General features: G+C 34.9%; 61 protein-coding genes, 1 tRNA gene and 1 riboswitch (2 of these 63 only partly in view). Of the genes, 21 read left to right on the plus strand and 41 right to left on the minus strand.

Going from position 1 to position 57,164, the window contains the following annotated elements; all coding sequences use genetic code 11:
* Positions 1-363: the start of a sigma-54 dependent transcriptional regulator gene (locus tag V4D31_RS05765; protein ID WP_353685509.1), read on the minus strand. The gene continues 567 nt to the left of window position 1, outside the view; 363 of the gene's 930 nt are visible here — the first part of the coding sequence; it begins with the start codon at positions 361-363; the stop codon falls past the left edge of the window.
* A gap of 423 nt (positions 364-786) precedes the next feature.
* Between V4D31_RS05765 and mutS the strand changes: the two genes are divergently transcribed.
* Genes mutS through V4D31_RS05780 form a run of 3 tightly spaced genes read left to right on the plus strand, consistent with a single transcriptional unit; the run spans position 787 to position 4,895 of the window.
* The gene (mutS, locus tag V4D31_RS05770) at positions 787-3,354 is read left to right on the plus strand and encodes a DNA mismatch repair protein MutS (protein ID WP_353685510.1); all 2,568 of its coding nucleotides are present in this window, start codon (positions 787-789) and stop codon (positions 3,352-3,354) included.
* Positions 3,347-3,958 (plus strand): dephospho-CoA kinase, encoded by a 612-nt coding sequence (coaE, locus tag V4D31_RS05775; RefSeq protein ID WP_353685511.1) that lies wholly within the window; start codon positions 3,347-3,349, stop codon positions 3,956-3,958. Before mutS ends, coaE begins: the two co-directional genes overlap by 8 nt.
* Positions 3,945-4,895: a bifunctional riboflavin kinase/FAD synthetase gene (locus tag V4D31_RS05780; protein WP_353685512.1), complete on the plus strand. Its 951-nt coding sequence runs from the start codon at positions 3,945-3,947 to the stop codon at positions 4,893-4,895. The genes coaE and V4D31_RS05780 overlap by 14 nt, the downstream gene beginning before the upstream one ends.
* On the opposite strand, the gene V4D31_RS05785 is transcribed toward V4D31_RS05780, so the two are convergent.
* The gene (locus V4D31_RS05785) at positions 4,884-6,749 is read right to left on the minus strand and encodes a hypothetical protein (RefSeq protein WP_353685513.1); all 1,866 of its coding nucleotides are present in this window, start codon (positions 6,747-6,749) and stop codon (positions 4,884-4,886) included. The two genes, V4D31_RS05780 and V4D31_RS05785, sit on opposite strands and share 12 nt — an antisense overlap.
* Before the next feature lie 36 nt (positions 6,750-6,785).
* Here V4D31_RS05785 and V4D31_RS05790 point away from each other — a divergent pair, with 36 nt between their 5' ends.
* From V4D31_RS05790 to recG, 6 genes are all read left to right on the plus strand, one after another.
* Positions 6,786-7,235 carry a tetratricopeptide repeat protein gene (locus V4D31_RS05790; protein WP_353685514.1) on the plus strand — a complete coding sequence of 150 codons (450 nt, stop codon included), beginning with the start codon at positions 6,786-6,788 and terminating at the stop codon, positions 7,233-7,235.
* 10 nt (positions 7,236-7,245) lie between these two features.
* Positions 7,246-7,617 carry a PA2779 family protein gene (locus V4D31_RS05795; RefSeq protein WP_353685515.1) on the plus strand — a complete coding sequence of 124 codons (372 nt, stop codon included), beginning with the start codon at positions 7,246-7,248 and terminating at the stop codon, positions 7,615-7,617.
* Positions 7,618-7,727: 110 nt separating this feature from the next.
* The gene (locus V4D31_RS05800; RefSeq protein ID WP_353685516.1) at positions 7,728-7,958 is read left to right on the plus strand and encodes a hypothetical protein; all 231 of its coding nucleotides are present in this window, start codon (positions 7,728-7,730) and stop codon (positions 7,956-7,958) included.
* 128 nt (positions 7,959-8,086) lie between these two features.
* Positions 8,087-8,581: a ribosome maturation factor RimP gene (rimP, locus tag V4D31_RS05805; RefSeq protein ID WP_353685517.1), complete on the plus strand. Its 495-nt coding sequence runs from the start codon at positions 8,087-8,089 to the stop codon at positions 8,579-8,581.
* Between the two features lie 4 nt (positions 8,582-8,585).
* Complete coding sequence (gene nusA, locus V4D31_RS05810; RefSeq protein WP_353685518.1) at positions 8,586-9,644, plus strand: transcription termination factor NusA; 1,059 nt, start codon at positions 8,586-8,588, stop codon at positions 9,642-9,644.
* A 5-nt stretch (positions 9,645-9,649) separates the two neighbouring features.
* Entirely contained in the window at positions 9,650-11,713 is a 2,064-nt protein-coding gene (recG, locus tag V4D31_RS05815) for an ATP-dependent DNA helicase RecG (RefSeq protein WP_353685519.1), read from the plus strand.
* Here recG and V4D31_RS05820 read toward each other — a convergent pair.
* The gene (locus V4D31_RS05820; RefSeq protein WP_353685520.1) at positions 11,700-12,464 is read right to left on the minus strand and encodes a GGDEF domain-containing protein; all 765 of its coding nucleotides are present in this window, start codon (positions 12,462-12,464) and stop codon (positions 11,700-11,702) included. The two genes, recG and V4D31_RS05820, sit on opposite strands and share 14 nt — an antisense overlap.
* A 213-nt stretch (positions 12,465-12,677) precedes the next feature.
* Between V4D31_RS05820 and V4D31_RS05825 the strand changes: the two genes are divergently transcribed.
* Together V4D31_RS05825 and nth are read left to right on the plus strand one after the other, a co-directional pair.
* Complete coding sequence (locus V4D31_RS05825; protein WP_353685521.1) at positions 12,678-13,706, plus strand: zinc-dependent alcohol dehydrogenase family protein; 1,029 nt, start codon at positions 12,678-12,680, stop codon at positions 13,704-13,706.
* A 1-nt stretch (position 13,707) separates the two neighbouring features.
* Positions 13,708-14,340: an endonuclease III gene (gene nth / locus V4D31_RS05830; protein ID WP_353685522.1), complete on the plus strand. Its 633-nt coding sequence runs from the start codon at positions 13,708-13,710 to the stop codon at positions 14,338-14,340.
* Here the strand turns inward: nth and fdhD are convergent.
* Positions 14,337-15,098, minus strand: coding sequence for a formate dehydrogenase accessory sulfurtransferase FdhD (fdhD, locus tag V4D31_RS05835; protein WP_353685523.1), 762 nt, complete (start codon positions 15,096-15,098; stop codon positions 14,337-14,339). The two genes, nth and fdhD, sit on opposite strands and share 4 nt — an antisense overlap.
* A gap of 90 nt (positions 15,099-15,188) precedes the next feature.
* On the opposite strand from fdhD, the gene V4D31_RS05840 reads away from it, so the two are divergent.
* The 3 genes from V4D31_RS05840 to uvrB are packed head-to-tail and all read left to right on the plus strand — an operon-like array spanning position 15,189 to position 18,512.
* Positions 15,189-15,509 (plus strand): iron-sulfur cluster assembly accessory protein, encoded by a 321-nt coding sequence (locus V4D31_RS05840; protein WP_353685524.1) that lies wholly within the window; start codon positions 15,189-15,191, stop codon positions 15,507-15,509.
* Between the two features lie 5 nt (positions 15,510-15,514).
* Positions 15,515-16,486, plus strand: coding sequence for a porphobilinogen synthase (gene hemB / locus V4D31_RS05845; protein WP_353687090.1), 972 nt, complete (start codon positions 15,515-15,517; stop codon positions 16,484-16,486).
* Positions 16,487-16,496: 10 nt separating this feature from the next.
* A complete protein-coding gene (gene uvrB / locus V4D31_RS05850) occupies positions 16,497-18,512 on the plus strand; it encodes an excinuclease ABC subunit UvrB (RefSeq protein WP_353685525.1) in 2,016 nt (671 codons plus the stop codon).
* On the opposite strand, the gene V4D31_RS05855 is transcribed toward uvrB, so the two are convergent.
* The 9 genes from V4D31_RS05855 to V4D31_RS05895 are packed head-to-tail and all read right to left on the minus strand — an operon-like array spanning position 18,502 to position 27,728.
* Positions 18,502-19,284, minus strand: coding sequence for a helical backbone metal receptor (locus V4D31_RS05855; RefSeq protein ID WP_353685526.1), 783 nt, complete (start codon positions 19,282-19,284; stop codon positions 18,502-18,504). The two genes, uvrB and V4D31_RS05855, sit on opposite strands and share 11 nt — an antisense overlap.
* The gene (cobU, locus tag V4D31_RS05860) at positions 19,281-19,790 is read right to left on the minus strand and encodes a bifunctional adenosylcobinamide kinase/adenosylcobinamide-phosphate guanylyltransferase (RefSeq protein ID WP_353685527.1); all 510 of its coding nucleotides are present in this window, start codon (positions 19,788-19,790) and stop codon (positions 19,281-19,283) included. Before cobU ends, V4D31_RS05855 begins: the two co-directional genes overlap by 4 nt.
* A 1-nt stretch (position 19,791) precedes the next feature.
* Positions 19,792-20,832, minus strand: a complete 1,041-nt coding sequence (cobD, locus tag V4D31_RS05865) for a threonine-phosphate decarboxylase CobD (RefSeq protein ID WP_353685528.1) — start codon at positions 20,830-20,832, stop codon at positions 19,792-19,794.
* Complete coding sequence (gene cbiB, locus V4D31_RS05870) at positions 20,829-21,803, minus strand: adenosylcobinamide-phosphate synthase CbiB (RefSeq protein ID WP_353685529.1); 975 nt, start codon at positions 21,801-21,803, stop codon at positions 20,829-20,831. Before cbiB ends, cobD begins: the two co-directional genes overlap by 4 nt.
* Complete coding sequence (locus tag V4D31_RS05875; protein ID WP_353685530.1) at positions 21,800-23,314, minus strand: cobyric acid synthase; 1,515 nt, start codon at positions 23,312-23,314, stop codon at positions 21,800-21,802. Before V4D31_RS05875 ends, cbiB begins: the two co-directional genes overlap by 4 nt.
* Positions 23,299-24,060 carry an adenosylcobinamide-GDP ribazoletransferase gene (gene cobS / locus V4D31_RS05880; RefSeq protein ID WP_353685531.1) on the minus strand — a complete coding sequence of 254 codons (762 nt, stop codon included), beginning with the start codon at positions 24,058-24,060 and terminating at the stop codon, positions 23,299-23,301. Before cobS ends, V4D31_RS05875 begins: the two co-directional genes overlap by 16 nt.
* A gap of 7 nt (positions 24,061-24,067) precedes the next feature.
* Positions 24,068-25,111, minus strand: a complete 1,044-nt coding sequence (gene cobT / locus V4D31_RS05885) for a nicotinate-nucleotide--dimethylbenzimidazole phosphoribosyltransferase (protein ID WP_353685532.1) — start codon at positions 25,109-25,111, stop codon at positions 24,068-24,070.
* Positions 25,105-25,764 carry a diphthine--ammonia ligase gene (locus V4D31_RS05890; RefSeq protein ID WP_353685533.1) on the minus strand — a complete coding sequence of 220 codons (660 nt, stop codon included), beginning with the start codon at positions 25,762-25,764 and terminating at the stop codon, positions 25,105-25,107. The genes cobT and V4D31_RS05890 overlap by 7 nt, the downstream gene beginning before the upstream one ends.
* A complete protein-coding gene (locus tag V4D31_RS05895; RefSeq protein WP_353685534.1) occupies positions 25,752-27,728 on the minus strand; it encodes a TonB-dependent receptor in 1,977 nt (658 codons plus the stop codon). Before V4D31_RS05895 ends, V4D31_RS05890 begins: the two co-directional genes overlap by 13 nt.
* A 30-nt stretch (positions 27,729-27,758) precedes the next feature.
* Positions 27,759-27,974, minus strand: a riboswitch (cobalamin riboswitch).
* Positions 27,975-28,011: 37 nt separating this feature from the next.
* Between V4D31_RS05895 and V4D31_RS05900 the strand changes: the two genes are divergently transcribed.
* Positions 28,012-28,758, plus strand: coding sequence for an NAD-dependent deacylase (locus V4D31_RS05900; protein WP_353685535.1), 747 nt, complete (start codon positions 28,012-28,014; stop codon positions 28,756-28,758).
* A gap of 110 nt (positions 28,759-28,868) precedes the next feature.
* Here the strand turns inward: V4D31_RS05900 and V4D31_RS05905 are convergent.
* Positions 28,869-28,941: transfer RNA gene (locus V4D31_RS05905), tRNA-Lys, on the minus strand.
* 70 nt (positions 28,942-29,011) lie between these two features.
* Between V4D31_RS05905 and V4D31_RS05910 the strand changes: the two genes are divergently transcribed.
* Together V4D31_RS05910 and V4D31_RS05915 are read left to right on the plus strand one after the other, a co-directional pair.
* Positions 29,012-29,476 carry a methylated-DNA--[protein]-cysteine S-methyltransferase gene (locus tag V4D31_RS05910; protein ID WP_353685536.1) on the plus strand — a complete coding sequence of 155 codons (465 nt, stop codon included), beginning with the start codon at positions 29,012-29,014 and terminating at the stop codon, positions 29,474-29,476.
* A 17-nt stretch (positions 29,477-29,493) separates the two neighbouring features.
* A complete protein-coding gene (locus tag V4D31_RS05915; RefSeq protein ID WP_353685537.1) occupies positions 29,494-30,231 on the plus strand; it encodes a DUF815 domain-containing protein in 738 nt (245 codons plus the stop codon).
* 42 nt (positions 30,232-30,273) lie between these two features.
* Here V4D31_RS05915 and V4D31_RS05920 read toward each other — a convergent pair whose 3' ends face one another.
* The 4 genes from V4D31_RS05920 to ilvC are packed head-to-tail and all read right to left on the minus strand — an operon-like array spanning position 30,274 to position 34,214.
* On the minus strand, positions 30,274-31,788 hold the full coding sequence (locus V4D31_RS05920; protein WP_353685538.1) for a 2-isopropylmalate synthase: 1,515 nt from the start codon (positions 31,786-31,788) through the stop codon (positions 30,274-30,276).
* A complete protein-coding gene (gene pssA / locus V4D31_RS05925) occupies positions 31,766-32,587 on the minus strand; it encodes a CDP-diacylglycerol--serine O-phosphatidyltransferase (RefSeq protein ID WP_353685539.1) in 822 nt (273 codons plus the stop codon). Before pssA ends, V4D31_RS05920 begins: the two co-directional genes overlap by 23 nt.
* The gene (locus V4D31_RS05930) at positions 32,587-33,204 is read right to left on the minus strand and encodes a phosphatidylserine decarboxylase family protein (RefSeq protein WP_353685540.1); all 618 of its coding nucleotides are present in this window, start codon (positions 33,202-33,204) and stop codon (positions 32,587-32,589) included. Before V4D31_RS05930 ends, pssA begins: the two co-directional genes overlap by 1 nt.
* Positions 33,201-34,214: a ketol-acid reductoisomerase gene (ilvC, locus tag V4D31_RS05935; protein WP_353685541.1), complete on the minus strand. Its 1,014-nt coding sequence runs from the start codon at positions 34,212-34,214 to the stop codon at positions 33,201-33,203. Before ilvC ends, V4D31_RS05930 begins: the two co-directional genes overlap by 4 nt.
* 212 nt (positions 34,215-34,426) lie before the next feature.
* Here ilvC and hisC point away from each other — a divergent pair, with 212 nt between their 5' ends.
* Genes hisC through V4D31_RS05955 form a run of 4 tightly spaced genes read left to right on the plus strand, consistent with a single transcriptional unit; the run spans position 34,427 to position 37,709 of the window.
* Complete coding sequence (gene hisC, locus V4D31_RS05940; RefSeq protein WP_353685542.1) at positions 34,427-35,488, plus strand: histidinol-phosphate transaminase; 1,062 nt, start codon at positions 34,427-34,429, stop codon at positions 35,486-35,488.
* Positions 35,485-36,063, plus strand: coding sequence for an imidazoleglycerol-phosphate dehydratase HisB (hisB, locus tag V4D31_RS05945; RefSeq protein WP_353687091.1), 579 nt, complete (start codon positions 35,485-35,487; stop codon positions 36,061-36,063). The genes hisC and hisB overlap by 4 nt, the downstream gene beginning before the upstream one ends.
* Positions 36,060-36,788 (plus strand): FAD-dependent thymidylate synthase, encoded by a 729-nt coding sequence (thyX, locus tag V4D31_RS05950; RefSeq protein ID WP_353685543.1) that lies wholly within the window; start codon positions 36,060-36,062, stop codon positions 36,786-36,788. Before hisB ends, thyX begins: the two co-directional genes overlap by 4 nt.
* A 12-nt stretch (positions 36,789-36,800) precedes the next feature.
* The gene (locus V4D31_RS05955) at positions 36,801-37,709 is read left to right on the plus strand and encodes a cysteine synthase family protein (RefSeq protein ID WP_353685544.1); all 909 of its coding nucleotides are present in this window, start codon (positions 36,801-36,803) and stop codon (positions 37,707-37,709) included.
* A 1-nt stretch (position 37,710) separates the two neighbouring features.
* Here the strand turns inward: V4D31_RS05955 and V4D31_RS05960 are convergent, their stop codons facing one another.
* The 23 genes from V4D31_RS05960 to V4D31_RS06070 form a co-directional block, all read right to left on the minus strand.
* Positions 37,711-38,109 carry a metal-dependent transcriptional regulator gene (locus V4D31_RS05960; RefSeq protein WP_353685545.1) on the minus strand — a complete coding sequence of 133 codons (399 nt, stop codon included), beginning with the start codon at positions 38,107-38,109 and terminating at the stop codon, positions 37,711-37,713.
* Positions 38,110-38,129: 20 nt separating this feature from the next.
* Entirely contained in the window at positions 38,130-38,786 is a 657-nt protein-coding gene (locus V4D31_RS05965) for an HD-GYP domain-containing protein (RefSeq protein ID WP_353685546.1), read from the minus strand.
* Positions 38,787-38,844: 58 nt separating this feature from the next.
* A complete protein-coding gene (locus tag V4D31_RS05970; RefSeq protein WP_353685547.1) occupies positions 38,845-39,231 on the minus strand; it encodes a NifB/NifX family molybdenum-iron cluster-binding protein in 387 nt (128 codons plus the stop codon).
* 18 nt (positions 39,232-39,249) lie between these two features.
* Positions 39,250-39,558, minus strand: a complete 309-nt coding sequence (locus V4D31_RS05975) for a DUF2325 domain-containing protein (RefSeq protein WP_353685548.1) — start codon at positions 39,556-39,558, stop codon at positions 39,250-39,252.
* A 236-nt stretch (positions 39,559-39,794) separates the two neighbouring features.
* The gene (gene feoB, locus V4D31_RS05980; protein ID WP_353685549.1) at positions 39,795-41,942 is read right to left on the minus strand and encodes a ferrous iron transport protein B; all 2,148 of its coding nucleotides are present in this window, start codon (positions 41,940-41,942) and stop codon (positions 39,795-39,797) included.
* Positions 41,939-42,166: a ferrous iron transport protein A gene (locus V4D31_RS05985; protein ID WP_353685550.1), complete on the minus strand. Its 228-nt coding sequence runs from the start codon at positions 42,164-42,166 to the stop codon at positions 41,939-41,941. Before V4D31_RS05985 ends, feoB begins: the two co-directional genes overlap by 4 nt.
* Complete coding sequence (locus tag V4D31_RS05990; protein ID WP_353685551.1) at positions 42,163-42,390, minus strand: FeoA family protein; 228 nt, start codon at positions 42,388-42,390, stop codon at positions 42,163-42,165. Before V4D31_RS05990 ends, V4D31_RS05985 begins: the two co-directional genes overlap by 4 nt.
* Positions 42,391-42,462: 72 nt before the next feature.
* On the minus strand, positions 42,463-43,230 hold the full coding sequence (locus tag V4D31_RS05995; protein ID WP_353685552.1) for a diguanylate cyclase: 768 nt from the start codon (positions 43,228-43,230) through the stop codon (positions 42,463-42,465).
* 13 nt (positions 43,231-43,243) lie between these two features.
* Positions 43,244-44,377 carry a carbohydrate porin gene (locus tag V4D31_RS06000; protein WP_353685553.1) on the minus strand — a complete coding sequence of 378 codons (1,134 nt, stop codon included), beginning with the start codon at positions 44,375-44,377 and terminating at the stop codon, positions 43,244-43,246.
* A gap of 375 nt (positions 44,378-44,752) precedes the next feature.
* Positions 44,753-45,772, minus strand: coding sequence for a chordopoxvirus fusion protein (locus tag V4D31_RS06005; protein ID WP_353685554.1), 1,020 nt, complete (start codon positions 45,770-45,772; stop codon positions 44,753-44,755).
* A 92-nt stretch (positions 45,773-45,864) separates the two neighbouring features.
* Complete coding sequence (gene purE, locus V4D31_RS06010; protein ID WP_353685555.1) at positions 45,865-46,368, minus strand: 5-(carboxyamino)imidazole ribonucleotide mutase; 504 nt, start codon at positions 46,366-46,368, stop codon at positions 45,865-45,867.
* Positions 46,368-47,219 carry a zinc metalloprotease HtpX gene (gene htpX / locus V4D31_RS06015; RefSeq protein ID WP_353685556.1) on the minus strand — a complete coding sequence of 284 codons (852 nt, stop codon included), beginning with the start codon at positions 47,217-47,219 and terminating at the stop codon, positions 46,368-46,370. The genes purE and htpX overlap by 1 nt, the downstream gene beginning before the upstream one ends.
* Positions 47,220-47,295: 76 nt before the next feature.
* Entirely contained in the window at positions 47,296-48,249 is a 954-nt protein-coding gene (gene hydE, locus V4D31_RS06020; RefSeq protein ID WP_353685557.1) for a [FeFe] hydrogenase H-cluster radical SAM maturase HydE, read from the minus strand.
* Entirely contained in the window at positions 48,246-49,523 is a 1,278-nt protein-coding gene (gene hydF, locus V4D31_RS06025) for a [FeFe] hydrogenase H-cluster maturation GTPase HydF (RefSeq protein WP_353685558.1), read from the minus strand. The genes hydE and hydF overlap by 4 nt, the downstream gene beginning before the upstream one ends.
* An 84-nt stretch (positions 49,524-49,607) precedes the next feature.
* Positions 49,608-49,883: a hypothetical protein gene (locus V4D31_RS06030; protein WP_353685559.1), complete on the minus strand. Its 276-nt coding sequence runs from the start codon at positions 49,881-49,883 to the stop codon at positions 49,608-49,610.
* Positions 49,858-51,363, minus strand: a complete 1,506-nt coding sequence (gene hydG / locus V4D31_RS06035) for a [FeFe] hydrogenase H-cluster radical SAM maturase HydG (RefSeq protein WP_353685560.1) — start codon at positions 51,361-51,363, stop codon at positions 49,858-49,860. Before hydG ends, V4D31_RS06030 begins: the two co-directional genes overlap by 26 nt.
* The gene (locus tag V4D31_RS06040) at positions 51,360-52,775 is read right to left on the minus strand and encodes an aspartate ammonia-lyase (protein WP_353685561.1); all 1,416 of its coding nucleotides are present in this window, start codon (positions 52,773-52,775) and stop codon (positions 51,360-51,362) included. Before V4D31_RS06040 ends, hydG begins: the two co-directional genes overlap by 4 nt.
* Positions 52,772-53,035 (minus strand): TM1266 family iron-only hydrogenase system putative regulator, encoded by a 264-nt coding sequence (locus tag V4D31_RS06045; RefSeq protein WP_353685562.1) that lies wholly within the window; start codon positions 53,033-53,035, stop codon positions 52,772-52,774. The genes V4D31_RS06040 and V4D31_RS06045 overlap by 4 nt, the downstream gene beginning before the upstream one ends.
* Before the next feature lie 126 nt (positions 53,036-53,161).
* Positions 53,162-53,455, minus strand: coding sequence for a hypothetical protein (locus tag V4D31_RS06050; protein WP_353685563.1), 294 nt, complete (start codon positions 53,453-53,455; stop codon positions 53,162-53,164).
* A gap of 35 nt (positions 53,456-53,490) precedes the next feature.
* On the minus strand, positions 53,491-53,817 hold the full coding sequence (locus tag V4D31_RS06055) for an iron hydrogenase small subunit (protein WP_353685564.1): 327 nt from the start codon (positions 53,815-53,817) through the stop codon (positions 53,491-53,493).
* A gap of 12 nt (positions 53,818-53,829) precedes the next feature.
* A complete protein-coding gene (locus tag V4D31_RS06060) occupies positions 53,830-55,215 on the minus strand; it encodes a [Fe-Fe] hydrogenase large subunit C-terminal domain-containing protein (RefSeq protein ID WP_353685565.1) in 1,386 nt (461 codons plus the stop codon).
* 19 nt (positions 55,216-55,234) lie between these two features.
* Positions 55,235-57,004: an NADH-dependent [FeFe] hydrogenase, group A6 gene (locus V4D31_RS06065; protein ID WP_353685566.1), complete on the minus strand. Its 1,770-nt coding sequence runs from the start codon at positions 57,002-57,004 to the stop codon at positions 55,235-55,237.
* A 19-nt stretch (positions 57,005-57,023) separates the two neighbouring features.
* Positions 57,024-57,164 carry the final stretch of an NADH-ubiquinone oxidoreductase-F iron-sulfur binding region domain-containing protein gene (locus tag V4D31_RS06070; protein ID WP_353687092.1) on the minus strand. Its footprint extends 186 nt past the window's final position, so 141 of the gene's 327 nt are visible here — the last part of the coding sequence; its start codon lies beyond the right edge, outside the window; its stop codon occupies positions 57,024-57,026.

Here is a 57,164-nt window from a genome sequence, read left to right on the forward strand (position 1 = left end):
CTCTCCTTCTTGAATAACCCTCAATATCTTTGTTTGAAAAAGAGGTGAAACATCACCAATTTCATTAAAAAATAATGTGCCTTTATGAGCCCATTCAATAAGGCCTTTTTTTGTATAAGTTGCACCTGTAAAAGCACCTTTTTCAAAACCAAAAAGCTCTGATTCTAAAAGAGTATCTGGTATTGCAGAGCAATTTATTACTATAAAAGAATTATCTTTCCTGTCACTAAGATTATGAATTGCTCTTGCAACAAGCTCTGTACCTGTGCCAGATTCACCTGTGATAAGGACATTGCTATCTGTAAGAGCTGCTTTTCTAATACCACAATAAACATCTTCCATAATTTTGCTTATTCCAATCAATCCAGGGATTTCAACTTTTGGTTTGTCCTTAAATTTTTCAAATATTTCTAAAACTGTTTAATTTTTAAGAGGTTTTTCAAGAAAATCAGTTGCTCCGAGTTTCATTGACTCAACTGCTTTTTTTATATCTGGCTTACCAAAAGCAATCACAGGCATATATTGTTTAAGTTCAATAAGTCTTTTTTGCCATCCTTCTGAGTCAAGGTCAAGAAAAGCAATATCATAATTTGAAAAATTATTTGATGTAGATGCTCTTGCCTTATTAGATTTTCTTAATATAATTCCAATGGAATCAAAAATACGGTAAAGTTTGTCTGCTTCCTCGGAAATAACAAAAACGCTGAAGGACCTAAAAAAACCATGAAATAAAATAGAATATTTAATGCATAGCTGTCAATACTGTATAATAATTAAATGAACTCCATGACAGTCTCACAGGAACAATTCACTCCTCTTATGAAACAATACTTCAGAATAAAACACCAGTATAATGATGCTATAGTTTTTTTCAGGCTTGGCGATTTCTATGAAATGTTTGGTGAGGATGCTAAAATTGCAGCAAATATATTGGGATTAACACTTACATCAAGAGATAAATCAAAAGAATCTGTCCCCATGTGTGGAATTCCTTATTTTGCTGCTGATTCATATATTGAAAAACTACTCAGGGAAGGTTATAAAGTAGCTATTTGCGAACAAATTGGAGATCCAAAAACAACAAAAGGGATAGTGGAGAGAGAAGTTGTAAAAGTCTTAACTCCAGGAACATATCTTCCAGAAGGAACTAAGGAAAATGTTTACATAATGGCAGCATATCCACAAAAACAGGGAAAAACAGGAATTGCCCTGGCAGATATTACCACAGCTGAATTCATTATTTATGAAACTGATAAAAATCTTTTTGATGAAATTGATAGATTTGAACCAAAGGAAATAATAGTTCCAAAGTCTCTTGAAGACCTTTTAAATTTTGAAAACTTAATTAATCAGAAAATATTTACCTTTATGGATGACTGGAAATTTGACTACATGCTTGCCTATAAAAGCCTTGTTGAACACTTCAGAATAGCCTCTCTAAAAAGTTTTGGAATAGATGACTTTCACCCTGCAGTGCAAGCAGCAGGAGCACTTTTAAAATATCTTGAGGAAAATAAACAGCAAACACAATTCAAACAATTAAAAGTTTTGAATCTCTCAGAATTTATGCTTCTTGATGGTTCAACTAAAAAAAATCTTGAAATTTTATCATCCCTTGATGGAGATAAAGAAGGCTCCCTTTTATGGATTTTAGATGAAACAAATACTCCAATGGGAACCCGTCTCTTAAGAAATGCTCTGTGCTGTCCGCTTTTAAATAAAGCTGACATAGAAAAAAGACTTGACGGAGTAGAAGCATTCTTTAAAGATTACGCTTTAAGAGAAAACACTGAGAAAATCTTAAAAGACTTTCCAGATATTGAAAGACTTGGCTTGAAGATTAAAAGGTATAACATAAATCCAAGAGAACTCAAAGCATTAAAAGATGCATTGCAGAGGATTCCAGAACTTAAAGAAACGCTTCAGATAAATGATTCACCAGTTATTAAGGACTTATCAAACCGTCTTCACGAATTAAATGAAATCACATCACTAATAGAGGATGCTCTTGTTGATAATCCTCCAAATCCAATAAATGAAGGAGGAATCTTCAGAGATGGCTATAATTCAGTTATAGATGAGCTCAGAGCCTTAAAAAATCAAAGTAAAAACTATATTTTAAATATGGAAGCTGAAGAAAGAATAAAAACTGGAATCAATTCTCTTAAAATTGGCTACAATAGAGTTTTTGGTTACTACATTGAAGTAACAAAGCCGAATTTAAAACTCGTTCCTCCGCACTATATAAGAAAACAAACTCTCGCAAATGCTGAGAGATTTGAAACGAGACAGCTTAAAGAACTTGAACAAAAAATACTCAGTGCAGAGGAAAGACTTAAAACTCTTGAAGAAGAATTATTTAGAGAATTAATTAAAAAAGTTTCTTATCACACAGAGCAGATATTTAAAAACGCAGAAGTAATCGGATATATTGATTTTCTTTGCTGTCTGGCAAAAGTTGCATCAAAATACAGATATACAAGACCTGAAATCACAGAAGAGGAAGTAATAGAAATTGTTGAAGGAAGACATCCCGTAATTGAAAGACTTATCCAGCTCGGGAAATTACCTGAACAGAGATTTATACCAAATGACTTATCAATTGGCTCAGAAGACCAGAGAATTATTATTCTTACAGGACCAAATATGGCTGGAAAATCAACATACATGAGACAGAACGCTTTAATTGTTCTCATGGCACAGATTGGTTCTTTTGTTCCTGCAAAACATGCAAGAATCGGGATTGTTGATAGAATTTTTACTCGTATAGGTGCTTCTGACTATCTTGGAAAAGGACAGAGCACATTCATGGTTGAAATGATAGAAGTGGCTAACATTCTGAATAATGCAACAGAAAAAAGTTTTATAATACTTGATGAGGTTGGAAGAGGAACAAGCACTTTTGATGGAATAAGCATTGCCTGGGCAGTTGTTGAGTATATTGCAGAAAAAGTCAAGGCAAGAACTATTTTCGCCACTCATTATCATGAATTAACAGACCTTGCCTTCAGCTTTGATTGTATAAAAAATTACACAGTAGTGGTTAAGGAATGGGGTGATGAAATAATATTTTTGAGAAAGATACAAAAAGGTGGAGCTGATAAAAGCTATGGAATTCAGGTTGCCCGTCTTGCAGGGCTTCCACAGGAGATTCTATTGAGGGCAAAGGATATATTAAAAAAACTTGAAAAAAAAGAATTCCAGACTTTTCAATCAAAGGCAAAGCAGCTTGATTTATTTTTTCAGGGAGACCCTATTATTGCTGAAATAGCAAAGATTGATGTAGAAAATCTTACACCCCAGAAGGCATTAAAAAAACTTAAAGAACTTAAGGAGATGCTAAAAAATGATTAAAGTAGGACTTACAGGAAACTTTGGAATGGGTAAAAGCACAGTAGCTGAAATCTTCCGCAGTCTTGGTGCTTATGTGATAAATACTGATAAAATCGTTGAGGAGCTTTTAAATGAAGCTTCAGTAATAGAAGAAATTAAAAGACTTTTTGGACAAGAGGTTATTTCTGATGGCAAACTTAATAAAAAATACATTGCCCAGATAATTTTTGACAATCCCCTTATGAGAATATATCTTGAAAACATTCTTCATCCAAAAGTCTTTGAAAAAATTGATGAAATAATAAAAAAAATTCCTGAAAGAGGAGAGCCAAAAATTGTAGTTATCGAGGCACCTGTTATTTTTGAAAGGGGTTATCAGAACAGATTTGATATAATTATTACTGTCTGGACTCCTGAAGAAATAGCAATACAGCGTCTTCAGAAAAAAGGAATTTCAAAGCAAGAAGCAATTAAAAGACTCAAAGCACAGTTTCCAATTGAGATGAAAAAATCAAAATCAGATTATATAATAGATAATTCAGGTAGTGTAGAAAAAACAAAGGCACAGGTGGAAGAGCTATTTCAAAAATTAACAGCACTGGAGCATAGATATGCAGGTAATTAAAAAAATTGAAAAACTTGATTATCCAAACCCTGTCATGACAATAGGAAATTTTGATGGAGTTCACATTGGGCATCAGAAAATTTTTGATTTTGTAAAAAGAAAAGCAGCTGAGATTAACGGAACCTCAGTGGTCATAACTTTTAATCCCCATCCAATTAAAGTGCTCTATAAAGAGCATCCCCTTAAACTGATTACAACCAATGAAGACAAAATAAAACTGATTGAAAAATGCGGGATAGATTTAACAATTTCTATACCTTTTACCTATGAATTTGCTCAGATAGAGGCAGAAGATTTTGTAAAAGATATTCTTGTGGAAAAATTCAATGTAAAATGGATTGTTGTGGGATACGACTACAGATTTGGCAGAGCAAGAAAAGGAGATAGAGAACTGCTGAAAAAGCTTGGTGAAATATATGGATTTAAGGTTACTGTGCTTAAAGCCTACAAAAAAGGTGGGAAAATATTAAGCAGCACTGCTGTAAGAAATGCTCTTTTTCAGGGAAACATCAAAGAAGCAAATCAGTTTCTTGGAAGAGCCTATCATGTAGATGGTGAAGTAATAAGAGGAATGGGAAGAGGCTCATCAATTCTTGGATATCCTACTGCAAACTTTGTTCCCGAGCAGGAGATTATTCCAAAACAAGGAGTATATGCAGTTAAGGTTACCATACCCAATTTAAAGACTTTTAATGGTGTGGCAAACATTGGTAAAAACCCAACTTTTGGCAATACAAATATGAGCTATGAAGTTCACATCTTTGATTTTAAAGAAAATCTGCTTGGCAAAATCATTAGAGTTCACTTTATTGAGAGAATTCGTGATGAGAAAAAATTTAATTCACCAGAACAATTAAAAGAAAATATTGCTCGTGATATTGAATTTGCGAAAAAAATTTTTAAAAAAAATAAAACACCGCTATTTTTAGATTTTTAAATTTACAGGGTCTACTTCAACTTTAAAAGAAATGCCTTTATAGAATTTTAGCTGTCTGGCAGCATTATTTAACTCATCAATAAGCTTTTTTTTATCTTTTGATCTCAGAATAAAAACAAATTCCTCATTTTCATTTTTCACAGGTCCTGTAATTTCTCCCGTTACATGACTTTTTAGAAAATCCTTAATTTCACCTAATACAGATTCGGAAGATGTTTTTTTGATTTTTATTATCAACTTAATAAACCTTGAAAATGGAGGAAAACCAGCTTCTTGTCTGTGTTTTAGCTCATAAAGGTAAAAATCTTTGAAATTATAAGAGCGAATAAACTTAAAAAACTCATTTGCAGGATTTCTTGTCTGAATGAATAACTCTCCATCTTCTCTGATAAGCTGGCTTAGAGATAAAACTCTTGCAAAAGCTCTTTCAAGAGTTCTGTAATCAGGAATAAAAAGAAAAAAATCAAAATCCACAAATACAGCTACTTTAAAAACAGGAAGATGTCCTTTTTTTACCTTTCCTGTTTCAGCAACCCAGATTCCTTGAGAGTTCTCAATTTCCATATCCATTTGTCTAATCTCTATATGTTTTCCTGAAAAAATATTTTCAAGCTCCTCCTTAATTCTTTCAACGCCAACTCCAACTGGATGTATATCAACTCCAGAACAATAAAGACATTGTTCTGGAGCTTTCATAACAAAACCGCATCTAAAACATTCAACTGTTTTGATGGATTTATGAAAAATCATGCTGAGCCCGCATTTTTCACATTTAATAACTTCTCCACATTCTGAACAACGAAGAAGACTGTAGCCACTTCTTGGAGAAGTAACAAGAATTCCTTCTTTATAATGAAGTTTCATATAAAGCATTGTTTCAGGATGAAAAATGCTTTGATATGGCTGCCTTAAAATTTTTATCTCGGGATGTTTCACTGTATTGAAGTCATCTATAAATTCGTATTTACCTCTCAGTGTATTATAATAAGAAGTTGTGGATGGCATAAAATCTGTAAGCACAACAGGACATCCTTCAATAAATCCTCTCATCACAGCACAGTCTCTTGCATGATATCTTGGAGATTGTTCTTCCTTATAAAGCCAGTGCGATTCCTGGGATACCATAATCAATGAAAGTTTTTTTACAGGTGCAAACAGAGCAAATCTTGTTCCCACCACAACTTTTGCTCTGTTTTCAATTATTTCTTTTATTGAAAACAAAATCTCTGAGCGAGGCATTTCACTGTGAAGAAGTACAATCCTGGAATCAAATTCTTTTAAAGTGCTGTAAAGTCTCTGAGCATCTTTTTTTTCAGGTAGTATTAAAAGAATTGCTCCATCCAAGGATAAAAGATTCTTAACTGTTTCAACCATTAACTTCATCTCATAGAAAAAATCAGGACAGTGAACAAGAACTGTTTTATAATTGCCTATTTTTGCAATGTCAATAATTTTTGAGAGAGTCTCTTCATTTAAAAAATAATTTTCTAAATGAAACAAAATTGAATCATCTCGGGATTGCAAAATTTTTTTATTTCTTATTCCCTTAAGCAATTTCATAATCTCTTCAAAAAAAGTAGCTCTCAAAACAGAACCTATCTCAGATATATAGTAAAAACTCATCCACTGGAGAAAATCTATGAATTTTTTTTCATAAGCTTTACCAATAATTGCCTGAATTTTCTTTATTTTCATTATTTCTTCAGGTTTATCAGCGCGTTTTATAACAATGCCTTCAACTGTCCTATTTTTAAGGGGAACTTGAACAGCAAATCCCTTTAAATCTATGTCTTCATCATATTCATAGGTAAGTGTTTTAAGTTTGAGGGGAATTGATACATCAAAATAAGGCATGAACTAATTATACCTTTTTTATGGTATAATTACACAATGCTGTTAAGATTATTAATAGCAATCTGTCTGATAATCACAGGCTGCAGTATGCCGCAGGTCGTTGTTTTACATGATCCTTTAACACCCCAGGAACATCTTCAATTAGGATTAAATTATGAAAAGAAAGGGCTTATTGATGAAGCTATACAACATTACAAAGAAGCTTCAAAATCAGATGCAAAAGGTTATCTTTTTCTTGGCAATTTATATTTAAATCAGAAAAAATACGATATTGCAGAAGAATACTACAAAAAAGCAATTCAAAAAAATGACAAACTTGCTGATGCATATAATAACCTTGCATGGCTTTATTGCATAAAAAATGAAAATCTTGATAAAGCTCAGGAGCTTGTAAAAAAAGCAATGGAGATTGAAAAAAACAATCCAGAGAAAATCAAAATTTATCAAGATACATTTGAACAAATTCAAAAACTAAAAACTAAATAGGAGGTGTTTTATGTTTAAGAAGTTACTTGTAGGTTATTTAATCATCTCAATTGTCGTAATTGGAATTGTTCAGTCAGCAGGAGCTGCTTTCATTGCATCTGAAGTAACTCTTAACACAAAGACTCAGGATCTCGAAAAACTTCAGAAATTTCTTGAAATGAAAATTGTTTCTCAGAGACTTAAAGATTTTGGTTATTCTGAAAAAGAAATCATGGATAGACTCTCAAGTCTTGATGAACAGAGTCTTCATAAGCTTGCATTAAAAATTGATGAAATTAAAATTGCTGGAGATGCTGGCTTAGCAGTAATTTTATCTCTTTTAATAATTGCACTGGTAATATTAATTATTAACCTTACAGGGCATAGAGTAGTGGTAAAATAAAAATATCAAAAGGGGTTGACAAAAAGATTAAAACAATGGTAAAAAAAGAAAATCAAAGGGATTTCAGTTTTTAGCTTAAAAAAGTAAGGGAAAGGAGGTGACGAAAGAAGATGAAGAAAATACTTGCATTAGTTCTTTCATTAATTCTTATGGTATCCTTTAGCTTTGCATTAGGATGCAAAAAGGCTGAGGAGAAAAAGCCTGCTGAGGCACCTGCTCCAGCACCAGCTCCAGCTCCTGCACCAGCACCAGCTCCTGAAAAAGCTCCTGAAGCTCCAAAAGCTCCTGAGGCTCCAAAGGCTCCTGAAAAAGCTCCTGAAAAACCTGCTGAGAAAAAATAATTTAGCAGGATATAACAAAAGCAACACCGGGATCATTCCTGGTGTTGCTTTAAATCTCTTAAAAATGTTAAACTTTTTGAAAGAGTGGGCTTCCCCACTCTTTTATTTTGATAAAATTGAGGGAGTTAATGAACATTAAAGAATTAAAAGACAAAATAAAAGAATATGCAGAACAAGTTAGCGAGCAAGAGGGAGTTGAAGTTCTTGATATAGAAATACACCCTGGTGGAAAAGGATTGATTTTAAGAATTTTTATTGACAGAGAAGGAGGAGTAACTATTAAAGACTGTGAAAACTTCTCAAGAGCTATAGAAGCCATACTTGATATTGAAGATCCTATAAAAAGCTCTTACACTCTTGAAGTTTCTTCTCCAGGTATTGATAGGCCTCTTAAAGAAAAAAAAGATTTTTTAAGAAATCTTGGAAGAAATGTAAAGATTACCACAAAAGAAAAAATAGCAGAACGCACCTTTTTTATAGGTAAAATTATTGATGCAGGAGATGATTGGGTAAGAATAGAAATTAAAGAGACAAAAGGAAAAGGGAGTAAAAAAGAAGAAAAATCAGAACTTTTATTTATACCTTTAAATAAAATACTTAAAGCTCAGGTTTACTTAGGATAGGGTTATGGGGAAAGAGCTTAAATTTTTAGTAGAACAAATAATGAGAGAAAAAGGAATTACTAAGGATGCTGTAATAGAATTGCTTGAAACAGCACTTATCTCAGCTATAAGAAAAAAGTATGGTAATAGGTCTTCGATTAGAATAAAAATAGATCCTCAAACTTTTGATATCAATATTTTTGAAATTAAGAAAGTAGTAGAAGAGGTAAAAGATCCAGCAAGTGAAATCTCCATACAAGAAGTACAGCAAAAATATACTGATAAAGGAATTGGAGATACAGTTGAAGTTCCATTGTCTATTCAGGATTTTGGTAGAATTGCTGTTACAACGGCAAAACAAGTGCTTTTCCAAAAAATAAGAGAAATTGAGAGATTCTTAATCTATGAAGAATTTAAAGATAAAGTTGGCAACATAGTAAGCGGCACAGTTTTGAGAAAAGAAAAAGGAAATTTTTATATTCTTGTAGGAAAAGCAGAAGCTATCCTGCCAGAAAAAGAAGTGCTGCCGCAGGATAATCTAAAAAGAGGAGATATTGTTAAGGCATATATATTTGAAGTAAAACAAACTTCAAAAGAACCTGTAATAAAACTGTCACGAACTCATCCGAATTTTGTAATTGGACTGTTTAGTCTTGAAGTGCCGGAGATTCAAGATGGTATAGTGCAAATAAAAAGTATTGCAAGAGATCCAGGAGAAAGAACAAAAATAGCTGTGGCATCACGGGATCCTTCGGTAGATCCTATTGGAGCCTGTGTTGGTATGAAAGGAACAAGAGTTCAGGCTGTTGTAAGAGAACTGAAAGGTGAAAGAATTGACATAATTCCTTACAGTGATGATCCGAGTCTTTTTATTGCAAAAGCTCTAACTCCTGCAACTGTACTTAAAGTCGGGATAAATGAAAAGGAAAAAACAGCAGTAGTGGTTGTTGAAAATGACCAGCTTTCGCTAGCAATTGGCAAAAAAGGACAAAATGTAAGACTTGCCTCCAAACTGACTGGCTGGAGTATTGATGTCTTAAGTGAATCAGAATATGCTCAGATGAAAACTAAAGAAAATGAATAAAGTAAATGAATGGATTAAATCTTCCCATTCAGTATCTCAAGGGTGTAGGTCCTAAAAAAGCCAGTCTTCTTAAAAAATTAGGCATACAAACAGTTAAGGATGCTCTATATTATCTTCCCTTTCAGTATGAAGACAGAAGAAACAAAAAAAACATTTTTGATATAAAACCTGGAGAAATTGTCACTGTACAAGGACATATAGTTCAGATTAATGAATTAAAAACAAAAACTAATCTTTCAATAATAGAAGCAATTATCTCAGATTCAACAGGCTATCTTAAAGCAAAATGGTTTAATCAGCTTTATTTGAAAAAAATTTTAAAGGAAAAACAAAAAATAAAAATTTTTGGAAAAGCTCAGATTGACTGGAGGGAAGCTTACATAGAAATTGTAAATCCAGAATATGAAATCGCAGAAACATTGAACTCTCAAAATCAAGAAATTGTCCCTGTATACAGGCTTACTGAAGGTATATCCCAAAGACAGATGCAATCAATAATGCAGGCTGCGGTGGAATTTGGTATTCCTCTGATACAGGAGCCCCTGCCTGAAAAATTAATAAAAAAATTAAACTTTCCACATATTAATGAAGCTCTCAAATCTGTTCATTTTCCACCGCATGATGTAGATATAAAAGCCTTGAATGAAAAAAATTCTTTATTTCACAAGAGAATCATTTTTGACGAATTATTTTTACTTCAACTTGGAATTCTTATGATGAAGCAAAACAGAATTTGTGAAGAAGGTATATCTTTCAAGCCTGAAGGAAAGCTTTTAAAAAAGTTTCTTGAAAATCTTCCTTTTCAACTTACTATGGCTCAACAAAAGGTAATAAAAGAGATTTTACAGGATATGGAAAAACCCACTCCAATGAACAGACTTCTTCAAGGGGATGTAGGCTCAGGAAAAACAGTTGTTGCTCTGGCAGCGATGCTTGCTGCCATTGAGTGTGGATATCAGGCAGCCTTAATGGCACCAACAGAGATACTTGCAGAGCAACATTATTTAAATATTTCTTCCCTTGTGAAAGGACTGCCTGTTAATGTTTTAATTTTCACATCCACATACAACAAACATGCTAATTTAATTGCATCAGGAACTGCAAACCTTATTATTGGCACTCATGCTTTAATTCAGCAGAATGTTCATTTTAAAAACTTAGGACTTGTTGTAATAGACGAGCAACATAGATTTGGAGTAATCCAGAGGGCAATGTTAAAAAAGAAAGGATTAAATCCAGACACCCTTGTAATGACAGCCACACCTATTCCAAGAACCATGGCACTTACTGTTTATGGAGACCTTGACTACTCTGTGCTTGATGAACTTCCTCGTGGAAGAAAACCTGTTTTAACAAAAGTTATAGAACCTGAGAATAAAAAATTAGTTTATAAAATGATAGAAGAAGAAGTTAAAACAGGAGGACAGGTTTATGTTGTCTATCCTTTAATAGAAGAATCTGAAGTAATGGATCTGAAATCAGCAACTCAGGGATATGAAGGCTTACAAAAGCTTTTTCCTCAATACAGAGTAGGACTACTTCATGGAAAAATGCCACCAAAACAAAGAGAAGAAATAATGAAAGAATTTCGCTCTGGCAGTATCCATATTCTTGTTGCTACAACAGTTATTGAAGTTGGCGTAGATGTTCCAAATGCTACTTTAATGATAATAACTCATGCAGAAAGATTTGGACTTTCTCAACTGCATCAACTAAGAGGAAGAGTTGGAAGAGGACCGAGACCTTCAAAATGCATTCTTCTGCCCTATAAATTAACTGAAGAAGCAAAGCTGAGGCTTAAAGCAATTGTAAATTACTCTGATGGATTTAAAATAGCTGAAGAGGACATGAAAATAAGAGGACCGGGAGAACTTTTTGGAGTTAAACAGTCAGGAATGCCTGATTTGAAAGTTGCTGATCTGATAAAAGACCAGAGTCTTCTTGAGGTAGCAAGAAAGGAGGCAGAAATAATTTTAAGGGAGAGCCTTAATCTGAGTTCATATCCAAAAATCCGAGCTTTATTAGAAGAATTCTGGAAAGATAAAACCGAAATATTTATGACAGCTTAAAGCCTGCATTTATATTTTTGGAAGCAAGTTCAATTTTATTTTTACCACTTCTTTTTGCCTGATAAAGTGCCATATCAGCTCTGTGTATTGCCTCTGTTAAGTTGTCATTCGTATCAATCTCTGTTATGCCAACACTTACAGTGATAAAAATTTTTTCGCTTCCTGCTTTAACTGGTTTTTTAGCTATATTTTCTCTTACTCTTTCCAGTGCCATTAAAGCTTTTATCTCATCAGTGTCTGGAAGAATTATCAAAAATTCTTCTCCTCCGTATCTTGAAACTACATCGGTTGCTCTTAAAAAATTTTTAATCTGCAAAGCAACATGATTTAAAATCCTATCGCCTACAAGGTGTCCAAAGTTGTCATTTATAGATTTAAAGTTATCTATATCAACCATTGCTATAGACAAATGCTGCTTATTTCTTTTTATCCTTGCCATCTCTTCTATCAATCTATTTATCCCAGCTGTTCTATTGTAAACTGAAGTTAGTTCATCAAAATAAAGTTGATTTTCAACTTTTTCAAAAGAATTATGTATTATTTTTTCCATTTTTCTTTTCAATATTTTAGCAATCAATAAATTAGCCAACACTGAGATTGCTCCTCCTAATGAAATAAGCAAAATAAGTTCTTTCTTGTCATATTGGCCAGAAATAAAAACAAATGACAAAGCAATTATCAAAAATGCATTCAAGGCAATAAATTTATTGATATCTTTTGTTATGTTCATTACAAGTATTTTAGGATTCATCCAATTCCTCCTAAATTTTTTCTAAAAAAGAATACAAATTCTATGCCACAGTAAAAATTGTTTTAAAATTTTAATTCAAGCAATACTGTCTGTCAAAAAACAGGCATTTTTTACCTAAGAGGGTCAAATTTTCCAACACAGTGAGCAATAACAGTTTTTGAAATTGCCGAAAAAAATTATTGTCTTGATAGCAAAACAGAGTATAATATCTTTATGAAAGCCTGGGTAATCGGAGAAACAACAGAAATCAAAAATAATCAACCTTTAAATCTCATTGAAATAGGAGATCCTCTGCCTCAAGCAAAAGAAATAGTTATAAAAGTTCATGCCTGTGGAGTTTGTCACACTGAAATTGATGAAATAGAAGGAAGAGCAACTCCTTCATTTTTCCCTATAATTCCAGGGCATCAGATTGTTGGAGAAGTTGTGGAAATTGGTAGAGAAGTAAAAAATTTTAAAATTGGTGACAGAGCCGCTGCAGGATGGATTTATTCAGCTTGTGGTAAATGTGAATTCTGCTTAAAGGAACTTGAAAATCTATGTAAAGATTTCAAAGCAACAGGCAAGGATGCTCATGGTGGATATGCAGAGTATTTTAAAATTAATGAAGATTTTGCTTTTCCTATTCCAGAAAATTTTAAAGATGAAGAGGCTGCTCCACTTTTTTGTGCAGGAGCAATTGGTTACAGAGCTTTAAGGCTTACAAATCTTGAAAATGGTCAGAATATTGGACTGGTTGGCTTTGGTGCTTCAGGACATCTTGTGCTAAAGATGATAAAATTTTTATATCCTTATACAAAAATTTTCGTGTTTTCAAGAACACCTTCAGAAAGGGAGCTCGCTATTGAACTTGGTGCATACTGGGCTGGAGATTTTAATGAAGAGCCTGCTGAAAAAATTAACTCAGCAATTGACACAACTCCTGTATGGAAGCCTCCAATTATGGTTTTACAACATCTTAAACCAGGAGGCAGGCTTGTAATAAACGCAATAAGAAAAGAGGAAATTGATAAAAATGAATTTTTAAACATTGACTATCCAAGAGATTTATGGCTTGAAAAGGAGATTAAAACAGTAGCAAATGTTACAAGAAAAGACATAAGAGAGTTTCTTTACATTGCCTCAAAAATTCCAATAAAGCCAGAGATTGAAATATATCCTTTTTCTGAAGCAAATAAAGCAATTCAGGATATAAAAAATAGAAAAATAAAAGGCGCAAAAGTTTTAAAAATTGGAGGTTAAAATGGACAAAAAAGAAAAAGTCTTAGAGATAATTAAAAGGCTTGACAAAATATATCCTAATGTTAAAACAGCACTAAATTTTAATACTCCCCTTGACTTACTTGTAGCGACAATACTTTCAGCCCAAACAACAGATGTGAATGTCAACAAAGTTACTGAAAATCTTTTCAAAAAATATAAAACTGCCTATGATTACGCAAATGCTTCATTGGAAGAGCTTGAAAAGGACATAAAAAGCATAAACTTTTATAAAAATAAAGCAAAATACATAAAATCGCTTGCAAAAGAATTGATTGAAAAATTTAATGGAGAAGTTCCAAAAACAATGGAGGATTTAGTGAGCCTTCCAGGAGTTGGAAGAAAAACAGCAAATATTGTGCTGTGGAATGCCTTTGGAATAAACGAAGGTGTGGCTGTTGATACTCATGTAAAAAGACTATCAAAGCTCCTTGGACTCACAGAAAATACAGATTCTGATAAAATTGAACAGGATCTTATGAAGATAACACCTCGTGAGTATTGGGGAAAGCTTTCGCACCTACTCATAATGCTTGGAAGAGAAATCTGTAAAGCAAAATCACCACAGCATAAAATATGTCCATTGAATGATATATGTCCAAGTAGTGGGATTTAAAGAATTACCCTTTCAGGATTACTGTAAATGTTAAATCTGCTTCCTCTTAAAAAACCTATTACTGTTAAATTGGCTTTTTGAGCCAATTCAACCGCAAGAGAAGTTGGTGCTGTCCTACTTACAATAACTGGAATTCTCCATTTTGCAGCTTTTAATGCCATCTCAGAGGAAATCCTTCCACTTACGAGCATAATTTTACCTCTAAAGCCCTCTCTATTGAGCAATGCCCATCCAATTACTTTGTCCACTGCATTATGTCTGCCAACATCTTCTGCAATAAATAAAATCTCTCTGTCATTTGCCAGTGCTGCAGCATGAATGCATCCTGTTGTTCTATAAAGATTTGATTTTTCCTGAAACTCCTTAAAGAGACGAAATAAAGCATTCTGACTGACTTTCAAATCATCATCAATGCTACCTTTTACATCATTTAAAAAACTTACAGAACTCATACATCCTGATGTAATTGTTTTACCATTAAGCGAAACATGTCCTTCAAGTTCAACCCGGGCATTAATCTCTTTTTCATTTTCTTCAATAATTATTTTTTCAGGACACCAGTCTCCCTTTAAAATATCCTCTGTCATAAGAAAACCTATAACGAGTTCTTTGATCTGCATAGGAGAAGCTGATAGAGAAACAACTTCCTCATTGTTTACATAAATTTTTATTCTTTTTTCCACAGCCACAGTATCATCAACTTCTATAGCCTCATCCTGTTTAACTCTAACTATTTTTTTATTTTCAAGCGGTTGCATAATTGTATTTTAGCTCATTAAATTTTTTCTTGCAAAATATTTTTAAAAACTGCTATTCTGAAGTTAGAAAAAAATTTTTAGGAGGTAGCTGTGTTTAGTATCAGTTCAAAAGCAGCCGAAAAGGCAAAAATGATCCTCAAGCAGGAGGGCAAAGAAGGCTGGGGCTTGAGAATATTCTCTGCAGAAGGATATTGTAGCCCTTCATTTGGTCTTGATATTGATGAAAATCCTCAAGAAGGTGATGAAGTAGTGGAAAAAGATGGATTAAGGGTCTTTATGGATAAACAGACCTTTGATCTTCTCAGTGAACTTGAACTTGACTACTATGAGGATGAGGAGCAGGAAGGATTCATTCTTAAAGGACCAATGCCTTCATGTGGTCCGGGTTGCGGAGGTAGTTGCGGCGTATAATAGCGATGTTTCCAGTTCATCGCCCAAGAAGACTTAGAAAAAGCGATATCCTGAGGCGCATGGTGAGGGAAACAGACCTCACCCCTCAGGATTTTATTTATCCAATGTTTGTTGTTCCTGGAAAGGCAGTTAAAAATCCTATATCTTCAATGCCTGAATGTTTTCAGGAAAGTATTGATGAAACAATTAAAACAGCCAGAGAAGTTTTTTCTCTTGGAATTCCTGCGATTATTCTTTTTGGAATTCCAGAACATAAAGATGAAAAAGCCTCATCTGCTTATGATGAATCAGGAGTTGTTCAGCAGGCTGTAAAAGCAATCAAAGACTCAGTTCCTGATTTAATAGTTATAACTGATGTATGTCTCTGTGAGTATACATCTCATGGGCACTGTGGAATCATAAAAAATGGTAAAATTGACAATGACTCAACCCTTGAAGTGCTTGCACTTGAAGCACTATCTCATGCCCATGCAGGAGCTGACATTGTTGCACCCTCTGACATGATGGATGGAAGAGTTGGAAGAATACGAAAAGCCCTTGATGAAGAAGGTTTTACAGATGTAGCGATAATGTCCTATTCTGCCAAATATGCCTCAGCCTTTTATGGACCTTTCAGGGAAGCTGCACAAAGTGCTCCAGCCTTTGGTGACAGACGCTCCTATCAAATGGATCCCGCAAATCGCAGAGAAGCAATAAAAGAGGTAGCCCTTGACATTGAAGAAGGTGCTGATATTGTAATGGTTAAGCCAGCACTGGCATATCTTGATGTAATTTCAGATGTAAAACAAAATTTTCATGTTCCTGTAGCTGCCTACAATGTAAGTGGAGAATACTCAATGGTAAAGGCTGCTTCCCAGCTTGGCTGGCTTAATGAAGAGGCTGTAATGATGGAAATTCTCACTGCCATAAAAAGAGCTGGTGCAGATCTTATCCTTACCTATTTTGCAAAAAAGGCAGCAAAATTGCTCCAGAGTTAAACTATAATCAATGGACAAATTTATACTTCACAGTCCCTTTAAACCAAAGGGAGACCAGCCAAAAGCAATAAAAGCACTTGTAGAAGGCATAAGCAAAGGTTATAAACATCAGGTTTTACTTGGTGTTACAGGTTCTGGGAAAACCTTTACAATAGCAAATGTCATTGCTAAGGTTAACAAACCAACACTGATTATTGCCCATAATAAAACCCTTGCTGCACAACTTTACGGTGAGCTAAAAGAGCTTTTCCCTTACAATGCTGTTGAATACTATGTTAGCTATTACGATTACTATCAACCAGAAGCTTACATTCCAGAAACAGACACCTATATTGAAAAAGATGCATTGATAAATGATGACATTGACAGGATGAGACACTCTGCAACTCTGTCAGTTCTTACTCGCAGAGATGTAATAGTTGTAGCCTCTGTATCATGCATTTATGGAATTGGCTCTCCTGATGACTACATGGCAATGCACATAAATATTGAAGAAGGCATGATTACTGAAAGAGATGCACTTCTAAGAAAACTCGTTGAAGTTCTCTATACAAGAGCAGAGGATGAATTCAGAAGAGGTTGTTTTCGTGTAAGAGGAGATGTTGTTGACATATATGCCTCCCATTGTCTTGATAAAGCTTATAGAGTTGAATTTTTTGACAATGAGATTGATGCAATTTATGAAATAGACCCTCTTTCAGGAACCCGGATTAGAAGAACTCCAAGAATCCTTATTCCACCAAACAGTCACTGGGTAACTCCTGAACCAAGACTAAAGAGAGCACTTGAAACCATAGAAGAAGAACTTATAGAAAGAATAAAATATTTCAAAGAAAGAGGTGAGAACCTTTTTGCTGAAAGAATTGAAAGAAGAACCCGTTTTGATCTTGAAATGTTAAGCCAGTTTGGGCACTGTCATGGAATTGAAAACTACTCAAGACACCTCAGCGGAAGACTTCCCGGAGAGCCGCCATTTACATTAATAGATTACCTTTATGCAGGACCTTCAAAAGGAGATTTTCTAACAGTTATTGATGAAAGCCATGTAACAGTTCCACAAATTGGAGGAATGTATGAAGGAGACAGGTCTCGCAAGCAAACACTCGTTGATTATGGATTCAGACTGCCCAGTGCACTTGATAACCGTCCATTAAAGTTTGAAGAATTTGAACACAGAATGAATTATGTAATTTATGTTTCAGCTACTCCAGGAGACTATGAAATTGAAAAATCAGGTGGAAGAGTGATTGAACAAATTATAAGACCAACAGGACTTGTTGACCCTAAGATGGAGGTTCGTCCAGCTACAAACCAGGTTGAAGACCTTCTTGAAGAAATTCATAAAAGAGTTGAAAGAGGAGAAAGGGTTCTTGTAACAACTCTTACAAAAAAGATGGCTGAGGATTTGACTGATTATTATAGTTCACTTGGAATTAAAACAAAATATTTACATTCAGATATTGATACCCTTGAAAGGGTTGAAATTTTAAGAGATCTAAGACTTGGTAAGTTTGATGTCTTAATTGGAGTAAATCTTTTAAGAGAAGGGCTTGACCTTCCAGAAGTCTCTCTTGTTGCGATATTTGATGCTGATAAAGAAGGATTTCTTCGTTCTGAAAGGTCACTTATTCAAACAGCAGGCAGAGCATCAAGAAATATAAATGGCACAGTAATTCTGTACGCTGATACAATTACAGAGTCAATGAAGAGAGCAATTGAGGAAACTGAAAGAAGGAGAAAAATCCAGCTTGAGTATAACAAAAAAATGGGAATTGTTCCTGAAACAGTAAAAAGCAAAATTAAAGACATTCTTTCATCAATTTATGAAAGAGATTACTTTACTGTTGATGTTGTCAAAGAAGACACTGAAGAGTATAAACTCAGTGAAAAAACCTTAAAAAAACTTGAGGAGGAGATGAGACACGCAGCAGAAAATCTTGAATTTGAGAGAGCTGCTCAGATAAGAGACAGGATATTTAAAATCAAGGAAAAGATGCTACAGTTAGGATTAAAGCTTAATTCCTGATTTTTACACCTGCCATCTCTTTAATTCCTTCAACTATTCTGGGGCTAAGATGATAAATTTTATCACTTATAAAATAAATATTGCCTTTTTTAACTGCCTTTGTGTCTTTTAATTTTACGAGCAATCCTTCAGGAACTGTTTCATGTCCTGCACCAAAAAATATTATTTCGGGATTTAATTTTATTACTCTCTCTATATTGATTGATGAATACTCCGCAATATTTTTTAAGCCCAAAAGATTCATAACTTCATTTATGTGAGATGACTTCCCTGCAACTGTTAAGGGTTCAGTCCATATTACAAACAATGCCTTCTGATTATTGAATGTTCGCTTTACTTTCTTTATATTTTTTTGAAATTCATGGGCAACAATTTTTGCCTGTCTTTCCTTGCCAATTGCAATTCCCAGTTTTATCAATTCATCTGGCATATCTTTAAGAGTCTCTGGAGCATAAACATGAACTTTTATCCCCAATTCTATCAACCTGTTGTAGACCTCTATGGGAGTTACATCCTTTGAAATTATTACTAAGTCTGGCTTTAAAGCCAGTATTTTTTCATAGGACGGATTAATCATGCCTCCAACCTTAGGTTTGTTTTTAACTTCTTCAGGCCATTTACAGTAATCTGACACAGCCACAAGCTTATCAATTGCACCAAGATAATAAATCGCCTCTGTAACTGACGGTGCAAGTGAAATAATTCTTTCTGGCTGAGCAAATGTAAATGTCGGAGAAAATAAAAATAGTATAAAAAGAACCAATGCTCTCATTTTATTTGCAGTCCTTGCCCAGCAATCATTAAATAGGCTTTATCACATATATCCATTATTTTCTGATTTAATGTTCCTGCAATATCAATGAATTTTCTTCCAAGTTCTTTTTCAGGAATTATTCCAAGCCCAACTTCATTTGAAACAATAAATATGTGGATGCTGCCTTTGATTTTCTTCAATACATCAATGAAAGAGCTAACGAATTCCTGATAATCATAGCCTTCAACAATAAGATTTGTAAGCCATGTGGTAAGACAGTCAATTACAATTGAAGAGTTTTCAGGAATTTTCATAATCACTCCCATTAAATTTATAGGCTCTTCTATTGTAATCCATTGACTGCCTCTTTCTTTTTTATGTCTTTCAATACGTTGTCTCATCTCATCATCAATAGCTCTTGCTGTTGCAATATAGTAAAGATTTTTACTCCCCGTGTTTTGTGCTTTTTTAAGTGCAAATTTAGTTTTTCCACTTTTTATTCCACCAATAATGAATGTGATCATATTAAATCCTTAAAAATTCTCTCAGTTCTTTAAAAAATTTCTCATTCTCATCTCTGGTTTTCACAGAAACTCTTATAAAGTTTTCATTAAGTCCGTAAAAATCTGAACAATCTCGAATGAGGATTCCTCTTTCAAGCATATATTTAAAAATGCCTTTTTTAGGTATTTCAATGAGATAAAAGTTTGCAACTGATGGAAAATATTTCACTTTAAGTTCATTTAATGTGCATTCAAAGAATTCTTTTTCTTTCATAAAAAATGCATAACTCTGCCTTTTAAACTCTTCATCCTTAATAATTTCCTCTGCTATCCATTGAGCCAAACTGTTTATGCTCCAGGGTTGTCTGTATATTTTCATTTTTTCAATAATTTCAGAGGAAGTTACAGCATAACCAAATCTCAATCCTGCAAGTCCATAAAATTTTGTAAGAGAGCGTAAAACTATAATATTTTTTGATATTGCATTTTTAATCAGACTTTCATCAGGGACAAAATCAATAAAAGCTTCATCTACTACAAAGACAGTATTTTCATAAAAAGAAGCCAGTCTAAGGATTTCTTTTTTATTTATTAAACATCCAGTTGGATTATTGGGATTGCATATGAAAACAATTTCATATTTTCTTTTTTGCATTTTTTCTTTAATCCTTTCAAAAATTTCTTCTCTATTGAGCGTGAAAATTTTCTCTATCTTCTCTATCCCATTTACTTTACAGGCCCTCTCATACTCTGTAAATGTAGGTTCTAAAATTAAAACAGATGCAGGCTTTAATGTTTTAACTGTAAGATATATTAATTCTGTTGAACCGTTTCCACATATGATATTTTCAAACGGAATATTATAAAACTCAGAAATAATCTTTTTAAACTGCCTTGCTTCCGTATCTGGATATTTATGAATAAATGGAAATTTTTCAATAACTTTTCTTTTTATCTTATTAGGTAAAGGAATTGGATTAACAGAGGAACTCATGTCTATGATGTGATAAAGAGATTTTCCTGTTATCTCTGAAGCAGTATAAATATCACCTCCGTGTGTCATAAAAGGTTCCTCAGAAAAATGGATGCTAAAATAAATAAAAAACTGCTAACTGTAATAATTTTAATGCTTAAATTAATTAGTTCTGAACTAATACTATTCAAGTCTTCTCCAATATATGGTTTTTCTACAAGAATACCCCCGTAGTAGTTGGGACCTCCAAGCCTCACCCCCAATGCTCCTGCCATTGCTGCCTCTGGTATTCCACTGTTTGGACTGCTATGATTTTTCCCATCTCTTAGCATGATTTTAAGCGATCTTTTTCCTGTAGAAAAACCAAGCAAAATAAAGGAGCTTAAAACTATGAAAATTCCTGTTATTCTTGCTGGAACATAGTTAAAAATGTCATCCATCTTAGCTGAAAACCATCCAAATTTTATATATCTTTCATTTTTATAACCAACCATTGAATCAAGCGTGTTTACTGTTTTATAAAAAACAAGAAAAGGAAATCCACCGAGAAAAAAGTAAAACAATGGAGCAATAACTGCATCACAGAGATTTTCCGCAAGACTTTCAATAATTGCTATTCTTATTTTTTCAGGGATGAGATTTTCAGTATCTCTTCCAACAAGAGCTTTCAAAGAAATCCTTGCCTGAACTAAATTGCCTTCATTTAAAAGTTTATCTACCTTTTTAGCCTCATAAATTAGACCTCTTAAAGCAATAAAAAGACTGCTAAATAACACAAGGAAAATACGTGAAAAAAGCCATCCAATCATTGATAGACTATTCATTTTTTCAATAAAATAAACAAAAATAATTGAAAATAAAAAAATAGGAGCTGTTGTTAATAAAAAAAGTAAGAAGCCTCCAAATCTGCCAGTGAGTTTTCTGTTTCTTAAAAATGACTCATTTTTTTCAATGAGTTTACCAATTGCCTTAATAGGATGATATTTTTTATGGTATCCACTCAAAAAATCAATTAAAAAGGCTGCAACTACTGTCCAGTTTTCAACATAGAATATTTTCATATACCAGCTATTTCCCATATTTTATCCATATTAATGTGTTTTTCTACGATTTCTGAAATACTGTCTAAAAATGACTCCTTAAGCTTTTTCCATGAAAAGGTATATTCAATAGGATTTAATCCCTTTTTAATTCTGTGTCTGTTTATAAGCCATCTTCTTAAGCTATCATTTTCAAATAATCCATGGATATATGTTCCCCATACATTTTCACAAACAATTCCATCAAATAAAATCTGGCCTGTTGATTTTCTTTTTATTTTAAAAAGTCTCATAGGTCCGTAACTTATTCCCTTATGAATCTCATAACCTGTAATTTTTATTAAAGGTTCTGAACAAAGATAACCTTCAACCTGAGTGGTTATTTTGTCAGGATAAAATACTGTTTTAACCGGTAATAAACCAATTCCATTAATTTCTTTATGACACCTCCCTTCTGTCATGCATAAATCAAAAAATGAGCTTTCAACCATATAGGGGTCTATTAATTTTTCTCCAAGCATCTGAAATCCACCACATATTCCAATAATTTCAACTTTATTCTTAGCAAGCTCTTTTAGTATTTCATCAATTTTTAGCTGTTTGAGCAAAGTTAAATCTTCAAAGGTGTTTTTTGAACCAGGAATGATTATTATATCAGCATTAATAAGATCTTCTTTTCTTAATGAATAAACTAACTCCACATCTGGTTCAAATCTTAATGGTTCAAAATCACTGAAATTTGAGATATATCTCAGCTTTAGAACAACTATTTTTACTGCTGCATCTGATTTGAGAATGAAAGAATTTGAAAGCCTTAAGGAAATTCCATCTTCATCAGCTATTCCTGTTTCATGTATGTAGGGAATCACACCCACACATGGCTTTTTTATCATTTCCTCAAGCTTTTTTATCCCTGGTGAAAGAATATCAATGTAACCTCTAAATTTGTTGATTATGAAACCTTTGATAAGGTGGTCATATTCCTCAAGAAGTTTTACAGTTCCATAAATAGAGGCAAAAACTCCACCTCTATCAATATCTCCTACAATTAATACAGGTGCTTTAAGATAATCTGCCACAGCCATATTTACAATATCATTTTCAATGAGATTTATCTCTGCAGGGCTTCCAGCACCCTCAATAATTAAGAGTTCATATTCTTTGGTTAGATAATCAAGTGAGATTTTAACAGCATCCCACAGTTTTTTCTTCTCCCAGTAAAAATCATTTAATTTCAATGTTTTGTAAAGCTTTCCATGAACAACTACCTGGGTGCCCTGTTGCCCTGCTGGTTTAAGTAAAATGGGATTCATGTGAATAAGAGGAACAATACCAGCTGCCTCTGCCTGTATTGCCTGAGCAAGGGCTATCTCTCCTCCATCTTCTGTAACAAAACTTTGTAAACTCATATTCTGAGCTTTAAAAGGAGCAACTTTTATACCCCTTTGTTTTGCAATTCTACATAAAGCTGTAACCAATAAGCTTTTCCCGCAATTTGAAGATGTTCCCTGTATCATCAATAACTTAGCCATATTCTTGCACAAAGTAAAAAACAAAAAAGAAAAATTACCTCCGTTATTTCAACAGTAGCTCCAAGATGATCTCCTGTTATTCCGCTGAATTTATCTTCAAAAAAGTTTTTCAAAATAAAAAGAATTAAGCAAAGTAAAAGTACAATCAATGGCAAAAAAATGAAACTTTTTACAGTAAAGTAAATTACCAAAAATACAGGCAAAGCTGTAGATAGAATAAACTGCTCTTTACTAATTTTGCCGACAAACATAGCTCCAAGTCCCTTTGTTTTTGCAGGCTTTCCATAATACATTAATGGAATTACAGACCATCTTGAAAATACAAACGTAAAAATAAATATCATGAATTGATTACCATCAATGAGCTCCCTGAAAAAAACAAATCTGCAGAGAATATCAAATGTTGAAGCTACAACTCCAGCTACACCAATTGTACTATCGCTTATTATTTCAAGTCTTCTTTGTATATCCTTTTCTTTGTCTCCTGTTTCTTTATAAAAAAGAGCATCAAAGGTGTCTGAAAGTCCATCTATGTGAAATATTCCTCTCAATGAAAATAAAAATAAAAGTAAAATAACGGAAATAACCGAAGATGAGAATATATAATTCAATTTCTTAATCAGTAAAAAAGAAAAGACCCCCTCTAAAAATCCTACAAAAGGGAAAAAAATAACAGAACTTGCAATCTCTTTTTCGTTAATTTTCTTTACTTTTAAAGGCAAAACAGTTAAAAATGAAAGAGCCATTAAAAATCTATTTAACACTTTTACTTACGCCTGCTTCATCAAAAGTTGCCATTTCTTTGTAAATCTTTAGTCCTGCTTCTATAATTGTCATAACAATTGCTGCACCAGTTCCTTCTCCAAGCCTTAGATTCAAATCAAGCAAGGGTTTTAATCCCATAAATTCAAGGGCTATTTTATGTCCTCTTTCAACAGAATTGTGAGAAGCAAAAATATAATCTCTCACAACAGGATTTATACAGTAAGCAATCAAAGCTCCTGCAGTTGAAATGAATCCGTCAATAACAACAGGAATTTTTAAGGAAGCACAACCTAAGACAACTCCTGCAATTGCTCCTATCTCAGGTCCTCCAACCTTTGCAAGAACATCAACAGGATCTGAAGGATTTGGTTTATTTATCTTAATTGCTCTTTTAATTACTTCAATCTTTCTTTTAAAGGTTTCTTCATCTATACCTGTTCCTTTTCCTGTAACTTCCTCTACTTGAGAATGTGTAAGAACACTCACTACTGCAGAGGAAGGAGTTGTATTACCAATCCCCATCTCTCCTGCGGCAAAGAGATTGTAACCTTTTTGGTGATATTCTTTTACTAATTCAATGCCGATTTCTATACACTTTATTGCATCAGAACCGCTAAGTGCAGGAGCTTTTGTAATATTCCCAGCTCCTTTTACAACTTTTTTTGATATCAATCCTTTACACTCACCAAAATCATAATCAACACCAATATCAACAACTACAACATCTGCTCCTGCATGTCTTGCCAAAACATTTATTCCTGCTCCACCTCTAAGCATATTAAAAACCATCTGTGCAGTAACTTCCTTTGGATAGGCAGAAACACCTTCTTCTGTCACTCCGTGATCAGAGGCAAAGACAAGCACAGCCTTTTTCTTTATTTCAGGCATTGGATCTTCATAAATCCCAACAAGTCTTGCTGCAATCTCTTCAAGCCTTCCAAGACTTCCCTGCGGTTTTGTAAGACTGTTGAGCCTTTTCCATGCAATATCAATAAAATCTTTTTTTACCGGTTCAATCTTAAAATTTAGCATTTCCATATCTCCAGAAACAGATTTTTATCTTTTTGTATCCATTTACCTGTACAAACCCTGATAGGAAATTTAAAAATTGGTCCATCATAAACAAAAGTGTGGTACTCTCCTTTTTCACCACAGAGGTCAATATTTCCAAGGACTTTTAAATCTTTAATGAAATCAAAATCAACTTCTCTGCCAAGCCATTCACTGCCAAGAAAAAAAGAATTTATTGAGCAAACTATGGCTTTAAAACCAGAATTTATAAACTCTCCAAGAAGTATCTCTTTTTCTTCATTCCATAAAGGCAAAATCGCTTTTATTCCTGTCTCCACGCATATTTTTTCAACCCAGTCTTTGTGCTCCTGAATATCAATATCTCCAAATACGCCTGCGTGAACACCTTCTTTTTTTAACCAGAGGAGAGTTTTTTTAAATTCCTCTTCATAACTTTCCCATGTAGTTTTCTTCTGAATAATTGGAACTCCTATTGCTTCTGCCTGTATTTTGAGAAGCTCTGAACTTATTCCATGGGAACGCGAATAATTTCCGTCTTCTGAAAGCATATTAATAAGACAAATAATATGAATCCCCTTCATTCTTGCTCTATAAAAGGCTAATGAACTGTCTTTGCCTCCAGACCATGAAACAAAAGCTTTTAAAAGAGCCATTTAACTCCACCAATGATTGTTCTTCTTGGCATAGGATAGTACTGAACATATTCATATGCTCTATCAAATAGATTTTCCACAGACAGTGTTATCTCAAGATTTTTAATTGGTCTGTATGAGCCTTTAAGATTTACTACAGTAAAATCAGCTTTATCTACAACTTTTCTATAGTTTTTAGATAAAGGATTCCAGTCTATAACCTTTTCATCTCCAATATAATTTGCGATCAATTTTAAATCCCACTTTTCCTTTCCTGCTCTTATCCCAAATGAAGCAGTGCATTTTGGTGTATACGTAAGATTTTTTCCATATTCTTTTATCTCAACTTCATCTTTACTTGAGTATCTTGTATGATATGTAAAATTGATAAATGGCTCCAAAGAGAAATTTAAGCCTGCTAATGCTCCAATATCATAGGAAAGATTTCCTTCTATGCCCTGAATTGTAGCTCCTTCAACATTTTTAAATGTTTGGGCATTGAGAGTGTTATCATAGTAACTAAGAATTTTGTCTTTAAATTCTGAATGAAAAAAAGTAAGCTCAGCATTGAAAAAATCTTTTGTATAGGCAAATCCTACATCATAGGATTTACTTTTTTCTGGTTTTAAATCTGGATTACCCAAATAATGTATCCCCCATGAAATATAATCAACTGCAAGCTCATCAGGTGCAGGAGCTCTGAATGCAGTGCCAGCATTGGCTTTTATTGATAAACTATCTGTAATTTTGTATAAAATACCCCCTCTTACTGTTAGATGATCAAGATTTTCTTTTCTTGGTTTTAAGCTTAAAATACCTTCTGTTGGAAGTATTTCGTTTTCAAAGTAGTCATAACGGATTCCTACGTTTAGTAAAAGTTTTTTCTTGAACAGACTTAATCTTCCTTCAGTAAATACTCCGCAACTGTCATACTTTGAGTTTGGATTGTAGGGAGCACCGGTATTTCTTGAATTTTTAACTTCTATTCTATCCCACTGTCCGCCGATTATAATTCTGTGGTCATCTATTGAAAACATCTTCTGAATGGTTGCACCCTGAGTGGTTGTCTTTTTTAAAGTAACTTCATTTGGTATCTCCCATGTACCTGCTATAGAGCCTTCATGATATTCATTCCTGTCCTTTGTAAAATAATATCCAGCTTTAAATGTTGACGTTTTATACTCTAAATCAAATCTATTTCTTTCAATGTTGTTGTAATCATCAGGATCTGGTTCGTATATTGGACCAGGAGAGCCAATCTTCCATCCTCTCCAATGCTGAAATCCTAAGGAAATATGGTGTTTATCAAAAAAGCTGTATCCTAAGCGCGCTGATAAAGATTCATCATTGTAACCTGTATTTTCTATTTTTCCATAATTTTTTGCAGAATAATCATCCACTTCAGCACGGCTGGCTGAAATATAAAAATCAAAATTATTTTTTTTGCCATACAATTCAGCTTTTGTTTTCCAGAAATCCCATGAACCTGCTTGACCACCAATTGAACCATGTATACCTTCTTCTTTTCCATGTTTGGTTATTATGTTAATTACACCTCCCATTGCTGAAGAACCATAAAGCACTGATGCAGGTCCTTTAACTATTTCAATTCTATCTATATCATCAACAGGTATGGTTGCAAGATTTACTGTGCCAGCACGATTTCCATTTATAAGAACCAAAACCCTGCTTTTGAGGTCATCAAATAGATCAGTCCTGAATCCTCTTAATCCAATACTACTCGTTAATAAACCTGGATATTTTTGAACATGTCCAATTGCCGCTTCTGCAATCAAGTCACTCGCATTGTCTGCAGTAGAACTTTTAATATCTTCCTGAGTGATAACCTGAACAGAATAAGCAACATCCTTTTTTAGCTCTTCGAATTTTGTTGCTGTTACAACAATTTCTTCAAGTCTGGATTCCTCTGCTAAAACAGATTGACAGAAAAGAAATGAAATAAAAAAGATAAGAAGAAAAATCATTGCAAAACCCTCCCTCGAGGAATTGGAAGCTCAAATAGCCTCCAGCTGGACAGGTCTTCCGGCTCAGGGCTCAGTGCCTACTTGCCCGCCTTCCCAAACCCTTTTCACTACATTGTTTAAAGGGTTCAGTGGCATGAATGGGCTTTCGTTCCCAACACGGCTGCGGGGCAGCGGAGGATTCTCACCTCTCTTCCCTAAGTCCAACCAAAAAAGTATACAAGATTTATCTAAAACTGGTCAAATCTCTTGACATAACGCAATCTTTTTGATATTTTTTAAAAATATGAATTTAACCTATCAGGAAAAAATTAAAAAAGCTTCACAACTTATTAAAAACTCCAACTATACTGTGGCTTTCACTGGAGCAGGAATTTCTACAGAATCTGGAATACCTGATTTCCGTAGTCCTGGTGGATTGTGGCAGAGATTTAGAATTGTCACATATCAGGAATTTATTTATGACAGGCAAGCAAGAGAAGAATTCTGGAGAATGAAAAAAGAACTCATTCATCATCTCACAAATGCAAAACCAAATAATGCACATATTGCCCTTGCAGAGCTTGAAAAAAAGGGATTTATTAAACATGTTATAACACAAAACATTGATGGACTTCATCAAATGGCTGGCAGTAAAAGCGTTATTGAACTTCACGGTAATCAAAGAGGTGCAATCTGTCTTGACTGTGAAAAACTTTATAAAATGGATGAAATATTGAAAATGCTTGAGGAACAGCTTGATTTAAGATGTTACGACTGTGGTGGCATAATAAAGCCAACAGTTGTATTTTTCGGAGAACCAATGCCTGAAAAAGAACTCATTATGGCACAGCAGATCGCCAATCAATGTGACCTCATGCTCGTAATTGGAACATCTCTTCAGGTTGAACCCGCTGCTTCAATCCCGAGAATTGCCCATACAAGAGGTGCAAAGCTCATTTTCATAAATAAGGCAGAAACAGACTGGGATTGGATGGCAGAGATAGTATTTTACGGTAGTGCTAGTCAGGTTTTAAAAGATATAGCAATATAATTTTAAGATAAAATTAATCCAGACTTAAAGAAAAAAGTGCTTGAGGCTATATGTGATGAACATGTGTTGAATAATATGGAGAATAAAAATCAACAACTCTTTAAAATCAATGAGCCGTGCAGGATTCGAACCTGCGACCCGCTGATTAAGAGTCAGCTGCTCTACCAGCTGAGCTAACGGCCCACAAATTTAGAATACAAAAAAATAAGCTAAAAGGTCAACTTTAATTAGTTTATGCTATTATAATAAATTAATGTATTTTGCCTGCGTAAAAACTCCTGTTGGTTTTCTTGAAATTTTATTTGATAATTCATTAGCAGTAACGAAAATATCTTTAACAAATCTTGAAAAAACATGCATCCCAGGAATTGCCTTGAATTTTGTTGAACAACTGAATGCGTATTTTGTAGGAAAACTCTCAGAGTTTAATTATCCTGTAAACATCCAGAATGTATCTGAGTTTGATAGAGCAGTTCTTGATTTAACCCTTAAAATACCATATGCTCATACTGTTACATACAACTGGATTGCTAACAAACTTAATACATCACCAAGAGCTGTTGGACAGGCTTTAAAGCGAAATCCTTTACCGATTGTTATTCCCTGTCATAGAGTAATCAAATCTGACGGAACCACAGGAGGATATAGCCTTGGAATAGAGGCAAAACAGTGGCTCATAAAACATGAAAAGTCTGTGCTTCTAATAAAATCTTATTGAATGTTATAATAAAATTTATGTTTGACAAATATCAGGCATTCGCATGGAATGGAAAAGACAGACAGCTAAAGCCTGTTATAAGGATTCCAAAACAAAACATTAATGAACTTTACGGAATTGAAAAACAGAAACAGTTGATTATTGCAAACACGAAAGCTTTTATTGAAGGCAAAAGAGTAAATAATGTCCTTTTATGGGGTGAAAGAGGAACAGGTAAAACCACGCTAATAAAGAGTTTACTTAATTATTTTAAAGAAACGCCTTTAAAAATGATTCAGGTTCTAAAAAATGATATTATCACCATTTCCTATCTTTATGACATAATTTATGAAAATCCCAATTTCAGGTTTATTATATTCATAGATGACCTCTCTTTTAATGAAGATGACCAAGAATTTAGAGACTTAAAGATTATTATGGATGGCGGAATTGAAGAAATTCCTGAAAATTCTGTTATTTATGCCACTTCAAATAGAAGAAATCTCATGCCCGCTATATCCAACTCTGACAATGAGCTTTTTCCAGAGGATAATCTGCAGGAGCGGGCATCTTTAATTGAGAGATTCGGCTTGAGAATTGGATTTTACAGGTTTTCAGAGGAACAGTATCTTGAAATAGTAAGGTATTATGCAAGTAAAAATGGAATAAGTATGCTTCCTGACGAATTAATTAAAAAAGCCCGTGAATGGGCTTTAGTTCACGGCACAACTGGAAGATCAGCCTATCAATTCGTGTTAAGCCTTCAAATTCTTTAAGTTTACTGTTAAATCTTTTTCAGTTTCGCTCATAAAATTACTTTAGTTTTTGAGATTCTTTAATGCAAGCTTATTCAGTGCATTGATGTATGCTTTCGCAGAGGCGACAATTATGTCTGTATCAGAGCCATGTCCTCTTACAGTATGTCCACCTTCTTCAAGGATAACTGTTACTTCTCCCAAAGCATCTGTTCCACCTGTTATTGCCTTTATCTCAAATTTATTCAGTTCAGCCTTTGAACCTGTAAGTTCAGTAATAGCTTTGTAAACTGCATCAACAGGTCCATCACCTGAAATAGTGATTTCTTTTTCCTCTCCGTTTATTTTCATTCTTACTGTAGCTGATGGTTTTTTCTTTGTTCCGCTTGACACCTCAAGATCTATCAATTGATAGACCTCTGTTATTCTTAAAACTTCATCGGAAACCAGTGCCTCAATGTCCTCATTGAAAATATATTTTTTCTGATCAGCAAGTCTTTTAAATCTTTCAAAAGCACGGTTTATCTCCTCTTCTGTAAGGCTGAAGCCAAGTTCTTCAAGTCTTTTCTTGAAGGCATGTCTTCCAGAGTGTTTACCGAGCACTATTTTAGAGCTTGGAATTCCTATGTCTTCAGGTCTCATGATCTCATAGGTTGTTCTCTCTTTGAGAACTCCATCCTGATGAATTCCAGCTTCATGGGCAAAGGCATTTGCTCCAACAATTGCTTTATTGGGCTGAACAATCATTCCTGTAATTTTACTTACAAGCCTGCTTGTTCTGTAAATTTCCTGAGTAACAATTCCTGTATCAGCCTTAAAAAAGTCATTTCTTACTTTAAGTGCCATAACAATCTCCTCAAGAGCAGCATTTCCAGCTCTTTCACCAATTCCATTAATTGTGCATTCTACCTGCCCAGCACCTTTAAGTATCGCAGTAAGAGAATTTGCTACTGCAAGCCCGAGATCATTATGACAGTGAACACTTATTGTGGCTTTATCTATGTTGGGAACTTTATTCATAATATATTCAATAAGCTCTCCATATTCCTGCGGAATTGTGTATCCCACAGTATCAGGAATGTTTACAGTTGTAGCACCTGCTTTTATTACTTCTTCAGTAACCTTACAGAGATAATCCCAGTCTGAACGGGTTGCATCCTCAGCTGAAAACTCAACATCATCAGTATACTGCCTTGCTTTTTTAACAGCTTTCACTGCTGCTTCAATAACCTGATTTCTGTCCATTCGGAGTTTGTATTTTAAATGTATATCTGATGTGGCAATAAATGTATGAATTCTTTTTTGTTCTGCCGGTTTCAATGCCTCAGCTGCTCTTTCAATGTCTTCATCACGAGCTCTGCAAAGTCCGGCAATAACTACACCTTTTACTTCCTTTGAAATTCTGTTTACGGCTTCAAAATCTCCTGGTGATGCTATTGGAAATCCTGCCTCTATTATGTCAACGCCGAGTTTTCTAAGCTGTTTTGCCACCTGTATTTTTTCATCCACATTCATTGATGCACCAGGAGATTGCTCTCCATCTCTCAGTGTTGTGTCAAATATTTTTATCCTTCTCATCCTGCACCTCAGATTTTGACTCTTTCGGGCTTATGCCCTCATAAAAATGCAAAGCATTTTGTCTTCTTTTTTTGATTAAAATTATTATATTTTCAATTATACCTGAAACAACATAAAGGCTTGCAAGTATAAATATGGCAAGAGGTGGATGAATTGCGATAAAGAAAATCAAAAGGATAAAAAACAGGAGTATCCAGAAAGGTTTTTTCTCCTTAAAGTCAACCTCTTTGAGCCCATGAAATTTAAGATTGCTGACCATCATAAAAGACAAAATAAATGTAAGCACAGGAAAAAATAAATTTCTCTGCGGAGTAAAGTTTAATATTTCCTGACAGAAAATAACAGTAGCAGCAAGCATTGTAGCAGCACCTGGTATTGGTAGACCTTTAAATGATTTAATACCTCCAACTTGAATGTTAAATCTTGCAAGCCTTAAAGCTCCACAGGCAGCAAATAAGAAAGCTATTGCAAATCCCACTCTTCCAAAGTCAAAAAGTGACCATTTGTATATAAGAATTGCAGGAGCTACTCCAAAGGCAACAAGGTCTGAAAGAGAATCAAGCTCAACACCGAATCGTGTAGTTGTTCTTGTAAGTCTTGCCACCCATCCATCAAGTCCGTCAAAAATATTTGCAAGAATTATTGCCCATGCAGAATGAATAAACTTTCCATTTATTGCTGTTATTATTGCATAAAAGCCAAAAAACATACCACAAAGTGTAAGTGCATTTGGAAGAATGTAAACGCCTTTTCTGGGTTTTTTATTCGGATCTCTTATTTTCTTTTTGGCTTTTATCATTACTGTAATAATGCAATTATTGTCTGTCCAGCTTTAACTTTATCTCCCACTTTTACTTGAATTTTAAAAGAAGATGGAAGACACACATCAACTCTGGAACTGAACTTTATCATCCCGAATCTTTCTCCTTTTTTCAGCCTTTCTCCTTCTTTTACCCAGCATACTGCTCTTCGTGCTATAAAACCCGCAACCTGCCTTACAATTATATCTCCATGAGAAGTCTCAAGTTTTATTTTTATATTTTCATTTTCTCTGTAAGCCTTCTCTTTAAAAGCTGAAAAAAATTTCCCGGGCGTATAAATTATTTCCTTTACAACGCCGTCAAAGGGTACTCTGTTAACATGAACATCAAGGGGTGACATGAATATGCTGAGTTCCAAATAATCATGGCCGCATAGGTTACTGTTGTGTCTTATCTCTATTACCTTTCCATCTGCGGGAGAAACAACAGCGTTAGGGTCTGCTGGTGGAATTCTTTCAGGATCACGGAAAAAATAAAGAAAAAATACACACACAACAAGACATGCAATTGCCAGAGGTTCTAACCATAAAAAGTAAAAAAAGGAGCTTAAAAATAACCCACCCAGAACGTAGGGTATTACTTCTTTTCTGATCATGCCTTTGATTTATCCACAAGCCTTGAAGTTTTAAGCCATGGCATCATTGCTCTTAATTTTTCTCCCACCTTTTCAATCGGATGTTCTTCACCCCTCTTAGTAAGAGCATTAAAAGTGGGTTTGCCTACTTTGCATTCAAGTATCCATTCCTTTGCAAAAGTGCCATTTTGAATTTCTTCAAGGATTTTTTTCATTTCAGCTTTTACAGATTCATTGATAATCCGTGGTCCACGGGTTAAGTCTCCATACTGGGCAGTATTACTTATTGAATAACGCATTGTTGATATACCACCTTCATAAATTAAGTCTGCAATGAGTTTTACTTCATGGAGACATTCAAAATAGGCAAGCTCAGGAGGATATCCGGCTTCAACCAGTGTTTCATAGGCTGCAGTTATAAGAGCAGTCAAACCGCCGCATAGAACAACCTGTTCACCAAATAGGTCAGTTTCTGTCTCATCTTTAAATGTTGTTTCAATAATTCCTGCTCTTCCACCACCAATACCCACTGCATATGCAAGGGCAACATCTTTCGTTATGCCTGATGGATCCTGATATACTGCCATAAGACATGGAACTCCCATCCCTTTTAAATATTCACTTCTTACAAGATGTCCTGGTCCTTTTGGAGCAACCATAAAAACATTTATATCCTCTGGAGGAACTATCTGCCCAAAGTGAATGTTAAATCCATGAGCAAAGGCAAGAAAAGCACCTTTTTTCATGTTTGGCTGTATTTCTGTTTTGTAAAGCTCTGGCTGGAGTTCATCAGGCGTAAGAATCATTATTATATCTGCTATCTTTGAGGCTTCAGAAACCGTCATAACAGTTAGCCCAGCATTTTCGGCTTTTTGCCAGCTTTTGCCTTTTCTCAGTCCAACAATGACATCAAATCCACTGTCACGAAGATTATTTGCATGAGCGTGTCCTTGACTGCCGTATCCTATTATTGCAATTTTTTTACCTTTAAGAACATCTGTGTTTACATCAACATCATAATAAATCTTCATTATCCCACCTCCATTAGAGATTTAACAATTATAACACATGCATTATCCTGTTAGCTAATTGCAGGGTAAAATTGCCGATCAGAAACTCACTTTCGCTTCCTCAGAGATTTTTTGACAGCTAAAGTGGCTAAACACAGTAATTTCCTAATGGCAATTTTAATTGTCTTTTAGTTAGTTGACAATATTTGAATGACCAATTATGATAAAAATCTATGGACAAATTGAATCTGGAATCTCTTCTAAGAAAAAATATTCAGAAACTGAAGCCATATCAGGCAAAGGAAATTCCGTGTAAAATTAAGCTTGATGCCAATGAATCGCCTTTCCCTGTTAAATTGTCCGATTTTATTTCAGAAATTAATATTCATCTAAACAGATATCCTGATCCAGAAGCCATTTTGCTAAGAAAAGCTCTTGCCAGAAAAGTAAAACTCAGCCATGAAAACATAATGCCTGGAAATGGTTCTGATGAATTAATTTATTATCTTATTCTTACTTTTGGAGGGCCTGTTCTTTATCCAGCACCTACCTTTGCAATGTATGGAATAATAGCTCAATCAGTTGGAGTTGAAACAGTTGAATGCAGTCTTGATAATAATTTTGATATAAATGATGAAGAATTTTTGAAACTAATTAAATTAAAAAAACCGCGTTTAATTTTTCTCAGCTCTCCAAACAATCCCACAGGCAATACCTTTTCAACTGATAAAATTTTAAAAATCATAGAATTTGCTCAAAAAAATTCATCAATCGTAGTGATTGACGAAGCATATCAACCCTTTTCAAGTAAAAAAGGATTTTTACCGTTTTTGAAGGATTATGATAATCTCTTAATTTTAAGAACACTGAGCAAAATCGGATTTGCTGGATTGAGACTGGGATATCTTATAGGAGAAAAAAATTTCTTTTATGAAATAAACAAGGTAAGACTTCCCTATAATGTGGACTCCATTACCCAGTATGTGGCAACAGAGGCTCTTAACAGGTTTTATCCGCAGATAAAAAAATTCATCTGTCAGATTATAAAAGAAAGACAGAGGCTTTACAGGGAACTGTTAAGGATTCAAAAGATAAAAGTTTATCCATCGGAGGCAAATTTTATATTATTACAAATTGAAAATAGCAAAAGTATTTACAGGAAGCTTATAAAGGCTGGAATTCTTGTAAGAGACCTCTCTTCAGTCATAAATAATGCCTTGAGAATAACAATTGGAACAAGCGAAGAAAATGAGGAATTTTTAAAAACAATAAAGAAAATATTAGGAGAAACCTGATGAGAAAAGCCTCACTAAATAGAAAAACAAAGGAAACAGATATTAAAATGGAATTCAACTTAGATGGAAATGGACTGGCTAATATAAGTACTTCCATTGGATTTTTAGACCACATGTTTGAACTTTTTGCTTTTCATGGAAACTTTGATTTAACTATTGAGGCAAAAGGTGACATACATGTAGATTATCACCATTTAATTGAGGACATAGGAATTGTCTTAGGTAGATGCATTGATAAAGCGCTGGCTGACAGGAAAGGTATAAAAAGATACGGTTTTTCATCAATTCCAATGGATGAAGCACTGACTCAAGTATCATTAGATCTTGGTGGTAGATCTTTTCTTGTTTACAATGTTCCATTTGAAGGATATATAAGGGATATTGACATTGGACTTTTTGAAGAGTTCTTCAGAGCAGTTGTCAATAACGCAAAAATAACTTTACATGTGAATGTCCTTTATGGAAAAGATCTTCATCATGTTATTGAATCCATTTTTAAAGCCTTTGCAAAAGCAATACACGAAGCGAGCAGAGTGATGGGAGAAATTTTGCCATCAACAAAAGGCACGCTATGAAAGAAGCCTCTCTTAAAGTATCAATTCTTAGTCATACACCAGACCCTGAAGAGGTAGTTGCTCTTTCTGCAAGACTCTGTTACAGCCCGGTAGGGATTGATGAATTAAAAAAAAAGTTAACAGAAGATGAAAAAGAAAGATTAATTAATCTTTTAAGAGAAAATGGACATCTCAGTCCTTTTGAACATGTCAGTTTCAGTTTTGCTGTTGAAGGAATCTCAAGGGCATGTTCTCATCAACTTGTAAGACATAGAATTGCCTCTTACAGTCAACAATCGCAGAGATATGTAAGTGAAGAAAAAGGCTTTGATTTTATAATTCCACATACAATAAATGAAAATGAAGAAATAAGAAAAATTTTTCTTGAAGCAATGCAAAAAGCTCATGAATACTACTGCAGAATTCTTCAGGCGCTGGAAAAACAGGGATTAAAAGGAGAACTGGCACGACAGGATGCAAGATTTGTCCTTCCAAATGCTGCTGAAACTAAAATAGTTATTACAATGAATGCAAGAGAATTACTTCATTTTTTCAGAGTTCGATGCTGTAATCGTGCTCAATGGGAGATAAGAGAACTTGCAACAGAGATGTTAAAACTTGTAAAAAAAATTGCTCCAAGAATTTTTAAAGACGCAGGACCTGCTTGTGTTAGAGGACATTGCCCAGAAGGGAATTTCAGCTGTGGAAAAATAAAAGAAGTAAGGAAAAAGTTTAAAAATTTGTGATATAATGATTTCATGAGTGTTTTAGATATTATAGGAAATACACCACTTATAAGGCTTGATAGAATTAATCCAAATCCGAAAGTAAAGCTTTACGGAAAATTTGAAGGAGCAAATCCTGGTGGTTCTGTTAAAGACAGGACTGCTTTTTATATGATAAAAGAAGCTGAAGAAAAAGGCTTACTTACAAAGGATAAAATAATACTTGAACCAACTTCAGGCAATACAGGTATAGGGCTTGCGATGATTGCTGCAGCTAAAGGATACAGGATAAAACTTGTAATGCCTGCCTGTGTAAGTGTGGAGCGTAGAAGAATTCTTGAGGCACTCGGTGCAGAATTAATTCTCTCTTGTGCTGAGGAAAGTACTGATGGAGCAATAAGGCTTGCATATCAGATATATGAAGAAGCACCTGAGCTTTATTTTATGCCAAATCAGTTTGACAATGAAGCCAACATAAGAGCTCACTATGAAACAACTGGGAAAGAAATTATAGAGCAAACAAAGGGTGAAGTTACCCATTTTGTAGCAGGGATGGGAACAACAGGAACAGTTATGGGCGTAAGTAAACGCCTAAAAGAGTTTAATAGCAATATTCAAATCATCGGAGTTGAACCTGTCAGAGGACATAGAATTCAAGGATTGAAAAATATGTCTGAAGCCATTGTGCCTAAAATTTTTGATCCTTCAAGGCTTGATGAAAAAATTTATGTAAATGATGAAGAAGCCTTTGATACAACAAGAAAATTAGCCATAAGAGAAGGAGTATTTGTTGGGATGTCATCTGGTGCTGCAATGTATGTGGCATTAAAAAAAGCCAGTGAACTTCGTAGTGGAGTTATTGTTGTAATTTTGCCTGACAGAGGAGACAGATATCTTTCAACATCACTTTTTGCATCAATCTGCAGCAAATGCCCACCGTAATTTAAGAGCTGCCTTTGAAATTTTTCGTAAACTCAATAATTTTCTTTATTGTTTCCTCTGATAAATCATGTTCCATCTTATGAGCATCTCTCTGGGCTGTCTCTGGAGTTACTTTAAGAATTTCAGTTAAAAATTTATAAAGGATTCTTTTTTTGCTTTCAATTTCTTTTGCTATTTTAAGTCCTTTTTCAGTCAATGTGATATATTCATATTTCTGATAGTTTATTAGCCCTTTCTCAGCAAGGCTTTTTGCAGCAATAACTGCACTTGACAGTTTTACATTTCTTTTTTTTGCAATATCCTTTATCCTCGCAATAGGAGCAATTTTCAAGATTTCAAAAATGTCATATAAATAATCTTCAAGATTTTCAGTTAGTTCTAATTTTATTTTAGCATTCATATAACTATTATAGCATAAAATTAAATCAAACCAATCCATGTTTTTACCTTACCTTCAACTTCAATTAAAGCATTAACCACATCAGGGTCAAATAAAATTCCGCTGTTTTTTGTTATTTCTTCCATGGCTTCATCCCACGAGAAAGCCTTTCTGTAAGGTCTTTCCTGCAAAAGAGCACTTAATACATCAGCTACTGCTATAATTCTTGCACCTAAAGGAATATCTTTTTCCCTCAGTCCCTTAGGATATCCACTTCCATTCCATCTTTCATGATGATAAAGAACCATCTCACATATTCCACTCTTTATACAAAAATTCACTCTTGATAAAATTTTAGCTCCATATTCAGGATGCCTTTTTATAATTTCAAATTCTTCGGAAGTTAGTTTATCAGGTTTTAACAAAATACTTTCAGGAATAAATATTTTCCCTATATCATGCAAATGCCCAGCTACATGAATAATATCTGCTGCATAACCAGGAAACCCCAAAGTTAATGCTAACATGCAACTAATAACTGCTACTTGTTCAGAATGTTTGAACGTAAATTTGTCCTTAGAATCAATAGCACTTCCTAAAGCCTCACTAAATTCATGGATATTAATAAAGTTTCTTTGAGATGCGATAGAACATAGTTTCTGAATCTCGAAAACTTGCTCTTTAGTGAGTTTCTTCATTTTTATCACCATTTTTTTTCTTATAGAATTGGGGAGGATAAACCTCCCCAATAAAAATTTAGCAACCACCTTCTTTGCCTAAATGAGCTGGCTCTGTCGAAGCTTTAAGAGGCATTTGCAAATTTCCTTTTTCAATAGACTCAATAACCTGTTGAACAGAAAGTTTTACTCCAGGATGAAGTTTAACACCATGGCTTGTCAATGTTTCAAAAGGTTTTGGACCTATTAATACTGTAATTACATGTTTTACTCCTTTCCCAATAAGAAATTCTGCAGCCGTTATTCCTCTTGAAGATTCTAATTTAGCTCCAGGATTCTCTGCAGCTTCCCATTTTTTTGTAGCTGGATCATAAATAATAAAATAAGGAGTTACTCCGAAATGAACCAATACCTCTGATTCCAAAGTGCTACCTCCTGCTAGGATTGCTACTTTTCCTTCTAACATAATTACTCCTCCTTTGAGTTAGGTTGTTTTATCCGCCAAAGGCGGAAATTGCTGTTTTTGTAAAGATTCAATACATTTTCTCAGAGAACTTATTCCACAACTGTGGCACATCAAGCAGGGACATTGCATGTTCATTTTTTTTAGTATTGCTTTGAGTTCATGGGAGACCTTGTTCGTAAAAACAATTACTCCATCTACTTTTCCCATCTTTTTTTCTAAATTCTTTTCAAGTTTTGTAAAAACTTTCAGCGTTACATTCATTTTTTTTGCTTCTTCAAAATAATGTCTTTCAAGCCTGTCCATTCCTCCAATAAGTGCTATGCACATATGAACCTCCTATAGATATTTAAAATTGAATTAGATTAATCTAATTATAAATTAAATTACTAATTTTGTCAAGTAGGACTAAAAAATTAAAATTAGTATTAGAAATTTAGTTTCTTAAGCGAATTTAGAGATTCTTTGGTCAAATTTTTCTATCGGCAATTTAAAAAATTTTTTAAATAAAAAAAGGGCTTCCAATTTTTGGAAGCCCTTTGCAAGCTCCTTAATAAAATTAAAACTTATTCTAATCCCAATAATCTTCCGCCTTGATAAACAACAAAAGCAGTTATCCACGGCAAAATTAAATAGATAATTAATACCCACCCCAATGTTTTCCATCCAAATTCAGCTCTCAGAGTAAAGGCAAAAGTAAGGCATGGTAAATAAAGTAAAACAAAAACTAAAAAAGCGTAAGCACTTAATGGAGTAAATACTGTTTGAAGCTTATTTTGAAGCTCTTCTGGTTGTTCTTCTGTTTCCCAGGCTGATATTCCAAATCTTGAAAAAACATTATAAAAAGCCTCTCCCACAGCAGAAACAAATCCAGCAAAAATATTTTTTATTTCTTCACTGAAAGCAGGTTGTTCTTTTTCCTCTTTTTTCTCTGGAACATAAATCTCTGCCATTGTAGTTACAACCACTTCTTTCGCTATCACACCTGTTATTAAAGCAGAAGTAGCCTGCCAATTACCAAATCCAAGAGGTTCAAAAACAGGGCTTACTGTTTGCCCAATTTTTCCAAGATATGAATTTTCTTTTTCAACTCCATATGGTGTATTTAATAAAAACCAAAATACAATAGAGGAAGCAAAAATAAATGTTCCAGCTTTAATCAGAAAATGTTTAAGTTTCTGCCATGTATGAATTCTTAAATCTCTTAATGTTGGAATTCTGTATGGAGGAAGCTCCATAATAAATGGAGGAGTAGGTCCTTTAAAGAGAGTATTTTTAAGGATAAAACCAACTACAATCCCCATAATTATTCCTAATATGTAAAGAGACCAAAGCACTGTAGCTCCGTTAGCAGTGAAAAAAGCACCTATAAAAAGCACATATACTGGAAGCCTTGCACCACATGAGATAGGTGGACATATCATTGCAGTAAGCTTTCTATCTCTTTCTGTTTCAAGAACTCTTGTTGCATAAATAGATGGAACATTGCATCCAAATCCTAAAACCAAAGGAATGAAAGATTTTCCATGTAGCCCTATAAAATGCATAAGTCTATCCATTACAAAAGCAGCTCTTGCCATATATCCGCTTCCTTCAAGTAAAGTCATAAGAAACATAATAATTCCAATAAGAGGAACAAAAACTAAAACAGCTCCAACTCCTGTAATAATTCCATCAGTAACAAGAGAAACAAGCCATTCTGGAGAATTTAAGGCATTAAGCCCCACCGTTGCCCAACGTTTAATTGGTCCTGATATTAATCCATCAATCCAGTCGCTAAAAGGCTGTGAAAAATCAAAGGCAAGTTTAAAGGCAAGCCACATTATAGCGAGAAATATTGGAATCCCAAGATATCTATTCAAAACGATTTTGTCTATCTTTTGTGTTAAGTCAATTCTTGCCACATCTTTTTTTCTCAGAACTTCTTGTGTTATACCGTGAGCTATTCCATATCTTATTTCAGCAAGCATTGATTCAATATCTTCCTCTTGGGCTTTAAGAATATGTGATTTCGCTTTCTTAAGAAACTCTTCCTCTCCTGTAAAACCTGTTTCCTTGAGGACCCTTTCATCTTCCTCAAGAAGCTTTAAACAAAGCCATCTTATCGGATAAATCTCAATTAATTCCTTACGAGATTGCCTTATTCCATTTTCAATTATCTTTAATGCATTTTCCACATCTGCTCCATAATTAAGTATTCTGGGTCTAAATTTATCTGGAGAGTCAGCAATTTCTTTTATAGCTTGAAGTAATTCCTTTATTCCTTCTTTTCTTGTAGCAACAGTTGGAACTACTTTTATACCAAGTAGTTGCTCCATTGCATTTGTATTTATCTCGTACCCCTTTTTCTTTGCCTCATCATAGATGTTTAACGCAACAACCACAGGAATTCCAAGTTCAAGAAGTTGAATTGCAAGATAAAGGTTTCTTTCAAGATTTGTTGAATCAACAACATCAATTATGATGTCAGGTTTTTCTTTTACAATAAAATCCCTTGCAATAATTTCTTCCTGGGTATAAGGACTAAGACTGTATGTTCCAGGAAGGTCAACGAGATCAATAGTTAAATCATCAACTTTAAATGTAGCTGTCTTTTTCTCAACTGTTACTCCAGGCCAGTTACCTACATAAAGATTTGTGCCTGCTATTGCATTTATAAGAGTTGACTTTCCTGAGTTTGGATTTCCTGCTACAGCAACTTTAATTGTCTTCATTGCATCACCTCCACTTCTATTTTTTCTGCCTCAGATTTTCTCAATGAAAGATGATAATTTTTCACTACAATATCAATAGGATCACCAAGAGGAGCAACCTTTTCTACAATTATAGGTTCTCCATCTAAAACTCCCATATCCATAAGCCTTCTTTTGATTATTCCCTTTGTTTTTATTGACAAAATTTTTGCCTTTTGTCCAACTTTAAGTTCGCTAAGTTTCATTGTATCCTCCTTATCAAAATTTTCATTGCCATTCCTCTACCAATAGCAACTCTTGATTCATCAATTTTTAAAAGTATCGGGCCACGTTCTTGATTGCTTAATACCTCAACTACCTTACCAGGGAAAATTCCTATATCTCTAAGACGACAAAAGAGGGCTCTGCCAGCTTTAATAAAATCTACAATTTCAACTTTCTCTCCTTCTTGAACCAATGCAAGCGGCATCACTATAAAAACCTCCTTTTTTAAAAAATTTTAAATCACCATAGATTGCATGATTTTTTATGTAGCTTCATGTCACATTTTCCAGAAAAAAGTGCATACTCGATTTTTACCTCTGCTCTTTGCTGCATAAAGAGCTTTATCAACTTTTTCAATCAATTCATTCATCGGAACATATGGAGGAACTCCATCAACTCCTGCGCTTATTTTTATCACTTTTCCATGCGGTGGTATATCAAGGCATTGAGCACATTCTCTCAATCTCTCAGTAACTACATAAGATGATTCTACATTCAGTCCTTTCATCAATATGAGAAACTCTTCACCACCCCATCTAAAAACTATATCTGTTCTTCTCACATTTTTCCTGAGCATACTGCCAAGTTCACTTAAAACTCTGTCTCCAAAAGCATGTCCGTAAAGATCATTAATTTTTTTAAAATCATCAATATCTATAAGGATAATTGACAGAGGTATTTTAATATTTGTAACTTTCTCATACTCTGCAGGTAAAATCAGGGAAGCTGCATTTTTATTTAAACAACCTGTAAGAGAATCATAAAAAGCCTGTTCTTTGTAAAAGTTATACCATGACCTTATAGGTCTTACTCTAATAAATTCTGCTATCTCTGCATCAAAAGCTAAATAAGAATCGGCAACTTTTAATACAACTTTTTTATTCAACAAAGGATCAAAAGAAATTAATTCAATTAAAACTCCTTCTCTTACTCCCATATCTCTCAGTTTTTTAGCTAATGGAATATTTCTATCTATATACACAATCTCAGCAGTTTCACCAATGTATAACTCTTTTAGGGATAAAAAATTTTTCCCTGAAATCATTTTAAAATTCTCCTTAAAAGTTAATGTTAAATCTTACTCCATATATATGTCCTGCTTTTGTGCCTTCTTGACGGGTTTTGTCCTGTATGTATTGATAATCAAGGGTTATGTCAGAGCTTAAAAACTTATAAGCAAACAACTTAAACTTTACATAGGATTCAAATACTTGACTACGACTCAAATCCAGATTCTTTGATGGACTCTTTAAATATGCATAACCAACTCCCACTTCATCATCCTTTCTCCCCCACACTGATCCATTAAGATTTAATCCAAATGAAATCATTCTGTTGTAATCCACTGCTGCAGAGTCATCCTGCCATCCTGCACGGAGGAAAGCTCCAAGTGTGTCTTTTATTAGTTGTTGGTCAAAGGATACTCCAATCCCTCTTAATGCCTTATATGCATCTGCATCCCAGTTTTCAAACTTCTTGTTTGTTGTATAGGCATAAAGCCTGTAGTTTCCCTCACCAAGTGAGCTTTCAACTTTGTATCCAATCTGTGCACCTATCCAGTTATAGTTTTTTACATCCATATTTTCATTTTCATTTTTTGAACGCATTCCTACTAATCTTAAATGAAATCCACCTGCTTCAAATTCTGCTGCTACACCAGCATCATAGCTTGGTAAATTAGCTAAAGGATTATGAACCAGAGCTTCATTCATAAATTGATGTAATTCATCTGCTGCATAGGCATTGTCATCAATAAAAGCTGTTGAATCAATTATTCCTGCTGTTAGCTTAATGGACATATCTTTCTGAATTGGAAACTTATGAGAATACCACAACTCCTGTAAGTGATCCCTTGAATGACCATTAATATTTTGAAGATCAACAAATAAATCATCAGCATTGGGATTGAGCGTAAAAGGATAATCTCCTTGTCTATGAAATCCGCTTCCTTTTGCAAAGCTTGCCCTTACAAAAAATTCATCGTTTTCAGTTGGTTTAAGGGATACATTAAAATCAATAACTGCAGAGCCACGATCCTTGTTTTCAACATTACCTTGAGCTTTGTTGAGCCATTGATAAACTGTTGTTGCTGAACCTGAAATTGATAGCCACTCTGTAATGTCAGCTGCATAGGAATTTAAAGAAATAAATAAAACAAATAAAAACGCAAAAAAACAACTTAAACTTTTCATAATGCTTCCTCCTTTTTTTGTTTTAAAATTAGCTTCATCTAAATTTCTACGACTTCTATTCATTTTTTAAACTCCTTTAAATTGTTATGATTATATAAAATATATTTTAGTATTTTAATTTTATAAAAATAATAAAAAATTGTCAAGATTTTTTAAATAGAGGAATATAAGGCAAGATTATCCATGTTTTGACCTTACCTTCAACTTCAATTAAAGCTATGTGATTTAAATACCCAGCTACATTAATAAAATCAGGAAATAAGCAGGAAATCTCAAAGCTAATGCTAACATATCCTATTCATTTGGAAAAAATCACTGTTTCGGCTGGATCAGTACTTGTAATAAGGATAGAACATCAAAATTCGTAAATAAGAATTAGGCAAATTGATAGCTCAGGTAAACTTTAGCTATGCCTTTCTGCTGGGCATATTTAAATACTTGAGGATTGACAACCTGATGAGTCACCATTAGGAGTATTTTTTCTTGAGCGTGAACTTTCTCTATTTTGCTTAATTTTTTTAAAAAAGCATCAATATCAGCCTTCTTTAGCTGTGTTTTTGCCTCGCCAACTATTATCAGTTCTTTGCCGTTCTTTCTTCCTTTACCAAATATATTCACTTCTTCATATCTGCCATCGGGAAGTTCAATGAAGTCTCTTATTAGCCTTCCTTCAACATCTATTCCAAAGTCTTCCATAAGAAGTTTTGGCAAATGTTTGTAAGCTTCATTTTCAAGAATGTAACCTACTGTATTTGATAAACCTCCAAGATGTTCTCTTGTTTTTTTATGTTCTTCTGTAAGCTTCCTCAGAGATTCTTCTGTGCGTTTTTGTGCCTCAGCAAGTTCTTCCACTCTTTGTTCTGTGCGTTTTTGTGCTTCTGAGAGTTCCTGGATAGCTTTATCAAGGCGAGATACTTCTTTCTGCATTTCTTTCTGTGCCTCTGCAAGTTCAGCAACAGTTTGTTCAAGACGTGTAAGTCTCTCCTCTGCATGCTTCTGTGCCTCTGCAAGTTCAGCAACAGTTTGTTCAAGACGTGTAAGTCTCTCCTCTGCATGCTTCTGTGCCTCTGCAAGTTCAGCAACAGTTTGTTCAAGACGTGTAAGTCTCTCCTCTGCATGCTTCTGTGCCTCAGCAAGTTCAGCAACAGTCTGTTCAAGACGTGTGAGTCTCTCCTCTGCATGCTTCTGTGCCTCTGCAAGTTCCTTTACATTTTTTGATAGTTCTTTTACGTTTTCTGAAAGTTCTTCTACAGCCCTCTTTAAAGCAAGAAAATCTTCTTTTTTAACAACATCACCGATTGTTTGTTCGATAAGTCTCAAAATTTTTAAAAAAGCAGTTCTAACTGCGGGATCAAGTTTTTCAAGCTCTTCTATTAATTCAATACCAAAAATCATACTATAAATATAGCACTTTTTATATAAAAAAATAAAACAATCAAAAACTCACACTGATGGATGACTCTGGAATGACTAATTTATCCTGATGATCACTTTGCCTGATTTTTTATTTCTCTCTTAATCTTATCAGCTTTCTCAAGAACCTTACTGTACATCTCCATTCTTTTCTGTTTGAGCTTATCTTTCATTTCAGGATATTTCAAGGATAGAATCTCGCACGCAAGGTAAGCTGCGTTTTCAGCTCCATTAATTCCAACTGTTGCAACAGGAACTCCTGGCGGCATCTGAACAGTTGAAAGCAAAGCATCAAAGCCATTTAAAGCACCTGAGGCTATAGGAACACCTATAACTGGAAGGGTTGTATGTGCTGCTATAAATCCTGCAAGATGAGCTGCCATTCCAGCAGCAGCTATTATTACCTCAATCCCTTTTTCTTGTGCTTGTTCTGCATATTTTTTAGCTCTATCAGGTGTTCTGTGGGCTGAGCAAACATCAATCTCAAAAGATACCTCCATATCAGATAAAACTTTCGCTGCTTTTTTCATTACATCAAAATCACTGTCACTACCCATTAAAATTAGAACTTTTGCCATTAATATAACCCCTTTGCCATTGCTTCAAGACGAGCAATTCTCTCTTCAATTGGTGGATGTGTGCTGAAAAGTTTCATCAGGCTACGACCAGAAAGAGGATTTACGATGAACATATGAGCTGTTCCAGGATTTGCATCCATTGGTATTGCCTGGCTTGCATAATGAAGCTTCCTCAAAGCATTGGCAAGATAAAGAGGATTACCAGTGAGCCTTGCACCACCAGCATCAGCTTCATACTCACGAGCTCTGCTTATCGCAAGCTGAATAATCATTGCAACAAGAGGTGCTATTATCAACATTAACAGTGTAACAATTGGATGACTGCCACCTTCCTCATCGTCAGAGGCTCTCCCAAAAATCATTGCCCATTGAGCCATTTGAGCAAGATAAGAAATTGCTCCAGCAATTGTAGCAGCAATCGTGCTTATAAGAATGTCCCTATGTTTTATATGAGAAAGTTCATGCCCAATTACTCCTTCAAGCTCCTCACGGGATAGTATCCTCATGATTCCTGTTGTCACTGCAACAACCCCATGCTTTGGAGATCTTCCTGTTGCAAAAGCATTTGGCTGCTCAGAATCAATTATATAAACCTTAGGCATTGGAAGTCCTGCTCTTTGTGACAGTCTTCTTACAATACTGTAAAGTTCTGGAGCTTCTGCTTCTGTGACCTCTTTTGCTCCATACATGGCAAGAACCACCTTGTGGCTAAAAAAGTAAGCAAAGAAGTTCATTCCAAAAGCCATAATCAAGGCAATTGTAGCTCCATGTTTGCCTCCAATGACTGAACCAACAAAGATGAAAAATACTGTAAGAAAAACCATTAAAACCATAGTCTTCAATGTATTCATATTTTACACCTCCATTGTCCTAATTTTTGAGGATTTAATTTAAAATTAGCATAAAAAATCGTGGAAAGTCAAAAGCTCAATAAGTTGTTGCCACAGTCATTCCGATGTTTTTAAAGAAATTTTTCCAGAACTCGTAGGAACCTCTTGATTGTCCTTTGCCAGGATAAATTTCATAAAAGGTTCTATATTTTTCAGGAGTTATATCAGGCATAACAACATTTGCCCCTACTTGAAAAGCTTTTTCTCCTAAATCAAAAGAAATTGTTCTCAAAGCTGTTGTTGCAGGAATGTTTGCAAGGGGAAGCAAAATTCTCATAATTGCCAGAACTTTCAGAGTTATCAAAGGATTGCCCATTGGTGCGTTTTTTAAAGGAGTTTCAGGATGTGGAATAAATGGTCCGATTCCAAGCATATCAAGCTCAAGCTCTTTCATAAGAAAAATATCATCTGTTAGAGATTGAATTGTCTGTCCCGGCAATCCCACAATTACTCCAGAGCCTGTTTCATATCCAAGCTCTTTAAGCCATTTAATGCATTGGATTCTTTTCTGAAGGTTTGTATCAGGCTTTAATGCTTTAAAAAGCTTAGCATCCGATGTTTCAAACTTAAGAAGATATCTATCAGCACCAGCTTCTCTGAGCATTGCATAGTCTTTATAGCTTAACTCTCCAACAGAAAGAGTTACAGCTACATCAAACTTTTTAATTTCTTTTACAACTTCACTGATTTTTTTAGCATTCCATTGAGGGTCTTCTCCAGACTGTAAAACCACTGTTTTAAAACCTGCATTTGCTGCCTGGTGAGCTGTTTCAATTATTTCTTTACTGCTCATTCTATATCTTGGCAATTTTTTATTGTCCCTTCTTATCCCGCAAAAAAGACAATTGCATTTGCAGTAGTTTGAAAACTCAATAATTGCTCTCAGGTGAACTGTATTTCCGTGAAATTTTTTTCTTACCTCATCTGCAATTTTTGCTACTTCTTCAAAAGGAGTCTCTGTAAGAAGCTTTAATATCTCTTGTTTATTCACCTTCTACCTCTTATTTTCTTTAAACTCTCTATCTCTTCTTTCATGTCATCCATTGTTTCACTTATGATTGATTGTAAGTGAGGAAAAGGAGAAAGGGCTCTGTGAAGAACTCCATGAATGTGAGCCATTATTACCCCATAATTGACAATTGGAACTCCTGCTACCTTTGCTTGCATGATTCTGCTTAACATCTCTTTACGATTGAGCATACAGGCACCACAGTGAACAATTAATTTGTATTGATTAAGAGGCTCTGGAAGAGGTCCTCCTCCTGCCTTTACATCTATATCAAGATCACCACCAACCTGAGCCCTTAGCCATCTTGGAATTTTAACCCTTCCAATGTCATCTTCAACAGGATGATGGGTGCATGCTTCAGAGATTAAAACTTTATCGCCTGGTTTAAGATTTTTAACTGCTTTAACTCCCTCAACAAGTGTTTGAAGGTCTCCTTTGTAACGGGCAAACAGAATTGAAAAAGAAGTAAGTCTTATATCAGAGGGAGTATCTGCTGCAGCCTTATTGTAAACTGAAGCATCGGTTACTACAAGCGAGGGCTTTTTATTGAGATAATTAAAAGCATGGATGAGTTCTCTCTCTTTAACAACCATAGCCATTGCTTCGCTGTCAATAATGTCTCTTATCACAATTTGTTGAGGTAAAATCAGTCTTCCTTTTGGAGCTGCCTTATCAACAGGGATTACGCAAATTACCACATCTCCAGGATTAATAAGGTCTCCAACAACCGTGGGAAGTATCCATTCCTTTGGAGCATGGTTGATAATTGCTTGTTTTAATTCATCTATGCCCTTACGGGTTAAAGCACTTACAAAAACCACTGGCTGCAAATTAAGTGGTTTGAATTGTTCCAGAAGTTCAGATGGTTGATAAAGATCTACTTTGTTGATTACATAAATAACAGGAGTTTGAGTTTTTTGAGCCTTTTGCACAACTTCCTTTTCAAACTCTCCATATCCTGCTTGAGGATCAATTACAAGAAGAACAAGGTCTGTTTTTTCAAACACTTCATAGGATTTTTTCTTTCTAAGTTGTCCAAGTTCACCAACATCATCAATTCCTGCTGTGTCAATAAGAACAACAGGACCTAAAGGAAGTATCTCCATTGCCTTAAAAACAGGATCAGTTGTGGTTCCAGGAACATCTGAAACAATGGCAAGGTCTTGACCTGTAAGCGCATTTATTAAAGAAGACTTCCCTGCATTTCTTCTTCCAAATAAAGCTATGTGAAGTCTTTGACTTTTTGGTACTGTCATGGTTTTGCCTCCTTCATTTCTTCTTTACAGACTGCTTCAGGACATTGAATCCCTCACAGTGACAGATGAAATGGCTTATTTGCATCAACAATCTCCGCCGTTTATTGCAACCTTGCAGAGACTGACCACAGCTTCTTTTTCCTTTATCTTTTCCCACTCATTTGATACAATCGCATATCTCTCACTCAAATAAATAACCTCTGAAGGAAGAAAGGAGTCCTCCCTATGTCCAGCTATGTATGAATGTCTCTTTCCCATAATTTCAACAAACCAGATGTTTGCTCCATATTTTTCTTTAACATAGTTAGCTATTTCATCAAATTTTTCAATGAGATTAGAAGTAGAGGTCTCTTTCTCCATTCTGAATCCTCCTGTAGTATTCAAGAAGCTTGTTATAAACTTTCTCTGGAACACGCTCCCTTAGCTCTTCAAGCTCTTTCTGGATAACCTTTTCACCTGCTGCCTTAGTCTCAGGAGAAGCAAAGTCATCAAGCCATTCTCTGAATGTGAGAACTGCATTGAGCTTACAAAATACAGCTTCTTTACCTGTTCTAAGCAGTGTCATAATACGCTCACCTGTTCTTCCGCAACGGTATCCTGCAGTGCAAAAGCTTGTAATCATTCCCATTTCTGCAAGTTCGCGGATAACTTCATCAAGACTACGGGTATCCCCAAGTTCAAACTGCTGACGCTCAAGTTCCTGCTCATTATATCTATCTGAGTATGCGCCTATGCCAATTCGGGTTGAGGCATCTGTCTGAGTAATCATTCCAGAAGCAATAATTTCTCTTCGAATGTGCGCTGGCTCACGAGCAGTGAGAATCATTCCTGTATATGGAACAGAAAGCCTTATCACAGCAATGAGCTTTTTAAAATCTTCATCAGAAACCCTGTATCTTGTTTCCTGAACAAATGGAGTATTGGCAGCAGGTTCAAGTCTTGGAAAAGAGATTGTATGAGGACCGATGCCAAACTGTTTCTCAAGGTCTCTTGCATGATAGAGAAGTCCCATAACTTCAAATCTCCAGTCATAAAGTCCAAACAAAACACCAAGTGCTACATCATCAACTCCCGCTTCCAGAGCCCTGTGATGACAGTAAAGTCTCCATTGATAATGAGCCTTAATCGTGCCCTTAGGATGAAGTTTTTCATATGTTTCATGATGGTATGTCTCCTGAAACACCTGATAAGTGCCAATTCCAACTTCCTTAAGCATCTTTAAATCATCAATGCTCATTGGTGCAGCATTTACATTAACTCTTCTTATCTGCCCATATCCGTTTCTTGTTTTTACTCTAACTGAGTATATTGTCTCAATTGTATCTCTTATGTATTGAGGTCCTGTTAAAGGATGCTCACCATAAACAACAATTAGACGCTTGTGTCCAATCTCTCCTGCTAAAACCTCAGCTTCTCTTCTGACTTCATCAAGAGTAAGAACTCTTCTTTTTATCACATGATTGTCTCGTCTGAATCCGCAGTAAAGACAGTTGTTCACACATAAATTGCCACAGTAAAGAGGAGCAAATGTGACAATTCTGTTATCATAAACCTTTTTCTTTACTTTGCCTGCAGCATCAAATATCTCCTGCCACAGTTCAGGATCCTTTACATTAAGAAGAGCTGCGGTTTCATCAGGTTCAAGAGTTTGAATTGAAAGAGATTTTTGAATTATTTCTCTAATCCTTGCTGGTTCAGGGTTTGAATTATCTATTAATTTCTCCCATATTTCTTCATCGTTTATGAAATCTTTACCTCCATCCATATACTTTGTTACTTCATCCTCTTTAATAACTTTTTCCATCCATGTTTTTTCCTTTTTTGTTAATACTGCTGTCATTTTAATTCCTCCTTTAAATATTTAATCCCGGCAAAGCCAGGAGTTGTAAGCTCTTCAGGTAAAGTAATTTTTTCAATCTGTTGTTTTGAGAAATACCCTTTTTCTATCAATAAATCTTCAACTTTTCTACCAGTTCTAACAGCTTCTTTATAAATTTCTGCACAGGTTTCGTATCCAAGATAGGGGCTAAAAGCCGTTATTACTGAGCAGCTACGATCAAGAAGTTCCTTACATCGAGCTATATCAACAAAAATTCCAGCCACACATTTTTCTCTAAAAATCCTGTATGTTTCTTTAAGGAGCTTAAGTGAACCAATAAGCTCATGGGCAATTAAAGGAACAAATGGATTGAGCTCAAGATTGCCAAGACTGCATGCATAACTGACTGCTATATCTGAAGCAATCACTTTTATTCCAACCTGAGTTACCATCTCAGGTATTACAGGATTTACCTTTCCGGGCATTATTGAAGAGCCAACCTGAACTTGAGGGAGTATCAGCTCTCCAATTCCTGCTCGAGGACCTGAACTTAAAAATCTTAGATCAGAGGCAATCTTTATCAAGTCTGCTGCAAGAGTTTTCAAAAATCCTGATACTTCTGAAAAGGTGTCTGTATTCTGGGTTGCTTCAAAGAGATTTTCAGCTTTTGCAAGAGGCAGTCCTGTAAACTCTCTAAGTTTTTCAATTGCTATTGATATAAATGCTTTTGGACAATTAAGCCCTGTTCCCACAGCTGTTCCACCAAGATTAATTTGACGAACTCTTTCTTCTGCTTTGTTAATTCTCCACCAATCTCTGTTTAAAGCTTCTGCCCATGCTGAAAACTCCTGCCCTGCTGTCACAGGAACCGCATCCTGCATCTCGGTTCTGCCAACTTTCAAAATTTTTGCATACTCTTTTTCTTTTTTTTGAAACTCTCCCTGAAGCAAAGCAACTTCATGAGCAAGCTCTTTCAAAAGTTTTATAACCGCTACTTTTACTGCTGTTGGAAACACATCATTTGTTGACTGACTCATGTTTACATCTTCAACAGGATGTATAATGTCGTATCTGCCTTTTTCAAATCCAAGAAGTTCAATGGCTCTATTAGCAATAACTTCATTGATATTCATGTTAATTGAAGTGCCTGCTCCACCTGAAAGTGCAGGAACAATAACTTCACTGTCAAACATACCCTTAGCAACTTCATCACAGGCAGACAATATTGCCTTTGCCTTTTGCTCAGAAAGAAGTCCAAGCTTTGTGTTTGCCCATGTACAGGCTTTTTTAACCATTGCCATTGCCCATATGAGTTCTCTGTGCGGCAATGCAGCACTTACACAAAAGTTTTCCCTTGCCCTTAATGCATGAATTCCGTAATAGGCATCAGAAGGAATACTTTTTTCTCCAATTGAGTCTCTTTCTATTCTCAAGTTTCCTCCTTATTTATCGGAATTAAAAGACTTTTTACTGTAACGCCTTTTATACTTCCCAGTTTTCCTGTAAGAGAGCCTATTTTGTCTGTATCGCCTTCTACAAAAAGAGATATAAAACCTGTGTCCAGTTCTTTTTGAGGGATTCCCATTCTTCCGATGATTATTTCTGAATGCTCTGAGAGGATTTTATTTACTAAGGAAGCATTCTTTTTTCTGTCACTGACTATTATTCCGACAATTCCAATCTTTTGTTTCATTCCTTGACCTCAGGTAACTCCCTCAGTCTTAGTTTTAACTTTCAAGCCCTTATCTTCAGGACAAAGTCCTTCAGAATCAGGCAAAAACTTAATTTTTTAAAATTTTAAAAAAAAATTAAAAAAAAGTCAACCTACTACAACACTTCCACCCTCAAGGACATTCTTTAAAGCAAACAGTTCATCTACAATTTCTTCATCATCAATATCTTCTAAAACTTCTTCAATAATATCGCTAAGCTTTTTTACATATTCATCATTCAATATGAACCAGTCATTGTATACACCTTTTAATGCTTCTGTGTCATAAAGAAGATAATTTTTCCTTGAGAGTATTTCCGAAATTTTTATCACTTTTTCTATTGGTGCAAACCAATAATTTCTATTTCCAAGACTATAATAAACCAACATCTTTAGTTTCATTTAAGGGAGCTCCAGATGGAGCTCCCTTTGTTTATTTAAACTCTTGCTTTGTAATGAGTATGGAGCAGTGCTTCACTTATCTCACTCAGTGGATGATGTGCAAACTCAGAGTAAAATTTCTTTATCATTGGATTTTCATGGGAAGCAGCCATTTTGAACTTTTCTCTCATTATGATATCATCTTTATACTGTCCTGCCTGTCTTGCTTTAATTAGATTGATTCTTTGTCTTCCAACAGGGGTGTCAAAGAAGTTATTACTGATGAATTCTTTGCCATAGCCAAGTTTTGGAAATCCAGTAAGTAAAACAAATGATGTTAATCCAGCAAATTTTATAAATGCTCTTCTTGTTATGTTTCCCATTTCACACCTCCTTTATTTCTTTGCTGAGCCAGCAAGAGCATAAAGAAATTTTTCCCACAAACTGAGTTCAACTGGATGGCAAGGCTGTCCACCACCATTTATGCATCCACCTGGACATGTCATTACTTCAATAAAGTGATAAGGACTTTTACCTGCAACTACATCTTCAATCACAGGTTTAAGATGAGCACCATCAGGCCCTATTCCGTTTACAACACAAACTTTTATATTAAGTTGATCTGTTTTGAAAGCTTTTTTATAATCTGCTTTTAATGGCACAGGAATTGTGGCAGAAACAACAGGATGCCTATATCCTCTTACATCTTCAAAATCCCACTGAGGACTCATTGCTTTTGGTTCAAGCCCTGAAAGAACATGGAAAGCAAATCTTACTGCTGCTTCCATAACTCCGCCACTAACACCAAATATAGTAGCACCACCTGTATATTGCATAAAATCTTTTGGCTGTCTTTCTTCAGGAAGCTTCATTGGATTAATATTGAGTTTTCTGAAAACCTCTGCAAGGTCTCTTGTTGTAAGAACAGCATCTACATCTCTCATTCCACTTATTTTTAAAAATCTTCCTGCAGAATCAAATTCAGGACGGGATGCCTCAAATATTTTTGCTGTACAGGGCATTACTCCAACTGTGAAAATATTTTCAGGCTTTACCTTCCAGACATCTTTAGCACCATAGGTTTTTGCTGTGGCTCCTGCCATCTGCTGAGGTGATTTACAGGAAGAAATATTTGGTAATACTTTTGGATAATAAATTTCCGCATACCTTACCCATGCAGGACAACAGGATGTGAATTGAGGAAGAGGTTTGTGTTTAAATTCTTCTACTTCAAGAACTATCTTTTTACCCCACAGTTCAACTGGAAGTTCCTTTAGTCCTGAATGAGCTGCAACTCTTGCAAGAAGTTCTGTTCCTTCTTCAAGAATTGTCTGGTCAGCAGCAAAGTTGTTTTCATAAATATCAAATCCTGCTGTTTTTAAAGCTGCCCAGAGTCTTCCTACTGTTAAAGTTCCAGGCTCAGCTCCAAATTCCTCTGCAATTGCAACTCTTACAGCAGGAGCAATAATTGCAACCACCTTTGTTTTTTTGTCTTTAAGCTTTTCAATAACATGATCAACAAAGCTCATCTGCTCAATTGCACCAAAGGGACAGTTAAGTAAACACTGTCCACAGTTAATACATCGGTCAACATCAATTGAGTGTTTTTCTCCTACAGAGCCTTTAACAGCTCCTGCAGGACATACAGTTCTACAGGTATCACATCCAACACATGTTTCCTGATCAATTTTGATAATTCCTCTTAACTCTCCTTTTCGATAAGTTCCAGTGTCATTTGGAACTCCTCCATCACCTTTGAAAGTTTTAACTTTCCTTACCATACAACCCCCCTTGTTTTAGTTATTTTTTACCTCTTGGAGTGTAATGAGTGTGAAGCAGTTGATGAGACTTATGTCCAAGAGGTTCCTTAAGGAATTCTTTATAAATTGCTTGAATTTCAGGGTTTTCATGACTCTTTCTGATAGGTAGTTTCTTATCTCTTTCATAAATTCCTTTTATACGAAGCTCTCTCTCTTCAACAGTTGTCGGAATCGGCTGCCCGCCTCCACCAATACATCCACCTGGACATGCCATAATCTCTATAAAGTGATAATCCTTAAGCTCCCCTGCCCTTATCTTATCCATGAGCTGTCTTGCTGCACCGAGTGAATGAGCAACAAGAACCTTTACTGTTACTCCGTTCATATTTACTGATGCCTCTTTAATGTCCTTCATTCCTCTTACATCTTCAAAATCAAGTCTTGGAAGGGTTTTTCCTGTAACAACTTCATAGGCTGTTCTTAAGGCTGCTTCCATAACTCCACCTGTTGCACCAAATATTTGGGCAGCTCCAGTTCCTTCACCCATTATTGGATCATACTTTTCATCCGGAAGATTTGCAAAATCAATTCCTGCCTCACGAATCATCCTTATGAGCTCTCTTGATGTAAGCACTACATCCACATCTCTCGTAATATTGGGATTGTTCCAGTATTTAGAAGCTGCATTCATCTCTGGACGGGCTGCTTCGTATTTCTTTGCTGTGCAGGGCATAATAGAAACAACAAAAATATTTTCAGGATTTATTCCTTTTTTCTCAGCATAGTATGTTTTTGCAATTGGCCCTAACATCTGCTGAGGTGATTTACAAGAAGAGATGTGAGGAATTAAATCAGGATAAAACTCCTCAACAAACTTTATCCATCCAGGTGAACAGGATGTAAATTGAGGTAGAACCCCATTGTTCTTGATTCTGTGAATGAGCTCATATCCTTCTTCCATTATTGTCAGGTCTGCTGACCAGTTTGTATCAAAAACTGCATCAAACCCAAGTCTTTTCAGTGCTGCAACCATTTTTCCTGTAATGTCAGTTCCAACAGGAAGTCCAAAGGCTTCTCCTATTGTTACATGGGTAGCAGGTGCTGTTTGAACAACTACATGTTTGTTTGGATCAGCAATTGCTTCCCATACTTTCCATGTGTCATCCTTTTCAACTATTGCAGCAGTAGGACACACAAGAGCACACTGCCCGCAGGCAACGCATTGAGTTTCAATGAGAGGTAGTCCACCTTTTGGTCTTACAACTGCATCAAAACCATTTCCATAAAGCTCCAAAGCATCAACTGTCTGTAAAACCTTGCAGGCAGTAATACATCTTTGACAGAGAATACATTTATTTGGATTTCTCATTATTGATGGAGATGAATCATCTATTGGGAAATCTTTTTTCTCTCCCTGAGGTCTTATCTGTCTAACATTGAGTTCTGCACAGATTGCCTGCAGCTCACATATACCATTTTTTGGACATGTAGGACAGTCAAGATGATGGTCACTAAGCATCATCTCAAGATTAAGCTTTCTTGCTGCAATAACTTTGGGAGTATGTGTACGAATTACCATGCCTTCTTCAACAGGTGTGTTGCAGGATGATACAAGATCCTTTTTACCCTCTACTTCTACAACACAAACCCTGCATGCTCCCACATCATGTTTTATATGTCTTAATCCAACATGTTCAAGAAAACAAAGAGTAGGAATTTTAACCCCTGCTTTTTCTGCAGCCTTAAGTATTGTTGTTCCCTCAGGCACTGTAACTTTTTGCCCGTCAATTGTAAGTGTTACATTGGCCATTTTTTCTCCTCCCCTAAAATTATTTCATCATTATTGATTGCCAGCCAGGATTGGCTGGGATTGTATGCCCACAGCTTCCTTTAATGTGTGCATCAATATCATTTTTGCAGTACTGAAGAGCAAACTTCACAGCCTTACCTGCCATTTTTCCGAGATCACA

This window comes from Thermodesulfovibrio sp. 3462-1 (genome assembly GCF_040451425.1).
Lineage (GTDB): Bacteria > Nitrospirota > Thermodesulfovibrionia > Thermodesulfovibrionales > Thermodesulfovibrionaceae > Thermodesulfovibrio > Thermodesulfovibrio obliviosus.

Coding starts and splice junctions, on each gene's coding strand:
- hydG (WP_353685560.1), bottom strand. CDS start 51,363: ATGACAGCAGTATTAACAAAAAAGGAAAAAACATGGATGGAAAAAGTT.
- V4D31_RS05970 (WP_353685547.1), bottom strand. CDS start 39,231: ATGTTAGAAGGAAAAGTAGCAATCCTAGCAGGAGGTAGCACTTTGGAA.
- fdhD (WP_353685523.1), bottom strand. CDS start 15,098: ATGCAACCGCTTGAAAATAAAAAAATAGTTAGAGTTAAACAGGATGAG.
- V4D31_RS05920 (WP_353685538.1), bottom strand. CDS start 31,788: ATGAGAAGGATAAAAATATTTGACACAACACTGAGAGATGGAGAGCAA.
- cobT (WP_353685532.1), bottom strand. CDS start 25,111: ATGCTAAATTTTAAGATTGAACCGGTAAAAAAAGATTTTATTGATATT.
- rimP (WP_353685517.1), top strand. CDS start 8,087: ATGAACATTAAAGAATTAAAAGACAAAATAAAAGAATATGCAGAACAA.
- V4D31_RS06005 (WP_353685554.1), bottom strand. CDS start 45,772: ATGATTTTTGGTATTGAATTAATAGAAGAGCTTGAAAAACTTGATCCC.
- V4D31_RS05825 (WP_353685521.1), top strand. CDS start 12,678: ATGAAAGCCTGGGTAATCGGAGAAACAACAGAAATCAAAAATAATCAA.
- ilvC (WP_353685541.1), bottom strand. CDS start 34,214: ATGAAGATTTATTATGATGTTGATGTAAACACAGATGTTCTTAAAGGT.
- V4D31_RS05790 (WP_353685514.1), top strand. CDS start 6,786: ATGCTGTTAAGATTATTAATAGCAATCTGTCTGATAATCACAGGCTGC.
- V4D31_RS05900 (WP_353685535.1), top strand. CDS start 28,012: ATGAATTTAACCTATCAGGAAAAAATTAAAAAAGCTTCACAACTTATT.
- V4D31_RS05785 (WP_353685513.1), bottom strand. CDS start 6,749: ATGCCTTATTTTGATGTATCAATTCCCCTCAAACTTAAAACACTTACC.
- V4D31_RS05930 (WP_353685540.1), bottom strand. CDS start 33,204: ATGATCAGAAAAGAAGTAATACCCTACGTTCTGGGTGGGTTATTTTTA.
- cobS (WP_353685531.1), bottom strand. CDS start 24,060: ATGGCTCTTTCATTTTTAACTGTTTTGCCTTTAAAAGTAAAGAAAATT.
- V4D31_RS05955 (WP_353685544.1), top strand. CDS start 36,801: ATGAGTGTTTTAGATATTATAGGAAATACACCACTTATAAGGCTTGAT.
- V4D31_RS06065 (WP_353685566.1), bottom strand. CDS start 57,004: ATGGCCAATGTAACACTTACAATTGACGGGCAAAAAGTTACAGTGCCT.
- cobU (WP_353685527.1), bottom strand. CDS start 19,790: ATGATCACATTCATTATTGGTGGAATAAAAAGTGGAAAAACTAAATTT.
- V4D31_RS05915 (WP_353685537.1), top strand. CDS start 29,494: ATGTTTGACAAATATCAGGCATTCGCATGGAATGGAAAAGACAGACAG.
- V4D31_RS06000 (WP_353685553.1), bottom strand. CDS start 44,377: ATGAAAAGTTTAAGTTGTTTTTTTGCGTTTTTATTTGTTTTATTTATT.
- feoB (WP_353685549.1), bottom strand. CDS start 41,942: ATGAAGACAATTAAAGTTGCTGTAGCAGGAAATCCAAACTCAGGAAAG.
- hisC (WP_353685542.1), top strand. CDS start 34,427: ATGGACAAATTGAATCTGGAATCTCTTCTAAGAAAAAATATTCAGAAA.
- thyX (WP_353685543.1), top strand. CDS start 36,060: ATGAAAGAAGCCTCTCTTAAAGTATCAATTCTTAGTCATACACCAGAC.
- pssA (WP_353685539.1), bottom strand. CDS start 32,587: ATGATAAAAGCCAAAAAGAAAATAAGAGATCCGAATAAAAAACCCAGA.
- V4D31_RS06060 (WP_353685565.1), bottom strand. CDS start 55,215: ATGGTAAGGAAAGTTAAAACTTTCAAAGGTGATGGAGGAGTTCCAAAT.
- V4D31_RS05890 (WP_353685533.1), bottom strand. CDS start 25,764: ATGGCTCTTTTAAAAGCTTTTGTTTCATGGTCTGGAGGCAAAGACAGT.
- cbiB (WP_353685529.1), bottom strand. CDS start 21,803: ATGAAAATATTCTATGTTGAAAACTGGACAGTAGTTGCAGCCTTTTTA.
- V4D31_RS05960 (WP_353685545.1), bottom strand. CDS start 38,109: ATGAATGCTAAAATAAAATTAGAACTAACTGAAAATCTTGAAGATTAT.
- uvrB (WP_353685525.1), top strand. CDS start 16,497: ATGGACAAATTTATACTTCACAGTCCCTTTAAACCAAAGGGAGACCAG.
- V4D31_RS06055 (WP_353685564.1), bottom strand. CDS start 53,817: ATGGGAAACATAACAAGAAGAGCATTTATAAAATTTGCTGGATTAACA.
- V4D31_RS05965 (WP_353685546.1), bottom strand. CDS start 38,786: ATGAAGAAACTCACTAAAGAGCAAGTTTTCGAGATTCAGAAACTATGT.
- V4D31_RS05990 (WP_353685551.1), bottom strand. CDS start 42,390: ATGCCGCTTGCATTGGTTCAAGAAGGAGAGAAAGTTGAAATTGTAGAT.
- V4D31_RS05975 (WP_353685548.1), bottom strand. CDS start 39,558: ATGTGCATAGCACTTATTGGAGGAATGGACAGGCTTGAAAGACATTAT.
- V4D31_RS05895 (WP_353685534.1), bottom strand. CDS start 27,728: ATGATTTTTCTTCTTATCTTTTTTATTTCATTTCTTTTCTGTCAATCT.
- V4D31_RS05910 (WP_353685536.1), top strand. CDS start 29,012: ATGTATTTTGCCTGCGTAAAAACTCCTGTTGGTTTTCTTGAAATTTTA.
- V4D31_RS05855 (WP_353685526.1), bottom strand. CDS start 19,284: ATGAGAGCATTGGTTCTTTTTATACTATTTTTATTTTCTCCGACATTT.
- mutS (WP_353685510.1), top strand. CDS start 787: ATGACAGTCTCACAGGAACAATTCACTCCTCTTATGAAACAATACTTC.
- purE (WP_353685555.1), bottom strand. CDS start 46,368: ATGGCAAAAGTTCTAATTTTAATGGGTAGTGACAGTGATTTTGATGTA.
- V4D31_RS05820 (WP_353685520.1), bottom strand. CDS start 12,464: ATGAATCCTAAAATACTTGTAATGAACATAACAAAAGATATCAATAAA.
- V4D31_RS05875 (WP_353685530.1), bottom strand. CDS start 23,314: ATGGCTAAGTTATTGATGATACAGGGAACATCTTCAAATTGCGGGAAA.
- V4D31_RS05995 (WP_353685552.1), bottom strand. CDS start 43,230: ATGATTTCAGGGAAAAATTTTTTATCCCTAAAAGAGTTATACATTGGT.
- V4D31_RS06045 (WP_353685562.1), bottom strand. CDS start 53,035: ATGAAACAAAAGATTGGAATTGTCGGAATAATAGTCAGTGACAGAAAA.
- recG (WP_353685519.1), top strand. CDS start 9,650: ATGAATGGATTAAATCTTCCCATTCAGTATCTCAAGGGTGTAGGTCCT.
- hemB (WP_353687090.1), top strand. CDS start 15,515: ATGTTTCCAGTTCATCGCCCAAGAAGACTTAGAAAAAGCGATATCCTG.
- hydF (WP_353685558.1), bottom strand. CDS start 49,523: ATGACAGTACCAAAAAGTCAAAGACTTCACATAGCTTTATTTGGAAGA.
- htpX (WP_353685556.1), bottom strand. CDS start 47,219: ATGAATACATTGAAGACTATGGTTTTAATGGTTTTTCTTACAGTATTT.
- V4D31_RS05985 (WP_353685550.1), bottom strand. CDS start 42,166: ATGAAACTTAGCGAACTTAAAGTTGGACAAAAGGCAAAAATTTTGTCA.
- cobD (WP_353685528.1), bottom strand. CDS start 20,832: ATGACACACGGAGGTGATATTTATACTGCTTCAGAGATAACAGGAAAA.
- V4D31_RS06030 (WP_353685559.1), bottom strand. CDS start 49,883: ATGGAGAAAGAGACCTCTACTTCTAATCTCATTGAAAAATTTGATGAA.
- V4D31_RS05795 (WP_353685515.1), top strand. CDS start 7,246: ATGTTTAAGAAGTTACTTGTAGGTTATTTAATCATCTCAATTGTCGTA.
- V4D31_RS05780 (WP_353685512.1), top strand. CDS start 3,945: ATGCAGGTAATTAAAAAAATTGAAAAACTTGATTATCCAAACCCTGTC.
- nth (WP_353685522.1), top strand. CDS start 13,708: ATGGACAAAAAAGAAAAAGTCTTAGAGATAATTAAAAGGCTTGACAAA.
- coaE (WP_353685511.1), top strand. CDS start 3,347: ATGATTAAAGTAGGACTTACAGGAAACTTTGGAATGGGTAAAAGCACA.
- nusA (WP_353685518.1), top strand. CDS start 8,586: ATGGGGAAAGAGCTTAAATTTTTAGTAGAACAAATAATGAGAGAAAAA.
- V4D31_RS05800 (WP_353685516.1), top strand. CDS start 7,728: ATGAAGAAAATACTTGCATTAGTTCTTTCATTAATTCTTATGGTATCC.
- V4D31_RS06050 (WP_353685563.1), bottom strand. CDS start 53,455: ATGAAACTAAAGATGTTGGTTTATTATAGTCTTGGAAATAGAAATTAT.